This window comes from Bauldia litoralis (genome assembly GCF_900104485.1).
Taxonomy (GTDB): Bacteria; Pseudomonadota; Alphaproteobacteria; order Rhizobiales; family Kaistiaceae; genus Bauldia; species Bauldia litoralis.
In genome coordinates this window covers 790,001-844,647 of sequence record NZ_FMXQ01000001.1, presented here as the reverse complement: position 1 = coordinate 844,647, position 54,647 = coordinate 790,001, and the positions used below count along the sequence as shown (strand labels likewise).

General features: G+C 66.4%; 48 protein-coding genes. 27 read left to right on the top strand and 21 right to left on the bottom strand.

Translation table 11 applies throughout. The features are described from left to right. Nucleotides 1–192: 192 nt before the first annotated feature. The 3 genes from BLT60_RS03980 to BLT60_RS03970 form a co-directional block, all read right to left on the bottom strand. Complete coding sequence (locus BLT60_RS03980) at nucleotides 193–888, bottom strand: HD domain-containing protein (RefSeq protein ID WP_244521123.1); 696 nt, start codon at nucleotides 886–888, stop codon at nucleotides 193–195. A 177-nt stretch (nucleotides 889–1,065) separates the two neighbouring features. Then, entirely contained in the window at nucleotides 1,066–2,568 is a 1,503-nt protein-coding gene (locus BLT60_RS03975; protein ID WP_090874875.1) for a P-loop NTPase, read from the bottom strand. Next, nucleotides 2,532–3,704, bottom strand: a complete 1,173-nt coding sequence (locus BLT60_RS03970; RefSeq protein ID WP_090874874.1) for an SIR2 family protein — start codon at nucleotides 3,702–3,704, stop codon at nucleotides 2,532–2,534. Before BLT60_RS03970 ends, BLT60_RS03975 begins: the two co-directional genes overlap by 37 nt. Between BLT60_RS03970 and BLT60_RS03965 the strand changes: the two genes are divergently transcribed. Next, nucleotides 3,699–4,457: a DUF5818 domain-containing protein gene (locus BLT60_RS03965; protein ID WP_090874873.1), complete on the top strand. Its 759-nt coding sequence runs from the start codon at nucleotides 3,699–3,701 to the stop codon at nucleotides 4,455–4,457. The two genes, BLT60_RS03970 and BLT60_RS03965, sit on opposite strands and share 6 nt — an antisense overlap. A 1,068-nt stretch (nucleotides 4,458–5,525) precedes the next feature. Here the strand turns inward: BLT60_RS03965 and BLT60_RS24275 are convergent. Then, complete coding sequence (locus tag BLT60_RS24275) at nucleotides 5,526–5,765, bottom strand: hypothetical protein (protein ID WP_175478282.1); 240 nt, start codon at nucleotides 5,763–5,765, stop codon at nucleotides 5,526–5,528. Nucleotides 5,766–5,906: 141 nt separating this feature from the next. Here BLT60_RS24275 and BLT60_RS24270 point away from each other — a divergent pair, with 141 nt between their 5' ends. Then, nucleotides 5,907–6,410, top strand: coding sequence for a cyclic nucleotide-binding domain-containing protein (locus BLT60_RS24270; RefSeq protein WP_175478281.1), 504 nt, complete (start codon nucleotides 5,907–5,909; stop codon nucleotides 6,408–6,410). A gap of 27 nt (nucleotides 6,411–6,437) precedes the next feature. On the opposite strand, the gene BLT60_RS03955 is transcribed toward BLT60_RS24270, so the two are convergent. The 3 genes from BLT60_RS03955 to lptM form a co-directional block, all read right to left on the bottom strand. Beyond that, nucleotides 6,438–8,951 carry a TIGR02302 family protein gene (locus BLT60_RS03955; protein ID WP_090874871.1) on the bottom strand — a complete coding sequence of 838 codons (2,514 nt, stop codon included), beginning with the start codon at nucleotides 8,949–8,951 and terminating at the stop codon, nucleotides 6,438–6,440. Between the two features lie 77 nt (nucleotides 8,952–9,028). After that, entirely contained in the window at nucleotides 9,029–10,303 is a 1,275-nt protein-coding gene (gene lysA / locus BLT60_RS03950) for a diaminopimelate decarboxylase (protein ID WP_090874870.1), read from the bottom strand. Nucleotides 10,304–10,322: 19 nt separating this feature from the next. Next, complete coding sequence (lptM, locus tag BLT60_RS23955) at nucleotides 10,323–10,496, bottom strand: LPS translocon maturation chaperone LptM (protein ID WP_175478280.1); 174 nt, start codon at nucleotides 10,494–10,496, stop codon at nucleotides 10,323–10,325. Between the two features lie 292 nt (nucleotides 10,497–10,788). On the opposite strand from lptM, the gene BLT60_RS03945 reads away from it, so the two are divergent. After that, nucleotides 10,789–11,814, top strand: coding sequence for an endonuclease/exonuclease/phosphatase family protein (locus BLT60_RS03945; RefSeq protein ID WP_090874869.1), 1,026 nt, complete (start codon nucleotides 10,789–10,791; stop codon nucleotides 11,812–11,814). Nucleotides 11,815–11,836: 22 nt separating this feature from the next. On the opposite strand, the gene argH is transcribed toward BLT60_RS03945, so the two are convergent. Then, the gene (gene argH, locus BLT60_RS03940) at nucleotides 11,837–13,231 is read right to left on the bottom strand and encodes an argininosuccinate lyase (protein ID WP_090874868.1); all 1,395 of its coding nucleotides are present in this window, start codon (nucleotides 13,229–13,231) and stop codon (nucleotides 11,837–11,839) included. 23 nt (nucleotides 13,232–13,254) lie between these two features. On the opposite strand from argH, the gene tlpA reads away from it, so the two are divergent. Then, nucleotides 13,255–13,908 (top strand): thiol:disulfide interchange protein TlpA, encoded by a 654-nt coding sequence (gene tlpA, locus BLT60_RS03935; RefSeq protein WP_090874867.1) that lies wholly within the window; start codon nucleotides 13,255–13,257, stop codon nucleotides 13,906–13,908. A 13-nt stretch (nucleotides 13,909–13,921) separates the two neighbouring features. Here tlpA and BLT60_RS03930 read toward each other — a convergent pair whose 3' ends face one another. From BLT60_RS03930 to BLT60_RS03910, 5 genes are all read right to left on the bottom strand, one after another. Then, nucleotides 13,922–15,145 carry a GGDEF domain-containing protein gene (locus BLT60_RS03930; protein WP_090874866.1) on the bottom strand — a complete coding sequence of 408 codons (1,224 nt, stop codon included), beginning with the start codon at nucleotides 15,143–15,145 and terminating at the stop codon, nucleotides 13,922–13,924. A gap of 152 nt (nucleotides 15,146–15,297) precedes the next feature. Beyond that, nucleotides 15,298–16,482, bottom strand: a complete 1,185-nt coding sequence (locus tag BLT60_RS03925; protein WP_090874865.1) for a GGDEF domain-containing protein — start codon at nucleotides 16,480–16,482, stop codon at nucleotides 15,298–15,300. A 141-nt stretch (nucleotides 16,483–16,623) separates the two neighbouring features. Next, entirely contained in the window at nucleotides 16,624–17,901 is a 1,278-nt protein-coding gene (locus tag BLT60_RS03920) for an HlyC/CorC family transporter (RefSeq protein ID WP_090874864.1), read from the bottom strand. Next, the gene (aroB, locus tag BLT60_RS03915; RefSeq protein WP_090874863.1) at nucleotides 17,898–19,037 is read right to left on the bottom strand and encodes a 3-dehydroquinate synthase; all 1,140 of its coding nucleotides are present in this window, start codon (nucleotides 19,035–19,037) and stop codon (nucleotides 17,898–17,900) included. The genes BLT60_RS03920 and aroB overlap by 4 nt, the downstream gene beginning before the upstream one ends. Next, nucleotides 19,034–19,648 (bottom strand): shikimate kinase, encoded by a 615-nt coding sequence (locus tag BLT60_RS03910; protein ID WP_244521122.1) that lies wholly within the window; start codon nucleotides 19,646–19,648, stop codon nucleotides 19,034–19,036. Before BLT60_RS03910 ends, aroB begins: the two co-directional genes overlap by 4 nt. Nucleotides 19,649–19,827: 179 nt before the next feature. Between BLT60_RS03910 and BLT60_RS03905 the strand changes: the two genes are divergently transcribed. From BLT60_RS03905 to BLT60_RS03890, 4 genes are all read left to right on the top strand, one after another. Beyond that, the gene (locus BLT60_RS03905) at nucleotides 19,828–20,055 is read left to right on the top strand and encodes a hypothetical protein (protein ID WP_090874861.1); all 228 of its coding nucleotides are present in this window, start codon (nucleotides 19,828–19,830) and stop codon (nucleotides 20,053–20,055) included. Then, nucleotides 20,052–21,005, top strand: a complete 954-nt coding sequence (locus tag BLT60_RS03900) for a site-specific tyrosine recombinase XerD (protein ID WP_090874860.1) — start codon at nucleotides 20,052–20,054, stop codon at nucleotides 21,003–21,005. Before BLT60_RS03905 ends, BLT60_RS03900 begins: the two co-directional genes overlap by 4 nt. Before the next feature lie 127 nt (nucleotides 21,006–21,132). Further along, nucleotides 21,133–22,086, top strand: coding sequence for an acetyl-CoA carboxylase carboxyltransferase subunit alpha (locus BLT60_RS03895; RefSeq protein ID WP_090874859.1), 954 nt, complete (start codon nucleotides 21,133–21,135; stop codon nucleotides 22,084–22,086). 190 nt (nucleotides 22,087–22,276) lie between these two features. Beyond that, nucleotides 22,277–23,560 carry a L,D-transpeptidase family protein gene (locus BLT60_RS03890; RefSeq protein WP_090874858.1) on the top strand — a complete coding sequence of 428 codons (1,284 nt, stop codon included), beginning with the start codon at nucleotides 22,277–22,279 and terminating at the stop codon, nucleotides 23,558–23,560. A 53-nt stretch (nucleotides 23,561–23,613) separates the two neighbouring features. Here the strand turns inward: BLT60_RS03890 and BLT60_RS03885 are convergent, their stop codons facing one another. The 3 genes from BLT60_RS03885 to secA all read right to left on the bottom strand — a co-directional run bounded on the left by BLT60_RS03885 (nucleotide 23,614) and on the right by secA (nucleotide 29,166). Next, a complete protein-coding gene (locus tag BLT60_RS03885; RefSeq protein WP_090874857.1) occupies nucleotides 23,614–25,389 on the bottom strand; it encodes an SLC13 family permease in 1,776 nt (591 codons plus the stop codon). Nucleotides 25,390–25,477: 88 nt separating this feature from the next. Continuing rightward, the gene (locus BLT60_RS03880; protein ID WP_090874856.1) at nucleotides 25,478–26,353 is read right to left on the bottom strand and encodes a lipid kinase; all 876 of its coding nucleotides are present in this window, start codon (nucleotides 26,351–26,353) and stop codon (nucleotides 25,478–25,480) included. A 5-nt stretch (nucleotides 26,354–26,358) separates the two neighbouring features. Next, nucleotides 26,359–29,166, bottom strand: a complete 2,808-nt coding sequence (secA, locus tag BLT60_RS03875; protein WP_090874855.1) for a preprotein translocase subunit SecA — start codon at nucleotides 29,164–29,166, stop codon at nucleotides 26,359–26,361. 275 nt (nucleotides 29,167–29,441) lie between these two features. Here secA and BLT60_RS03870 point away from each other — a divergent pair, with 275 nt between their 5' ends. The 4 genes from BLT60_RS03870 to BLT60_RS03855 all read left to right on the top strand — a co-directional run bounded on the left by BLT60_RS03870 (nucleotide 29,442) and on the right by BLT60_RS03855 (nucleotide 32,437). Then, nucleotides 29,442–30,317, top strand: a complete 876-nt coding sequence (locus BLT60_RS03870) for a peptidylprolyl isomerase (RefSeq protein ID WP_090874854.1) — start codon at nucleotides 29,442–29,444, stop codon at nucleotides 30,315–30,317. A gap of 51 nt (nucleotides 30,318–30,368) precedes the next feature. Next, nucleotides 30,369–31,601 (top strand): bifunctional glutamate N-acetyltransferase/amino-acid acetyltransferase ArgJ, encoded by a 1,233-nt coding sequence (gene argJ / locus BLT60_RS03865; protein WP_090874853.1) that lies wholly within the window; start codon nucleotides 30,369–30,371, stop codon nucleotides 31,599–31,601. Between the two features lie 154 nt (nucleotides 31,602–31,755). Further along, nucleotides 31,756–32,154: an 8-oxo-dGTP diphosphatase MutT gene (gene mutT / locus BLT60_RS03860; protein ID WP_090874852.1), complete on the top strand. Its 399-nt coding sequence runs from the start codon at nucleotides 31,756–31,758 to the stop codon at nucleotides 32,152–32,154. 55 nt (nucleotides 32,155–32,209) lie between these two features. Continuing rightward, nucleotides 32,210–32,437 carry a hypothetical protein gene (locus tag BLT60_RS03855; protein ID WP_139167747.1) on the top strand — a complete coding sequence of 76 codons (228 nt, stop codon included), beginning with the start codon at nucleotides 32,210–32,212 and terminating at the stop codon, nucleotides 32,435–32,437. A gap of 6 nt (nucleotides 32,438–32,443) precedes the next feature. On the opposite strand, the gene BLT60_RS03850 is transcribed toward BLT60_RS03855, so the two are convergent. Further along, nucleotides 32,444–33,352 carry a methyltransferase domain-containing protein gene (locus BLT60_RS03850; RefSeq protein WP_090874850.1) on the bottom strand — a complete coding sequence of 303 codons (909 nt, stop codon included), beginning with the start codon at nucleotides 33,350–33,352 and terminating at the stop codon, nucleotides 32,444–32,446. 112 nt (nucleotides 33,353–33,464) lie between these two features. Here BLT60_RS03850 and BLT60_RS03845 point away from each other — a divergent pair, with 112 nt between their 5' ends. The 5 genes from BLT60_RS03845 (at nucleotide 33,465) to BLT60_RS03825 (ending at nucleotide 36,786) form a co-directional block, all read left to right on the top strand. Continuing rightward, on the top strand, nucleotides 33,465–34,259 hold the full coding sequence (locus BLT60_RS03845; protein ID WP_090874849.1) for a ComF family protein: 795 nt from the start codon (nucleotides 33,465–33,467) through the stop codon (nucleotides 34,257–34,259). Nucleotides 34,260–34,294: 35 nt separating this feature from the next. Further along, entirely contained in the window at nucleotides 34,295–35,143 is an 849-nt protein-coding gene (locus BLT60_RS03840) for a carbon-nitrogen hydrolase family protein (protein WP_090874848.1), read from the top strand. A 9-nt stretch (nucleotides 35,144–35,152) separates the two neighbouring features. After that, entirely contained in the window at nucleotides 35,153–35,638 is a 486-nt protein-coding gene (locus BLT60_RS03835) for a DUF1178 family protein (protein WP_090874847.1), read from the top strand. 38 nt (nucleotides 35,639–35,676) lie between these two features. Then, nucleotides 35,677–36,342, top strand: coding sequence for an SDR family oxidoreductase (locus tag BLT60_RS03830; protein ID WP_090874846.1), 666 nt, complete (start codon nucleotides 35,677–35,679; stop codon nucleotides 36,340–36,342). A gap of 96 nt (nucleotides 36,343–36,438) precedes the next feature. Then, on the top strand, nucleotides 36,439–36,786 hold the full coding sequence (locus BLT60_RS03825; protein ID WP_175478279.1) for a VOC family protein: 348 nt from the start codon (nucleotides 36,439–36,441) through the stop codon (nucleotides 36,784–36,786). Here the strand turns inward: BLT60_RS03825 and ubiG are convergent. Continuing rightward, complete coding sequence (gene ubiG, locus BLT60_RS03820) at nucleotides 36,783–37,556, bottom strand: bifunctional 2-polyprenyl-6-hydroxyphenol methylase/3-demethylubiquinol 3-O-methyltransferase UbiG (RefSeq protein ID WP_090874844.1); 774 nt, start codon at nucleotides 37,554–37,556, stop codon at nucleotides 36,783–36,785. The two genes, BLT60_RS03825 and ubiG, sit on opposite strands and share 4 nt — an antisense overlap. Nucleotides 37,557–37,694: 138 nt before the next feature. On the opposite strand from ubiG, the gene BLT60_RS03815 reads away from it, so the two are divergent. From BLT60_RS03815 to BLT60_RS03795, 5 genes are all read left to right on the top strand, one after another. After that, complete coding sequence (locus BLT60_RS03815; RefSeq protein WP_090874843.1) at nucleotides 37,695–38,948, top strand: aspartate kinase; 1,254 nt, start codon at nucleotides 37,695–37,697, stop codon at nucleotides 38,946–38,948. Nucleotides 38,949–39,027: 79 nt separating this feature from the next. Beyond that, the gene (gene ptsP, locus BLT60_RS03810; protein ID WP_090874842.1) at nucleotides 39,028–41,295 is read left to right on the top strand and encodes a phosphoenolpyruvate--protein phosphotransferase; all 2,268 of its coding nucleotides are present in this window, start codon (nucleotides 39,028–39,030) and stop codon (nucleotides 41,293–41,295) included. Nucleotides 41,296–41,324: 29 nt separating this feature from the next. Beyond that, entirely contained in the window at nucleotides 41,325–42,392 is a 1,068-nt protein-coding gene (gene prfA, locus BLT60_RS03805) for a peptide chain release factor 1 (RefSeq protein WP_090874841.1), read from the top strand. After that, a complete protein-coding gene (prmC, locus tag BLT60_RS03800) occupies nucleotides 42,389–43,333 on the top strand; it encodes a peptide chain release factor N(5)-glutamine methyltransferase (protein WP_090874840.1) in 945 nt (314 codons plus the stop codon). The genes prfA and prmC overlap by 4 nt, the downstream gene beginning before the upstream one ends. Before the next feature lie 328 nt (nucleotides 43,334–43,661). Then, on the top strand, nucleotides 43,662–44,297 hold the full coding sequence (locus BLT60_RS03795) for a DUF4167 domain-containing protein (protein WP_090874839.1): 636 nt from the start codon (nucleotides 43,662–43,664) through the stop codon (nucleotides 44,295–44,297). A gap of 46 nt (nucleotides 44,298–44,343) precedes the next feature. Here BLT60_RS03795 and BLT60_RS03790 read toward each other — a convergent pair whose 3' ends face one another. Beyond that, entirely contained in the window at nucleotides 44,344–45,633 is a 1,290-nt protein-coding gene (locus BLT60_RS03790; protein ID WP_175478278.1) for a M12 family metallo-peptidase, read from the bottom strand. Nucleotides 45,634–45,921: 288 nt separating this feature from the next. On the opposite strand from BLT60_RS03790, the gene clpB reads away from it, so the two are divergent. Beyond that, entirely contained in the window at nucleotides 45,922–48,531 is a 2,610-nt protein-coding gene (gene clpB / locus BLT60_RS03785) for an ATP-dependent chaperone ClpB (RefSeq protein WP_090874837.1), read from the top strand. 53 nt (nucleotides 48,532–48,584) lie between these two features. Here clpB and BLT60_RS23950 read toward each other — a convergent pair whose 3' ends face one another. Next, on the bottom strand, nucleotides 48,585–49,448 hold the full coding sequence (locus BLT60_RS23950) for an IclR family transcriptional regulator (protein WP_175478277.1): 864 nt from the start codon (nucleotides 49,446–49,448) through the stop codon (nucleotides 48,585–48,587). 68 nt (nucleotides 49,449–49,516) lie between these two features. Here BLT60_RS23950 and BLT60_RS03770 point away from each other — a divergent pair, with 68 nt between their 5' ends. The 4 genes from BLT60_RS03770 to BLT60_RS03755 are packed head-to-tail and all read left to right on the top strand — an operon-like array spanning nucleotide 49,517 to nucleotide 52,486. After that, complete coding sequence (locus BLT60_RS03770; protein WP_090874836.1) at nucleotides 49,517–50,356, top strand: transporter substrate-binding protein; 840 nt, start codon at nucleotides 49,517–49,519, stop codon at nucleotides 50,354–50,356. Nucleotides 50,357–50,386: 30 nt separating this feature from the next. Further along, the gene (locus BLT60_RS03765) at nucleotides 50,387–51,046 is read left to right on the top strand and encodes an amino acid ABC transporter permease (RefSeq protein ID WP_090874835.1); all 660 of its coding nucleotides are present in this window, start codon (nucleotides 50,387–50,389) and stop codon (nucleotides 51,044–51,046) included. A 10-nt stretch (nucleotides 51,047–51,056) separates the two neighbouring features. Beyond that, on the top strand, nucleotides 51,057–51,710 hold the full coding sequence (locus BLT60_RS03760) for an amino acid ABC transporter permease (RefSeq protein ID WP_090874834.1): 654 nt from the start codon (nucleotides 51,057–51,059) through the stop codon (nucleotides 51,708–51,710). Then, nucleotides 51,707–52,486 carry an amino acid ABC transporter ATP-binding protein gene (locus BLT60_RS03755; protein ID WP_210185528.1) on the top strand — a complete coding sequence of 260 codons (780 nt, stop codon included), beginning with the start codon at nucleotides 51,707–51,709 and terminating at the stop codon, nucleotides 52,484–52,486. The genes BLT60_RS03760 and BLT60_RS03755 overlap by 4 nt, the downstream gene beginning before the upstream one ends. Before the next feature lie 119 nt (nucleotides 52,487–52,605). On the opposite strand, the gene BLT60_RS03750 is transcribed toward BLT60_RS03755, so the two are convergent. Then, nucleotides 52,606–54,558 (bottom strand): M23 family metallopeptidase, encoded by a 1,953-nt coding sequence (locus BLT60_RS03750; RefSeq protein ID WP_090874832.1) that lies wholly within the window; start codon nucleotides 54,556–54,558, stop codon nucleotides 52,606–52,608. Nucleotides 54,559–54,647 lie beyond the last annotated feature (89 nt).

Sequence of the window (54,647 nt, the reverse complement as noted above, 5' to 3'; positions counted from 1 at the left end):
TCCACCACCCTTCGGGCGGTCCCCCTCCCCCGTGAACGGGGGAGGATCGCCATGACTCGGTTGGGCACGACCGGAACGGGGTGCGCCAGCGATTGGGCCGGCCTGTCCCGCCCCGCTTGCGGGGAGGGGGGACCGTCGCGGAACGCGATGGTGGGAGGGGCGCGTGGGGCGGCGCGCCTTGCTGGCCGGCGCCTATCCCGGCGCCAGGTAGCCGCGGGCTTCGGACTCGTCGATCAGGCGCTCGACCAGCGCGTGGAGGGCGGGGGAGCCGTCGGCGATGACGCGCATGCGGGTGCGGACCTGGCTGGCGCGGACGCCGTGCTTGCGCCAGCCCATGCCCTCGGTGAAGACGTTGAGGAGGAAGGGCTGCAGCCGGTCCATCGTCCGCGCGAAATGCGCGTCGGCACTCTCATGGGCCTCGAACTCGTCCCATAGCGCGCGAAACTCCGTCCCCTGGGGCGCCGGCAGCAGGCCGAAGATGCGGTCGGCGGCGGCCTGCTCGGCGATCTCCTGGGCGGCATGCACCTCCGGCGCCGAATAGAGAAAGGTGTCGCCGGCGTCGATCTCGACGATGTCATGGACGAGCAGCATCCTGACCGCCCGCATCACGTCGACCTCCGGCCCGGCAAAGTCGGCCAGCACCACCGCCATCGTCGCGATGTGCCAGGTGTGCTCGGCGTCGGTCTCGTTGCGGTCGCGCGTCATCAGCGGCGACTGGCGGACGATGGACTTCAGCTTGTCGACCTCAAGGATGAAGCGAAGCTGGTTCGCCAGCGCGGGCCCGCCGGTCTCGGCGATCAGGGTGAAGAGGGAGGCGTGGGTGGAGGGCATCGAGTTAGATGCAACATGATCGCAGCCACGCGGAAACTCGTCCGGTAACGCTGACATTATGACCGCTCCTGACCTGACCTGCTCCGGCCAACGTCATGTCGACTACTGACTTCGTCCCTCCATTGTCATCATTCCGATATGCCAGATGTGCTCAGCGTCGGGCTTGGGTGGCGGCGTTGGATCAGCGGCGACCTGACGCAAAAACTTTCCTTCTTTGTTTCAGAAGCCAGGCAATCAAACAGTCCGGTCGTTCCTAGCGGTCGCTCTCGCGACCACCAAAGGCAGACTGCGTAAAGCTGAGGCGACCTCCGAATTGGATGGGTGCTTCGCTTGAATTGCCTTAAGATTCTTCTGAATCGTCCCCCACTCTCCCCTCAACCCGCTGACATCCCACTTCGACATTACTGCTATCCGCCCCCTCGCTAAGCAGACCGCCGCATATGCCTCCGTCTTCTGGTCCTCCAACTGATCCCGCAAAATATCCGACGCCTGCTCCATCTTCTGAAGCGCTGTAATCCTGTCACTTGCTGCATCAGCCGTATCAAAAATGATATTCGCGGCACCGTTGATGACCTGGTAAGACGTCGGCCAGAGCCTTAACGCCATCTGAATTCGACTTAAGGCACGATCAACGTACCGCCCCCCCAACGCCTTCTCCAGCAGAGCCATCTGAAGCAAGAAAAGCGCATCCGCCTCAAAATATTTTTCGTATTTCTCCAACATGTTTATTACATCTGTACGGCGATTCGAAAATAGTCGACCCAGAAATTCGTGATTCACCACAGAAACAAATAACTTGCTTTCAGCTCCCGGCGCGTTACGTCTCAGTGGCGGAGAAAATCTGCTAAGAGAAAATATTAACGCATCGACACAAGAAAGAACTTCTACCTTTGACGCAAGATTTGTTATTATATATTCAGCTAAAAGCTGATGATGTCCAAAATATACTCCTTTTCTCTGGTATATCATCCCAGCTAAAAACTGAGATACGCTTTCATTAACTTCTTTATCCCCAATTCCTAAATATTCACTCGCCCCGTATAGCGTGTTTCTTGATATTCCTGCCCTAAATACAGTTCCACATAGTATAAGCAAAAACACTTTTCGCGTTTGTTCTGACTCTATCGAGGTATAGTCACTCCGCACTATTTCATCATACCCTCGTCCTTCAGTCGCTTCGCGTAATCCGACGAGAAGATCTCGATTGGATTTATCCAGAATCATGCGAATTCGCTCGGAATCACTCCTAAGACTACCCAGAAAAGCCCAAGGGCCATTCTTTCGGAGTTTCTCTAGTATTTTCTTGGCGTCCTCCTCATTAATCTTTCTCGTGGTAAAAACGCTGGAAGCAATTGCTCGCGCATTCTTTGCGTGGCGATTTACTATATTTGTCCGGTCTATGAGAACTAGAAGCTTAGGTACACTAGGAGTGTCAATTTCTAGCAAACGCTCTATGCTGAAAAAGAATGCGGAAAAATTATCTATAAATATAATAGCACGGGATCTCAAATTGGAAAAAATGTCTTTAAGAACTTTTTCTGGAAACGTCTGTTCAGATGAAATCCAAAAAACTGAAACATCAGGAAATACTTCAGAAATTTTCTTCGCGGCCATCTTGCAAATAGTTGTCTTTCCTGTTCCCGAGGTGCCTTCGACGACCACTACGCTTTGATCGAAGCTTATCGCCTCCAGCAAGCGCTTCAGATCTGAGATATCGGCCGGTACCTGGTCGACCACCTCCTGCCAAGAAGGTTCGTATCCCGATAGAAATCGCGTGCTCGATTCCCGCGAGTCGGCACGCTCGCGGCGGGCAAGGTGACCGAGTCCACCAGATCCATGCTGTTTATTTCCTCGATAGGATACTTTTTGAGTTCAAATGGATTGGACCAAATACCACGCTTGGAACTAAAAGCGACTGCAACAGGGTCGATATATTCCTCTTGATCCGCTAATTCACTCCCGATGCAATTAACAAAATCGGAAAGAGAACCGGGAATAAAAGTAATATTCTTCTCGTTCATAAGCTCAGATTGAATAATATCTAACTTAGGTTTTACTATATCCGCCTTCGGAGAACCTTCAATTGCCTGCAAACGATTCAGATGAAACCAGAAGAGAGGCTCATCCAAGCTGCTACCTATGAAAATGAATGTCTCATTGCGATAGTCTCGCGCGCACTCATCATACCAATTGTCGTTACGATGAAAATACGACTGATATTGATCTTCAGAAAATATAAAATTTTCGAATGATCCGTGAATATCGCCGTTGAGTTTTATAATTTGTAGCTCAGAAGACCTCTTTAAAGGCGCTACGATACTCGATTCCGCGACATAGATTTCAGGAGAACTGCCAACGGCTGATCTATACGAATTCTCCAAGACATCGTCAATATTCGTGGAGTAAATGCGCTTCCACATGCGTTTTTTCATTAATGCAAAATGAAATGTAGCGGGCTTGCAGTTAGCGTAATACTGAAACATAAAATCGTGGAGGCCGTTCTCTCCGAGATGGCGGCGGGCGAAAGAAAAAAGCTCTCTCAATCCTGTGCCGGAACTGTATTTAACGTTCAATTCTGCTGCGATTAGATTCTTAAGCTTTTCTCCCACCGGAGGAGATGACATCTTTGCATTCTTGGCACCAACCGAAGCGCCCGCACCAATGAATAATATGGAACGTCCGGCCCGTATTTGGCTTATCAACTCCGGGGGCAATTTCATAACATTCCTCAGGTACTGCAGCGCCAAGGTATATCGTACTCCAGTTGCAGGCAACGTGTCGAGTGCGTAAGGGTTGCTTTCGGTTTTGGCCAACCCCGGCCGCTTTAGGTACATATGCTCCATCATCATTGAACGGGAGCCGAACCGATGCATGCACGCCCCCTTGCCCTTGCCGGGCTGATCGCCGCCGCCTACGCCGTTGCCGCGAGCCCTGCCGCCGCGGGGACGCTGCTCGACCGGGCCAGGCAGGCGCTGGAGGAGACTGGCGACAAGATCGAGAAGGCGGCGGACGATGCCGGCCGGGAGGTCAGGAACTTCCTGGTCGACAATCCGGACCTCAACCGCGACCTCGTCGACCTCGGCAAGCGGCTCAAGCTGCCGGGCTTTGACGATGCGGGGCCCGACGCGGGCGCCGGGCTGGTCGCGGCGCCGTCGCCGACCGCCCAGGGCGGCAGCGTCACGCTCGGCGCGGTCGGGCTGCCCGGCTCGACCGACGTCACCATCGCGGCCGGCCCCTCGGTCGACGCGGCGGAGGAGATCGCCACCGCCACCACGTCCGACCGTGGCACGCTGCAGGTGACGGTCACGGTGCCGGAGGACGCGGCCCCCGACATGCCGCTGGTCTTCGTCGTCGAGACCGCCGACAAGCGGGTGCGCGTCGTCTCCGAGGCGATCCCGGTGGTCGCCGCCGCCGACATCGTCCGCATTTCCGGGACGCTGTCGAAGGAGGGCGTCGAATGCCCGGCGCTGCGCGGCGACGACGGGATGCTCTACACGCTGGCGATCGACGGCCTCGGCGACTTCGAGCCGGGCGACCGGGTCGAGGTCGAGGGCACGCCGGCCGAGATCTCGATCTGCACCCAGGGCACGACGCTCGGCGTGATCTCGATGGTGGCGCTGAAGTAGGGGCGCGGGGCAGGGGCGCTCCTCCGACGCGCTTCGGCTGAGCGGTCCCGGGCTTGTTGACGCGGTCTCGTTGACGCGCGGCCCTCGCCTTCAAGCGCTCATCCCCGCGCAAGCGGGGACCCAGTCAACGATGTCGTGGCAGGATGAGGCGCGGGCTTGCCCGACCGCTGTGTACCGCTCCGACTGCTCTAACCCCTCACCCGGATCGACCCGGCAAGCCGGCTCGCTCCGACCTCTCCCTCCCAGGGAGAGGTGAAGCGGTGTGGGCGGGACGGTTGGAGGTGACGCGGTACCGGCGCGGCTGCTGGTGTGCGCCTTTGGGTTTGGCCTCCGCCATGGGCCGTTGCACGGATTGCCGTCGATCTGCGACGCGTCCTTTTCTGTCACGGCATCGGTTACTGGATCCTCGCACTGCAGGGATGACGGTCCGAGTGGGGCATGACGGGGGTGCGATGTCGAGCAGGGCTTGAGGCACCGGACCTGAGGGCTGGCGCGCTGCATCTCGTCATATGCTCCGGCGGGCAAGACGAGCGCCCCCTCCACCACCCTTCGGGCGGTCCCCCTCCCCGCTTCGCAGGGGAGGATCGCCATGTCACCGACGTGCGACCGGTCATTTTGAGCGCCAGCGTTTGGGCCGCTTGTCCCGCCCCGCTTGCGGGGAGGGGGGACCATCGCGGAGCGATGGTGGGAGGGGCGCCTGGCGCGGACCTCAGAGCCGGTGCGCGGACCGACGCCGGAGCGGGTGGGGGGGCGTCCCAGCGCCGCGGCGACTGCGGGTGAGCCTCGCGACAGCAAGCCTGGATCCCCGCTTGCGCGGGGATGAACGTGTTTGACGGCGAGAGGGCGACCCCGGAAAGGGCGCGAAGCGAGCGAGGGAAGGGCCCCCCTCCCGAAGCCGCCGCTTCGCGTCGCCTTCGACCCTCCCTCGGGGGGGAGGTTGGGCGGCGAGTCTTCGGCTCCAGTTGCGGGAGCGCGTTGGGGGGGGCGACCCTGCCATTCCGTCGTTCCGCCGCCTGTCTCTTCGTCTTCGAGGCGATCATTGCCTCGCGTGCCCCCCATTGCCCCCGATCAGTCGGTCTTGCCGGGGGGCGGTTTGGGGCGGAAGTCGAAGTTGTCGCCGTGGCCGGTGAGGGGGCGGCCGGATTCGATTCGCCAGTTGGCGCGATGCAGGTGGTCGGCGATGGCCTCGGCGACGCGGTCGCGCTCGGCCTCGGTGAGCTGACGCCGCATGCCGCGGACCAGCCGCAGGCCGCGGGTCAGCCCGATGCGGATCGACAGCCTGAGATCGTCGCGACTCGTCCATGCCATGCCGTAACCAGACACGAAACTAGGAATTTATTCCAGTACCCGTCGGTTGTGGCTGCGGCATGTCGCATGTCCGACTTTGACATTTCACCGCCCGGGGAGGAAGAATCAGCAAAGGCCGATGCGGCCCGAGGGGGACCAGAAATGACCGATCGTGATGTGCTGAGCGGGATTCCGCTGTTCGCGGAGGTGCTTGACGAGGCATCGCTGACCGCGCTGGCGGCGGGGGCGACGCGGGTCGAATACGACCGGGGGGCGGTGCTGATCGAGGAGCATGCGCCGGGTGAATCGATGTTCGTCATCGTCCGGGGGGCGGTCGCGGTGTCGGTTCGCGACGGCGGCAAGGAGCGGCGGGTGGCGACGCTGCATGACGGCGAGGTGGTTGGCGAGATGTCGCTGCTGACCGGGGCGCGGCGCGCCGCGACGGTGACCGCGATGCGGCCGACGGTGGCGATCGAGATTCCCCGGTCGGCGCTGGCGCCGATCCTGGCCGCGGCGCCGGACCTTGCCGATCATTTCGCGGCGATCATCGAGGGACGGAAGAAGGAACTCGACGCGCTCTATGGCGAGCGTCACTGGCTGACATCGGGCAGCCCGGCATCCGAGGTCGCCGAGCGGGTCCGCCGCTTCTTCAGCCGCGCCGGATAGTCCGGGCAAGGTCCGTCGCGCGGCCGGTCAGAACTGGTCGAGCAGGCGTTCCAGGTAATTGCGCTCGATGACCGAGCGGCCGGTATCGCCGAGGCGTTCTCGGATTGCCTCGAGGATCTCCCGGGCGCGCTGGATGTCGATCTCGTCGGGAACCTTGACGGTGGTGCCGAGGTCCGGCCCGGTGTTGCGCTGCGGCCGGCCGAGGGGATCCTCGTTGGGCATCTGCCGGCCGTTCGGATTGCCGCCGAAGCCGGGCCCCTGATTGGCGAGTTGCTGGGCCATGCCCTGGGCGCCCTGGCGCATCGCCTCCAGCGCCTCGCCCTGGTTGCCGAGCGCGCTGCCCGGCATGCCCTCGCCGAGATCGCCGGCGGCCCGGCCCATCGCCTCGCCGGCCTGGCCGAGCGGGTCGCCCTCGCCGGGCTCCATGCCCATGCCCTCGAGCTGCTCCATCAGGTCCGACAGCTGCTGCTCGAGACCCTGCTGCTGCTCCTGGAGCCGGCGCAACGCCTCCTCCATCTGCTCGCGGGTCATCGGCTCGCCATCCTCGCCGACGCCATTGCGCGAGCGCTGGGTCTGGTCCATCAGCTCCTGCTGGCGGCGGATCATGTCGGCGAGCTCGTTGAGGCTCTGCATCATCTCGCCATTCTGCTGCTGGTTGCCCATCATCGGCTGGCCGGTCTGCAGGTTCTCCAGCATGTTCTGCAATTCGCTCAGCATCTGGCGGGCGGCGTCGCGGGCGCCGTTCTTCGCGAGGTCCTCGATCTGGTCGAGCATGCGCTCCAGATCCTGCGAGCGCAGCATCTGGGCGTCCGGATTCTGCGGCATGTTGGCCATGTTGGGATTGCGACGGGCTTCGTCGGCAAGCGCCTGCATGAATTTCTGCATCGCCTCGCGCAATTCGGCGGTCAGCCGCTCGATCTCCTCGTCGGAGGCGCTATTCTCCAGCGCCTCGCGCAGCGCCTCCTGGGCGGCGCGCAATTCCTGGGCGGCGAGCGACAGGTCGCCATCCTCGATGCCGAGCGCAACGGTCCACAGATAGTCGACGAGATCGCGCAGGTCGTCGTCGTTACGGGCGCGGAAGACCCGGTGATAGGCGGTGCGGAGCGCCAGGTAGTCGGAGGCGTTGTCGTAGGTGTCCTCCGGCGCCATGGTCAGCGCGTCGAGGGCATCGGCGACACGGCCGGCGGCGTTGGCGTCCAGCGCGAGGATCGCGCGCTGCTCGACGACGGCGCGGGCCAGCGGCTCGGTGAAGCGACGGGCGGGGAGGGTTACCTCGAGCGGCGGGCTGCGGCCCTCCTGCTCGGCCTCGTCGCGGGCGACCAGCGTCATCTTCACTTTCGCGCCGGCCCAGGGGTGGGAGGTCAGGTCGCGGATGGTCTCGCCGACGCCCTGGCGGGTGCGGAGCTGCGGCAGCGACAGGGGAATGACCGGCGCCTCGAAGAGCGGCCGCGCCTCGGCGCCGGCGGCGTCAGGATCGAGCGGTGCGATCTCGGCGCGAGCCTCGACGACGCCATAGTCGTCGCTGAGCGAATAGGTGAGGCCGAGGGCGCCGCTGCGGTTCGGCGAGGGCGCCTTGGCGAAGTCGATGCGCGGGGCGTGGTCCGGCTCGACGGCGAAGCGCCAGGCCATGACATCGCTGTCGCCCTTGCGGATCACCACCTCGGCGGCGGTGTCGAGCGCCACCTGGCGTTCGAGCGGCTGGTTGTCACCGGTCGCGGGCTTGCCGTCCCCGGCTTCGACGATGGCGGCCGCCACCTCGCCGGCCTGGCCGGTGGAGACCACCGACAGGTCGCGGGCGCCGCTGGTGCGGACGGTGACGACGCTGCCGGTCGGCACGGAATATTCGCTGCCCGGCGGGCGGGCCGCCTCGCCGGTCAGGAAGATAGGGGCGCGGCCGGTATAGGCCGGCGGGGTGACCCAGGCGTCGATGCGGGCGACGGTCGCCGCCACGGGTTCGCCGCCGCGGAAGGCCTCGCCGAGCATGCCGAGACGGTCCGGCCCGGCATAGACGAAGCCGACGGCGAGCAGCAGGATGGCGAGGAAACGCAGCGCATAGGGATCGCGGCGGGCAAGGCCCGGCGACGGCGCGCCGGCCTTGAGCCGGTCGAGGCTGCCAAGCAGCCGGGTGCGATGGGCGGTCCACAGCGCCTCGGCCGCCGGATCGGCGACGCCGACGGCGAGCCGGTCGCTCAGCGCGGTGGCGGGGCGATGGAGCAGGCCGGTGGCGGTCTCGATACGGGCGAGGGCGGCCGAGCGGGCGGGACGCGTCAGCCGGAAGAAATGAACGATGAGATAGACGGCAGCGACGGCGAAAGCGCCGAGAATGACGTATCGGACCGGATCCGAAACGATGCGCCAGAGGCCGAACCACGAGACGATGGCGAAAACGCCGGCAAGCACCAGGACGGGGGCCAGCACCGGCCAGACCGCTTCCCAGACCAGCACCAGCCGGGCGCGGAAAATGGCGCGTTCGATGCGGGAGCGGGTCCGCGCCTCGATGCCGGGGTCGTCGCGCGTGTCCCTATCGCCGGATTGCGCCATTCACGTTCCGCCTTTCTGCCCCTCGATCAAAGTAGCACAGAGTGCAGCAAAATCGAGGCCGCGCGCGACGCGGGTCTTCACGTCTTGGCGAGCCAAGGGGGCAGGGCGTCCATGCCGATCAGGTCGTCATAGGTCTGGCGGGGACGGACCACGGCCCAGGCGCTGCCGTTGACGAGGATTTCGGGCAGGAGCGGCCGGGTGTTGTAGGTCGAGGCCTGGACCGCGCCATAGGCGCCCACCGTCATCACCGCGACGAGATCGCCGGCCGAAACCGTCGCCATGTCGCGATCGAGGGCGAGATAGTCGCCGGTCTCGCAGACACCGCCGACGACGTCGGCCCGGATTCGCGGCGCGTCGGCCGGCGGGCGGACGACCGGGCGGATGTCGTGATGGGCTTCATAGAGGGTCGGGCGGATCAGGTCGTTCATCGCCGCGTCGACGACGACGAAGGTCTTGGCCTCACCGGACTTCACGTAGACGACTTCGGTGACGAGGATGCCGGCATTGCCGACGAAGACCCGGCCGGGCTCGAACAGGACGCGGCAGCCGAGGTTGCCGAGGCGGCGGCGGACGATCTCGCCGTAAAGATGCGGCTCGGGCGGCGGCGGATCGTCAAGCTGGTAGGGGATGCCGAGGCCGCCGCCGCCATCGACATGGTCGATCTCATGGCCGTCGTCGCGCAGCGCATGGACGAGATCGGCGAGGCGGCCATAGGCGGTGTCGAAGGGGGCGAGGTCGGTGATCTGGCTGCCGATATGCATGTCGACGCCGGAGGCCCGGATGCCGGGAAGCTTCGCGGCATGGGCGTAGACGTCGCGGGCGCGGCCATAGGGGATACCGAACTTGTTCTCCGCCTTGCCGGTGGTGATCTTGGCGTGGGTCTTCGCATCGACATCGGGATTGATGCGGATGGCGACGGTGGCGGTGGCGCCCCTTGCGGCGGCGATTTCCGAGATGCGGTCGAGTTCCGGCTCGGATTCGACGTTGAAGCAGTAGATGCCGGTGTCGATGGCGAAGGCGATCTCGCGGGCGGTCTTGCCGACGCCGGCGAAGACGATGCGCTCCGGCGGGGCGCCGGCGGCCAGCGCCCGGCGCAACTCACCCTCGGAGACGACATCGAGGCCGGCGCCCTGCTCGACGAAGGTGCGGATGACGGCCTGGTTGGAATTGGCCTTCATCGCGTAGCAGATCATCGTGTCGAGGCCGCCCATGGCCTCGGCGAAGACCCGGTAATGGCGGACGAGGGTCGCGGTCGAGTAGCAATAGAAGGGCGTGCCGACGGCCGCCGCGATGGCAGGCACGGCAACGTCTTCGGCGTGGAGGACGCCGTCGCGATAGCCAAAATGGTTCATCTGTGCTTCGCGGCTTCGATCAGCTGTCGGGCGGCAGGACGATGGCGCCCTCGGTGACCGGCTCCTCGACCGCGGCGGCGCTTGGCGGCGGCTGGAGCGCGCCCTTGCGGCCACAGGCGGACAGGCCGATGGTCGAGATCAAGACGGCGGCCAGCGCGGCCCGAAACACCATCCGTCGGTTACTGAGCGCCACGGCCAATTCCCCTTTTATCTCGCAAGACCCGTCTTCGCCTGAGCGGCATCGACTTATCATAAACCAATCGCCGACGCATGCATCTCCTGAGTTGGGGGGGGGGGCCGGAATCCCACCCAAGCCTCGTTGCCGGCTGCGCTGGACCGATCAGCACCGCTTGAGGAGGGCTTCAAGAGACAAACCCAGGCCGGCTGCCGCTCAATGCCGTCACGGTTCCGTCATGAGAGCAAACTTAATATGATGCTATCATAGCGGGTGGTGAACGAGACTCACATGGATCAGGGAGAGGGCCATGACGACAAAGCTCAGCTTCGCGACTTTCAATCTCTACAATCTCAACGAGCCGGGATTGCCCCTGTACAAGAATTCACGGCCCTGGACGAATGAAGAATACAGTCGAAAGATCGCGTTCACTTCGAGCATGCTACGGCTGATGAAGGCGGACGTCTTCGGTTTCCAGGAGCTGTGGCACGCCGCAAGCCTCCGCAGGACGCTGGCGGAGGCCGGTGTTGAGCACGACTATGAGCCGCTAGTCCCCGATGGTCATGCCGGAGGCCGTATCGTCTGCGCGGCGGCGGTCCGAAAGGACATTCTTGTTGGCGAGCCCGAGTGGATAACGTCCTTCCCCGACATCTTTCGACTCAGCAGCGGCGGCGACGACGCACAGACATCGGGCATCTCGGTCAACATCAGCAGTTTCTCACGACCCGTTCTGCACCTTACGATCAGGCCGAGGGATGATACCGAAGAGATCCACGTCTATATCTGTCATTTCAAGTCGAAGGGGCCGACGTGGATTTCCAGCGAGCCGTGGTACGACCGCGATATCTACTCGAAGCATAGCGAGGCGATCGGCGCCGCCATTTCGACGGTCCGACGCACCGCCGAGGCTACGGCGCTCAGGATGATCCTGACCGAGCGAATGAAGGGCACCAACACGCCGGTCGTGGTGCTCGGCGACGTCAACGACGGCCTCTTAAGCAACACGCTCAACATACTGACCGGCCAGCCGAACTACCTAACCGGTTTCTCGACCGGCGGGGGCGATGCGGACCTCTATACGGCGCAGACGCTGCAGGAGTACCGCAGCACCCGCGATGTTTACTATACCCACGTCTTCCAGAACGAGCGGGAGTCACTCGACCAGATACTTTTCAGCCAGGAATTCTACGACAACAGCCGCAAGCGGATCTGGGCGTTCGAGGGCCTGGAAGTTAACAACGACCACCTGAATTTTGAAGATCACCGTGAAATCGGCAGCAACGATCACGGCGTCGTGCGCGCGCGATTCAAATACGACCCGGTGGTCACCTCGTAGGAACCCGAGCCGGCCTTCGGCCCTAGGCGCCCGCTTCCTTTTTCAGGCGGGCGAGCCAGCGCCTCGCCTGTTTGCGGACGTTGTTGGGGGCGGTGCCGCCGAAGCTGGTGCGGCTCGAGGCCGACTGGCTGACGCCGAGGACCGAGAAGACCTCGGGCGTGATGCGCGGCTCGATCACCTGCAATTCCTCCAGCGTCAGGCGGTGGAGGGGGCGGCCGGCCTCCTCGGCACTGCGCACCACCCGGCCGGTGACGCCGTGGGCCTCGCGGAAGGGCATGTCGAGGCTCTGGACCAGCCAGTCGGCAAGGTCGGTGGCGGTCGAATAGGCGGCGCCGGCGGCCTTGCGCATCGCCGCCTTGTCCGGCTCCATGTCGGCGACCATGCCGGCGGTGGCGGTAATCGCCAGGTTGAGCGTCTCCATCGCGTCGAAGACCGGTTCCTTGTCCTCCTGCATGTCCTTCTGGTAGGCGAGCGGCAGGCCCTTGAGGACGATCAGCAGGGTGGTCAGCGAGCCGACGATGCGGCCGGTCTTGGCGCGGACCAGTTCGGCGGCGTCGGGATTGCGCTTCTGCGGCATGATCGACGAGCCGGTGGTGAAGCGGTCGGAGAGGCGGATGAAGCCGAAGCCGGCCGACGACCAGACGACGATCTCCTCGGCGAAGCGCGACAGGTGGACGGCGCAAAGGCTGGCGGCGGCGAGCGTCTCGACGGCGAAATCGCGGTCGGAGACGGCGTCGAGCGAGTTGGCGGTCGGCCGGTCGAAGCCGAGTTCGGCCGCGGTCTGGTCGCGATCGATCGGGAAGGACGTGCCGGCAAGGGCGGCGGAGCCGAGCGGCGATTCGTTCAGCCGCTTGCGGGCGTCGGCGAAGCGGCCGCGGTCGCGGGCGATCATCTCGACATAGGCGAGGAGGTGATGGCCGAAGGTCACCGGCTGGGCGGTCTGGAGATGGGTGAAGCCCGGCATCACGGTCGCGGCGTGCTCGAGCGCCTTGTCGGCCAGCGCCTGCTGCAATTCGGCGAGGCCGGCGTCGATCGCGTCGATGGCGTCGCGGACCCACAGCCGCAGGTCGGTCGCCACCTGGTCGTTGCGCGAGCGGGCGGTGTGGAGACGGCCGCCGGCCGGACCGATCAGTTCGATCAGCCGGGCCTCGATATGGGTGTGGACGTCTTCCAGCGAACGCGAAAACGTGAAGGTCCCTGCTTCGAATTCTCGCAGGATCGTGTCTAGACCCTCCCGGATCTTTTCGGCATCGTCCGCCGCAATGATGCCACGCGCGGCGAGCATGCGGGCCTGCGCCTTCGACGCGGCGATGTCATTGGGGAAGAGTTTCTTGTCGAAATCGATCGACGCGTTGATCTCTTCCATAATGGCGTCGGGACCGTGGCTGAAGCGCCCGCCCCACATGCGGTTGTCCATGACTGCTCCGGAGTGAAATACGTATGGCCGATCCAACCCCCCGCCGCCGAACCGCCATCCTGTTCGCCGCCGTGGCCCTTGCCGGCATCGCCGCCGGGGCCGTTGCGGTATATGTCATGCGGTCGGGGGAAGGCAACGGCGGCGAGGTCGCCAGCGCCGACTGTTCCGACGCGGTTGCCGCCGCCGAACGGGCGCGGCCCTTCGCCAAGGGGGAGGTCGCGGCCTTCCGGGTGGTCAGCGAAGCCAGCCCGATCGGCGATGTCGCCTTCCTCGGCCCGGACGGCGCCGAGATGTCGCTCAGCGCTTTCGCCGGCAAGACGGTGCTGGTCAACCTGTGGGCGACCTGGTGCGTGCCGTGCCGGACCGAGATGCCGGCGCTCGACCGGTTGCAGGGCGAACTCGGCGGTGACGACTTCGAGGTGGTGACGGTCAATATCGACCTCAACAACGAAGCCCGGGCGCGGGCTTTCCTCGACGAGATCAAGGTCAAGAACCTGGCCTTCTATTCCGACCCAACCACCGGCGTGTTCAAGGATTTCAAGTCGCGGGGCCTGGCGCTTGGGCTGCCGACCACCGTGCTGATCGACGGCAAGGGATGCCAGATCGGCAACGTCCAGGGGCCGGCCGAATGGGATTCCGACGACGCCAAGGCGTTGATCACCGCCGCGTTGCGATGACGCCGGACTGGCCTCAGGCGGCCTGGGCGGTGGCGACGGCGGGTTGCGGCGCGTCGTCGGGCTTCGGCACCGGCTGCGGGGTGGCGATTCCATCATCGATGACGACGATGTCGCGGCCGGCAGCCTTGGCCCGGTAGAGCGCCCGGTCGGCGGCGGCAAAGAGCGAATCGAGGCTGTTGCCGCCAGTGACGCCCGCTTCGGCGACGCCGCCGCTGAGGGTCGGGCGGAGATCGGCCATGCCGAAACCCCGGCAGGCTTCGGCGAAGGCGCAGCGGATTCGCTCGGCGACGACCACCGAGGCCCGGGCGGTGGACTCGGACAGGGCGATGGCGAATTCCTCGCCGCCCATCCGGCCGACGACGTCCGAATTGCGCAGGACGCCCTGGACGATATCACCGAACGCCTCCAGCACCCGGTCGCCCATGGCGTGGCCATATGTGTCGTTGATAACCTTGAAGCGATCGAGATCGAAGACGACCAGCGACAGCGGCTTGCCTTCGCTGGCGGCGCGCTCGAGGAGCAGGCCGGCATTCTCGAGGAAGGCGCGCCGGTTGGCGACGCCGGTCAGCGGGTCGACCCGGGCCGCCGTCATCTGCTCCATCTCGCGCTGCTCCTTGACCATCGCCACGGCAAAGATGGCGGTGCCGATGACGAAGGCGAGGGTCTCGAAGTGGATCAGGCCGAGCCAGGAATCGAAGGCCGGGGGATAGCCGGCCCCGAGTCCGCCGGTGGCGGCCAGCACCGCGCCGGCGGCGAAGAAGGTGCCGTGCAGGACGAGCAGGACGATCAGCGGCCAGCGAGTCTGGAGCCCGCGATTGCCGAGCCAGAATTCCGCCGCCGCCGCGAGCAGGTAGATGGCGATCACCGCGAGGTTGAGCGCCATCTGGGCTTCGCTGCCAAGCCGGAAGATCACCAGCACCGCCACCAGCCAGATCGTCGCGCCAGCGACGACGATGAGCGGGTTCGGCCGGCGCTGGTTACAACTCACCGCCGCCGCCCAGACCATCGCCGGACTCAGATTGAGAAAAAGGATGCCGAGCATCACCGACGGAAGGCCGAACTGCGAGCCGGCCGAGGACAGGAGCGGCACGCCGATGGCCAGGGAAAGGTTGGCGCCAGCCCACCATAGCGGGCCGGTGGCATCCCGGTTCTGCAGCCATGCGAAGAAGAGAAAGGCGCCGCTTATCGCTGCGACGAAGCTTCCTGCCAACATCAGAGTCGGAAGATCTATGTTCATTGAACCGGGCCGCCCTGAAATACGATCGTGTCTCGGTAAACGACGATATGTTCGAGGACGCATCCTATCGAGGATAGCCAAAAGTCCAGTTATGACTTTGTCTAAAATGCAAATGGCGAGCGTAGCGATCCGTTAACCAGGCGACGCCGCGGTCAGGCCACCTGTTCGAGCGGCAGGCCGCCAGAGTCGTCCGGGCCGCGTCTTGGACGCTCGACACGATTCCGCCCGTTCTGCTTGGCGAGATAGAGGCCGTCGTCGGCGGCGGCGAGCAGGGCGTCGAGGCTCGACCGCGGGCGCGCGGTCGTGACGCCGGCGCTGACGGTGGCCTTGACCGGCAGGCCGTCGAGTGACGCGCAGCGCGCGGCGAAGGTCTCGCGAATCCGCTCGGCGAGGGCAAGCGCCTCGGCGAGGCTGGTCTGCGGCAGTATGACGACGAACTCCTCGCCGCCGATCCGGCCGACCCGGTCCGTCGACCGCAATTCGGTGCTCACCACCTTGCCGAACTGGCGCAGCACGTCGTCTCCGGCGGCGTGGCCGAAGCGATCGTTGATCGACTTGAAATTGTCGAGATCGAACAGAATGACCGACATCGGCTTCTCGGCAGCACTGCTTTTCCGCAGCGCCTCGTCGGCGTGGCTCATCAGGGCGCCACGGTTGAGCATGCCGGTCAGATCATCGGTCTCCGCGACCCGCTTGTGGAGGCTGACGCTGCGCTCGCGCGACAGCGCGACGATGAACACGGCCGTGCCGAGCGAGAACAGCACCGACACGAAGTGGATCGAGCCGAACCAACTGGTCAGCGGCACTGGGCCATCGACAACGCGGCCGGTCGCCACCTCGATGGCACCGGCGACGAAGATGGAGCACTGCAGCAGGCACAGGCCGACCAGCGGCCAGCGGGCCTTGAGGCCGTCTTCGCGGCCGCGCCAGAATTCCCAGGCCGTGGCGGCGGTCATGGCCGCGATGACCGCCAGGGTGACGGCGAATTCGAGCGATGGATAAGAAGCCCGAAACGCCAGCATTGCGACCGGAAGAAGGAGCGCGACGAGTATCAGGAGATATGGTGGCGGGCGGTCGTCGAACCGCCGGGCGGATGTCCAAAAGAGGGCAGGGGCGACGGCGCAGACGATGCCGCCCATGGCCCGCATGATGCCGTATCCGGGCATCGTGCCGACGACCAGGAGCACGACGCCAGCCGCGTAGAAGAGGTCACCGGCTGCCCACCACAGCAATGCGCGCCCGTCGCGCGATTGCTGCCAGGCGAAGAAGATGAACACTGCGCTCATCGCAGCGACAAAACTGCCGGCGGCCATCAGTGTCGGAAGGTCGAGAGTCATCAATGTCCGGAAATGTGTCACACCGCGCGGTGACGCTATCGGCTGGACGTTCACGACCCGTTACCCGCGCGGGTGGAATCAGCCCTGTTGCGGCAAGGTCCTGTTCACCATGACCGGAGCGGGAGCGCCGCGGCGGTGCGGTCAGGTGGGGACCGGCAGGCGGTCGAGGGGCGTGATCCGCAAGGAGGTAATGCGGTTGCGGCTGCGGCGCAGGACCTGAAAGCGGTAGCCGTGGAAGGTGAAGGCCTGACCGGGCTCGGGGATGATCCGCGCCTCGTGGATGACGAGGCCGGCGATGGTGGTGGCGGCCTCGTCGGGCAGGGTCCAGTCCATCGCCCGGTTGAGGTCGCGGATCGGCACCGCGCCGTCGACATTGACCGAACCGTCGGGCTGGGGGCGGACGCCGCTCAGCGCGATGTCATGCTCGTCGGCGATCTCGCCGACGATTTCCTCGAGAATGTCCTCCAGCGTGATCAGGCCCTGCACCTCGCCATACTCGTCGACGACGAGGGCGAAATGCGCCTTGCGCTTGAGAAAGGCGTTGAGCTGGTCGTTGAGCGACGTGGTGTCGGGGACGAACCACGGCTTCTTGGTCACCGTGAGGATATCGACGTTGCTCATGTCGCCGCCGGCCGACTTGAGGATGCGCAGGAGGTCCTTGGAGTGGACGACGCCGACGATATTCTCGGGCTCGCCCTCCCAGATCGGCACACGGGTATAGGGGCTGGCGAGGATCGCCTCGACGATCTGGTCGGCCGGCTCGGCGGCGTTGACGGTGTGCATGCTGGTGCGGTGGACCATGACGTCGGAGACGTCGAGTTCGCCGAGGTCGAGCAGGCCGCCGAAGCGGTCGCGTTCGTCCTTGACGACGCTGCCCTCGGCATGGAGCAGGTCGACCTGGCCGCGCAATTCGTCGGCCGCCGACAGCACCGCCATGCCATCCGCCGCGTTCCAGCCGATCAGGTGGAGGATGCCGCGGATCAGCACCTGGACGGCGGCGACGATCGGCGACAGCGCGGCGACGACGACGCTGAGGACCGGCGCGGCGGCCCTGGCCATGCGATCGGGGCTGCCGATCGCCAGCGTTTTCGGCAGGATCTCGCCGAAGACCAGGACGAGAAAGGTCATGCCAAGCGTCGCGTAGACGACGCCGGCCTGGCCGAAAATGGCCAGGAGAACGCTGGTCGCCAGGGCCGAGGCCAGGATGTTGACGACGTTGTTGCCGAGCAGGATGGCGCCGATCAGCTTCTCGCGATCGGCGATCAGCCGGCCGACGATGGTAGCGCGGTGGTCGCCGGCTTTCTCCATCTGCAGCATCCGCGCCTTCGAGGTCGCGGTCAACGCGGTTTCCGAACCGGAGAAGAATGCCGAGATGGCGACCAGAAGGACGATCGCCAGGGCGATCAGCGCGATGGTCATTTCGCCAGTTGCTCCTCGAGGAAGGCTTCGACCTTGTCGCCCGGAATGTCCCTGGCGATGAAGGCGTCGCCAATGCCGTTGGTCAGAATGAAGGTCAGCTTCCCCTGCGACACTTTCTTGTCGTGGGCGATATGATGCATCAGGGTCGCGGCGTCAGGAAGGTCGCCCGCGATATCCCGGATCCGGGTCGGCAGCCCGACTTCGGTGAAATGGGCCTCGACGCGGCGGCGGTCCTCCAGCGGGCAGAGGCCCAGCTTGAACGAGAATTCAAAGGCCAGCACGACGCCGATCGACACGGCTTCGCCGTGCAGCAGGCGATCGGAATAGCCGGTCACCGCCTCCAGCGCGTGGCCGAAGGTGTGGCCGAGATTGAGCAGCGCGCGGCGGCCCTGCTCGCGTTCGTCCTCGGAGACGATATCGGCCTTGCCCTTGCAGGCGATCGCGATCGCCTTTTCGCGCTCCGGCCAGCCGGCAGCGACGGCGCGCCAGTTGGATTCGAGCCACTGGAAGAAGTCCGCGTCGCGGATCAGGCCGTATTTCGCCACTTCCGCGTAGCCGGCATTGAAGATGCGGGCGGGAAGGGAATCGAGGATGCCGGCATCGGCGAGGACGAGGTCGGGCTGGTGGAAGACGCCGACGAGATTCTTGCCGCGGGCTGTATTGACCCCGGTCTTGCCGCCGACCGAGGAATCGACCTGGGCGAGTAGGGTGGTCGGGATCTGGATCAGGTGAATGCCGCGCAACACGATGCCCGAGGCGAAGCCGGCAAGATCGCCGACGACGCCGCCGCCAAAGGCGAGGACGGCGTCGCTGCGCTCCATCCGGGCCTCGAGCAGGCTGTCGACGACCGATTCCAGCGTCGCGAAGCTCTTCGATCCTTCGCCCGGCTTGATGACGATCTGGACATGCTTGACGCCGGCGGCATCGAGACTGTCGATCAGGGTGGTGAGGTGAAGGTCGGCGACGGTGGCGTCGGTGACAATGGCGATGCGGGCACCGGGCAGTCGCCGGGCGATCTCGGCGCCGGCGCTGTCGACGATGTCGCGACCGATGATGATGTCGTAGGAGCGGTCGCCCAAGGCGACCGGGACCGTCGCCGAGACACCGCTGTGCAATTGCCCGTCCGCGTCGCTCATCCCTCGACCTTTTCGGTTGTGCCGCGGCTGAAATAGTCGTCCAGCGCGACAAGAACGTTTTCGATCACCACGTCATGGGCGACATCGCGCGACTGGATGTGGATATCGGCCTCGTCGTAGATCGGATAGCGCTCGGCGATCAGCCTGTCGACCACGGCGGCGGGATCCCCGGTCCTGAGGAGCGGCCGCGTCGAGCGGCGGCGGACCCGCGCCAGGATCAGGTCGCGGTCGGCCTTCAGCCAGACCGAGATGGCGCCGGCCTGGATCGCCGCCCGGGTTTCCGGCTGGATGAAGGCGCCGCCGCCGGTCGCCAGCACCTTCGGCGCGCCGTCGAGGAGGCGCTGGATCACCCGCCGTTCGCCATCGCGGAAATAAGCCTCGCCATGCTGTTCGAAGATGTCGTTGATCGTGGCGTTGGCGGCTTCCTCGATCTCGGTGTCGGCGTCGACGAAAGGCAGGCCGAGGCGGGCCGCCAGCCGACGGCCGATCGACGACTTGCCGGCGCCCATCATGCCGACCATGGCGAGGGTTCGGCCTTCGAGCTGCCGCGCGACGCGCGCTTCGAGCGATTCGCCGGCTTCGTCGGTTTTCGGGTCGCGTGTCGGGGTCAATCCGGTGTCTTCCATGGCCGGACCTAGAGCGGTTTTCGACCGGTTCTGTCAAGGCGGTGCCACGCTTTCGCGGTGACGGCTTGAAACAATTACCGGTCTGGCCGACAACAGGCGCCAATGCGGCGGACTGTCCGCGGCCTCTCACACCGTTTTGTTCTTGTCGGTGATCGGGATCCGCAATGCCTACGATAGTCAGATTCCTGACGACCCTTGTGGTGCTCGCGGCGCTTGTCGGCGCGGCGATGTTTTACCTTGCCAATTTCGTGACGCCGCGCGACCGCGAGATGTCGGCCCGGATTCCGGCCAGCGACCTCGACCCGGTGCCGATCGTCAAGCCGACGCCGCCACCGCCGGCCGAGCCACCGCCCGACGAGGACGGTTCCGACGAAGCGGTCTCCGAGGAATGACGCGGAGGCCGCGGGCGCAGGGCGCAGGATACCAGATCGAGGCCTTTCTCGAGATGATGAGCGCCGAGCGCGGCGCAGCCCCCAATACCCTGGCCGCCTATCGCCGCGATCTCGAGGATTATACCGGCTATCTTGCCGACATCGGCTCGGGGCTCGAAAGGGCGGGACCGGAGCAGATTCGCACCTATCTCGGCTATCTCGACGGGCAGGGGCTCGCGGCGCCGACCGTGGCGCGGCGGCTTTCGGCGCTCCGCCAGTTTCACCGCTTCCTGTTCGGCGAGGGAACGCGGGAGGACGATCCGACCGGCACGATCGACGGGCCGCGCCGGCCGGCGCGGCTGCCCAAGGTGTTGAGCGAGGCCGAGGTCGACCGGCTGATCGAGGCGGCGGCCGCGGCGCCGGACCGCGCGGACCTGACGCCCGTCGGACGGCTGAGGGCGTTGCGACTCCATGCCTTGCTGGAGCTGATCTACGCGACCGGGCTGCGGGTTTCGGAACTGGTGTCGCTGCCTGCCACCGTGGTGCGCGACGAAACCCGGTATTTCGCCATTCGCGGCAAGGGTGGCCACGAGCGCATCGTGCCGCTGACCGACCGGGCGCGGGCCGCCACGGTCGCCTACCTCGCGGCGCGGGGGGAGGCCGGGCACCCGGCGGCGGGCTGGCTCTTCCCGTCCTCGGGCGACAGCGGCCACCTGACCCGGCAGGCTTTTGCCCGCGATCTCAAGGGTTTGGCGGCTTCGGTCGGGATCGAGGCGGCGAAGATCTCGCCGCATGTGCTGCGCCATGCCTTCGCCAGCCACCTTCTCCAGAACGGCGCCGACCTCCGGGTTGTCCAGCAACTGCTGGGACACGCCGACATCTCGACCACCCAGATCTATACCCATGTCCTGGAAGAGCGGTTGCGCACGCTGGTCAGCGCCCATCATCCGCTGGCGGCGCGGGGCGACTAGGGCCGGCGGCGCGAGCGCGACGCCGCGACGGGTTTACTTGACTTGACCGATGGCTAAGGTCAGTTTGCCGCCGCCTGCCCCCACCCGGCGGGCGGACGGGCAGACTTGGCCTTTTTTCTGGACCCGAATGCGCACCTATCTCGACTTCGAAAAACCGGTCGCCGACCTTCAGGGCAAAGTGCAGGAACTGCGCTCGCTTGGCGATGACGGCGACGCCGTTACCATCAACGACGAGATTTCGCGGCTGGAGGCGCGCGCCAACCAGGCGCTGGCCGAGATCTATACCAAGCTGACGCCGTGGCAGAAAACCCAGGTGGCGCGCCATCCGGACCGGCCGCATTTCGTCGACTATGCCAAGCAACTCATCGAGGATTTCACACCGCTGGCCGGCGACCGGCAATTTGCCGAGGACGCGGCCATCGTCGCCGGTCTCGGCCGGTTCCGCGGTCGCGGCATCGCGGTGATCGGCCACGAGAAGGGCGCCGACACCGAAACCCGGCTGAAGCATAATTTCGGCATGGCGCGGCCGGAAGGCTATCGCAAGGCGGTGCGGATCATGGACATGGCCGATCGCTTCTCGATCCCGGTGCTGGCGCTGGTCGACACCGCCGGCGCCTATCCGGGCATCGGCGCGGAAGAACGCGGCCAGGCCGAGGCGATCGCCCGCTCGACCGACAGGTGCCTGACGCTCGGCGTGCCGAATGTCGCGGTGATCATCGGCGAGGGCGGTTCCGGCGGCGCAGTCGCCATCGCCACCGCCAACAAGGTGATCATGCTGGAACACGCGATCTACACGGTCGCCTCGCCGGAAGCCTCGGCTTCGATCCTCTGGCATGATTCGAGCCGGGCGCAGGATGCGGCGACGGCAATGCGGATCACCGCGCAGGATCTCTCCCGCTTCGGCATCATCGACGCGATCGTCCAGGAACCGGTGGGCGGCGCCCATCGCAAGCCCGGGGATACGGTGGCGGCGACCGGGGACGCGATCGCCCAGGCTTTCGCCTCACTCGACAACCTGACGCCGGAGGAAGTCCGCCGCCAGAGGCGGGACAAGTACCTGGCGATCGGGCGTTCGCTCTAGGGGAACAAGGCCGGGCGGTTGCCTTGCTCTTGCCTTCAAGCCCGATAAAACTAGGTCTGACAGTGTCGGAGCCGGGGCATTCCATGGGCGGTAACCACCCAGCAAGGTTGTGCCGGATAGGACGGGTGAGACGGCGATTCGCAAGGCGGGCAGGGGCGCCGGGCGAAACGCATGTGTTCAGGGGACTTTGATGGCTTTCCGAAACTTTTCGCTCCTGCTTCGTGCGGCGCTGATCGGCGCGGCGGCCATGGTGCTTGGCGCCTGCACCGAATCCAGCCTGCCCAAGGATATCCGGCCGGTTTCCAACAAGCTCGTCAGCGAAATGCAGAAGGACGGGATGAAGGAGACGTCGCCGATCTTCATCCGCATCTTCAAGGAAGAGTCGCAGCTCGAGGTCTGGAAGCAGCGCCGCGACGGCAAGTATGCCCTGCTCAAGACCTACGACATCTGCAAGTGGTCCGGCGTGCTCGGCCCGAAGATCAAGGAAGGCGACCGCCAGGCGCCGGAGGGCTTCTACACCGTCACCCCGGCGCAGATGAACCCCAAGTCCAGCTACTACCTGTCGTTCAACATCGGCTTCCCCAACGCCTATGACCGGGCGCATGGCCGTACCGGCACGCACCTGATGGTGCATGGCGCGTGTTCCTCGGCCGGCTGCTACTCGATGACCGACGAGGATGCCGGCGAGATATTCGCGCTCGCCCGCGATGCCTTCAAGGGCGGGCAGCGGTCGTTCCAGATCCAGGCTTTCCCGTTCCGGATGACGCCGCAGAACCTCGCCAAGCATCGCGGCGACCCCAACATGGCCTTCTGGATGGAACTGAAGGTCGGCTACGACCACTTCGAGATCACCCGCCAGCCGCCGAAGGTCGATGTCTGCGACAAGCATTACGTCTTCGACGCCGATGCCGGCGGCGCCTCCTTCAACGCCTCCGCCAAGTGCCCGGCCTACACCGTGCCGGCGTCGATCACCACGGCGCTCGCCGCCAAGCAGATCGCCGACGACAAGAAGACCGCCGCGGCCGCGGCCGAGATCGATTCCGACGCGGCGCGGATGGCGGCGCAGAAGCAGAAGGTGGCCGACGAACAGGCTGCCGAGGCCGCCAAGGCGGCGGAGCGGGCGGCCAAGCCGACCGTCGTCGAGCGGCTCCTCGGTCGCAAGAAGGACCCCGAGGCGACCCCGGCGCCGGAGCCGGCCGCCGCGCCGGAGAAATCGGCTGCCGCGACACCCGCCGCGCCGCCGGCCAAGCCCAAGCCCGCCGCCGTGGTGGCGACCAATACGCCAGCGCCGGCGGCCGCGCCGAAGCCGCCGGTCAGGGTCATCGCCCCGTCGCCGGTCGCCGCCGCGCCAGAGCCGGCCGACCCGGAGGTCGGCAAGGTGGTGGATCGCGAATTCCTGTGGCCGGAAGACCCGGTCGTGGTCGAGGGCGGGGCCCAGATCCTCAAGCCGACGCTTGCCGCGCCCGGCGGCTGACGGCCGGCGGTTTCGCCATCGCGACCGCCAGGGATTTTTCCTGTCGTGTCAGTTTATAGCGGCCAGAAGACCAGGATCGCCGGGACGCCGACCGCGACGATGATCAGCTCCAGCGGCAACCCCATCCGCCAGTAATCGCCGAAGGCATAGCCGCCCGGTCCGAGGATCAGGGTGTTGTTCTTGTGGCCGATCGGGGTGAGGAAGGCGCAGGACGAGGCAACCGCGACCGCCATCAGGAACGGATCGGGGTTGGCGCCGAGACGGCCGGCGATATCGACTGCGATCGGCGCGCCGATGACCGCGGTGGCGGTGTTGTTGAGGACATCCGAGAGGGTCATCACCACCACCATGAGGACGGTGAGGATCACCCAGGCCGGCAGGCCCGAGGCGAGGTTGACGATGCCGCCGGCGATGACCTCGGTGCCGCCGGACTGTTCCAGCGCGATGCCGAGCGGAATCATCGAGCCAAGCAGGATCACCACCGGCCATTCGACCTCGTCATAGACCTGGCGGAGCGGCACGATGTCGAAGATGACGTAGAGGCCGACGACAGCCGCCAACGCCACCGGCAGGTAGAGGATGCCGAAGCTGGCCAGCGCCACCGCCGCGGCAAACAGGCTGACGGCAAGCGCGGCGCGGCCGTGCTGGGTGACGCCGAGGCCGCGATCGGCGAGCGGCAGGGCGCGCAGCCAGTTGGCGGCCTCGCCCAGCCGGTCGGGCGGGCCGATCAGCAGCAGCACGTCGCCGGCGCGGACCTGGAGCTGGCGGACCCGCTCGCGAAAACGGCGGCCCTGACGCGAGACGCCGAGCAGGGCGACGCCGGTATGGCGGTTGAGGCCGACCGTGCCGGCGGAACGGCCGTCGAGCCGTGAATCACGCGGCACCACCACTTCGAGCAGGGCGAGGTCGGAACTGCCGGATTCCTTGATGCTGTCACGGCGCGGGAATTCCAGCTTCAGCGATCCGACCAGGGCGTCGATGGCCTCCACCGGACCATCGACGACGAGGATGTCGTCCTCGAGGATTTTCTCGCGGCGAGCGCCACCCGGCAGCCGGCGGCCCTTGCGGATCAGGCCGAGGACCACGACGCCGGCCTCGGCGGCCTCGTCATCGAGGTCGCCGACGAGGCGACCGACGATCGGCGACTTGGCGGGAATCGCCAGCTCGGCGACGTAGCCGTGGATATCGCGGAGATTGGCGGTCGGCGCCTTTTCGGAATTGCCGACCGGGATCAGACGCCAGCCGATCAGGGCGACATAGGCGACGCCGACGATTGCGCAGACGAGGCCGACCGGGGCAAAGGAAAACATGCCGAAGGGCTCGCCCAGCGCCTCGCCGCGATAGGCGGCGATGATGATGTTGGGCGGCGTGCCGATCAGGGTGACCATGCCGCCGAGAATGGTGGCGAAGGCCAGCGGCATCAGGCTGAGCGCCGGGGAGCGGCCCGCCTTGGCCGAGGCGGAAATCTCGACCGGCATCAGGAGGGCCAGCGCCGCGACGTTGTTCATGAAGGCGGAGAGGCCGGCGCCGATCGCCGCCATGAAGGCGATGTGGCGGCTGAGGCTGCGGCCGCTGTCGACGAAGACCCGCGAGATCCAGTTGACCGCGCCGGAATTCACCAGCCCGCGCGAGATGACAAGAACGATGGCGACGATCACCGTCGCCGGGTGGCCGAAGCCGCTGAACACCTCTCCGGTCGGCACGAGGCCGAGGACGGCGGCGACGATCAGGGCGGCGAAGGCGACGAGATCGTAGCGGAAGCGGCCCCAGATCATCAGCGCGAAGACGGCGATGAAGAGCGAGAAGAGGAGGATGTTGTCGACGGTCATGCGGGCTGTCGCGATGGCTCAAGGAAAACGGCAGCCATCGGTACAGCAGGAGCGGCGCGCCGTCGATGGCAGCCGATATCCGTCGCGGTCAGCGGGGGGCGAAGACCGAAAGCGCGTGGCGGGCGACCGAGAAGCGCGCCGGCGTCTCGGTGGTGATCTCGCCGTCGGTGCTGACCGGCATCGGCGCCGCCGTCTCGATGACGGCTTCGGTGGAGCGAAAGACTCGGACGTCGTCGCGTTCGCCGTGGCGGCCCTCGAAAAAGGCCGGGGCCATCGCCACCAGCTCGGGGATCGAGGCGGTTTCGATGGCAAAGATGTCGAGGATGCCGTCGTCGATCGCGGCCCCGGTCGAGACCTTCACGCCGCCGCCATAGTGGACGCCGTTGCCGATGGTGATCTGGTAGGCGCTGACTTCGGTACGGTTGTCGCCGCAGGCAATGGATGCGGCGAAATGCTCGGCCGAACCCAGCGTCGACAGGGCCGCCGCGGCGTAGCTCAATGGGCCGAGGCGGCGCTTGAGGTCGGGATCGAGCCGGTCGGTGATCTCGACGGCGAGGCCGATGCTGGCGACGTTGAGGAAGTCGATATCGTTGACCCGGCCGACATCGATCTTGCGGAGATAGCCGCCGGCAATCACCGCGGCGGCCTCGACCGGGTCGACTGGGATGCCGAGGGTGCGGGCGAGGTCGTTGGCGGTGCCGAGCGGCAGGATGCCGACCGGCCGGCCGACCTCGATCAGGCCGGCCAGCGCGCCGCTGACCGTGCCATCGCCGCCACCGATGACGATGGCGTCGGCGGAAGCCCCTTCAGAGGTGATCAGGGCGCGGACGTCATCGCGACCGCCGCATTGCCGGATATCGACGGCGAAACCGTCGGCAACCAGCGCCGCGACCGCGGCGCCAAGCGACTGCGACGCCCGCGAAGCGTTGGGGTTGACGACAAGCAGGAGCCGCCCGTTTGGCATTGCGGTCAGACGAAACGCCCGTGGCAGTGCTTGTACTTCTTGCCGGAGCCGCACGGGCAGGGTGCGTTGCGCTGGACCTTGCCCCAGGTCTCGGGATTCTCCGGATCGATCTGGGCGGCGACGCGACCATTACCACCCAGCGCCTGGGCTTCGGCCGAGCCGCCGGCTTCGGCCATCTCGTTCTCGCCGGTCAGCGGATTGGCGTGGGTTTCCTCGAGCGAGGCGAAGTCATCCTCCGGGGCGAGCGGCGGCGGACGCTGGACGATCTCGACCCGCATCAGCTGGCTGGTCACGACCTCGCGCAGGCGCGCCAGCAGCGACTGGAACAGCTCGAAGGATTCGGTCTTGTACTCGTTCAGCGGGTCGCGCTGGGCGTAGCCGCGGAAGCCGACCACCTGGCGGAGGTGGTCGAGGGTGGCAAGATGCTCGCGCCACAGGTTGTCGAGCGACTGGAGCAGCACCGCCTTCTCGATCTGGCGCATGATGTCCGGACCGAAGCGCACGGCGCGCTGGGCGGCCTGTTCGTCGGCGGCGCGCATGATCCGCTCGCGCACCTCGTCGTCGGCGATGCCCTCTTCCTTGGCCCAGTCGTCGACGGGCAGGTCGAGATTGACGGTTTCCTTGATCGCCTCGCGCAGGCCCGTGGCGTCCCACTGCTCGGGATAGGCCTTCTCCGGGATGTGGCGGGCAACGAGATCCTCGATGATCTCGTGGCGCATGTCGGCGACGGTCTCGGTGACCGTCTCCTGGCCCATCAGGTCGATGCGCTGCTCGAAGATGACGCGGCGCTGGTCGTTCATCACGTCGTCGAACTTCAGCAGGTTCTTGCGGATGTCGAAGTTGCGCGCCTCGACCTTCTGCTGCGCCTTTTCAAGCGCGCGGTTGATCCAGGGATGGACGATCGCCTCGTCTTCCTTGAGGCCGAGCTTCTGCAGCATGCCTTCCATGCGCTCGGCCATGAAGATGCGCATCAGGTCGTCCTGCAGCGACAGGAAGAAGCGCGACGAGCCGGGATCGCCCTGGCGACCGGCGCGGCCGCGCAACTGGTTGTCGATGCGCCGGCTCTCGTGGCGCTCGGTGCCGATGATGCACAGGCCGCCGACGCCGGGAGACAGCGCCTGCGCCTTGAGACGCTCGACCTCGGCGCGGATCGCCTTTTCCTTCTCCTCGCGCTCCGGACCTTCCGGGACTTCGGCGAGTTCGTGGGCGACGCGCATGTCGGAATTGCCGCCGAGCTGAATGTCGGTGCCGCGGCCGGCCATGTTGGTGGCGATGGTCACCGCGCCGGGGACGCCGGCCTGGGCGACGATCTGGGCTTCCTGCTCGTGATAGCGGGCATTGAGGATGGTGAAGGCCTTGGACTTGATCGCCTGTTCCTTGAACAGGTCAGCCAGTTCCTCGGGCTTCGAGAAGTCGCGCTGCTGCCATCCGGCCTTGCGCAGGAGTTCGGCCAGGTATTCGGATTTCTCGATCGAGGTGGTGCCGACCAGCACCGGCTGGCCGCGCGCCTTGCAGTCCTCGATCAGGGCGATGATCGCCCGGAACTTTTCTTCCGCCGTCCGGTAGACCTCGTCGTCCGAGTCCTCGCGCAGCATCGGCTTGTTGGTCGGCATCTCGACGACTTCGAGACCGTAGATGTTGCCGAATTCCTCCGCCTCGGTCACCGCCGTGCCGGTCATGCCGGCTAGCTTGTTGTACATGCGGAAATAGTTCTGGAAGGTGATCGAGGCGAGCGTCTGGTTCTCTGGCTGGATGCGGACATGCTCCTTGGCCTCGAGCGCCTGGTGCAGGCCCTCCGAATAGCGCCGTCCCGGCATCATGCGGCCGGTGAACTCGTCGATGATCACCACTTCGTCGTTGCGGACGATGTAGTCCTTGTCGCGCAGGAACAGCTTGTGGGCGCGCAGGGCCTGGTTCATGTGGTGGACGATGGTGACGTTCTCGACGTCGTAGAGCGACTCGCCCTTGAGCAGGTCGGCCTCGCGCAGCAGGTTCTCGAGCTTCTCGTTGCCCGCCTCGGTGAAGCTGACCGAACGCACCTTCTCGTCGATCTCGTAGTCTTCAGGCTCGAGGTGCGGGACGAAGGTGTCCATCTGGTTGTAGAGCTCGGACCGGTCCTCCAGCGCGCCGGAGATGATCAGCGGTGTCCGCGCCTCGTCGATCAGGATCGAGTCGACCTCGTCGACGATCGCGAAGTTGTGGCCGCGCTGAACCATCGCGCCCAGCTCGTGCTTCATGTTGTCGCGCAGGTAGTCGAAGCCGTATTCGTTGTTGGTGCCGTAGGTGATGTCGGCCTTGTAGGCGTTGCGGCGATCCTCGTCCTCGATGCCGTGGACGATGACGCCGACGGTGAGGCCGAGGAAGTTGTAGACTTCGCTCATCCATTCGGCGTCGCGGCGGGCGAGGTAGTCGTTGACGGTGACGACATGGACGCCCTTGCCGCTGAGCGCATTGAGATAGACCGGCAGCGTGGCGACCAGGGTCTTGCCCTCGCCGGTCTTCATCTCGGCGATGGCGCCTTCATGCAGGACGATGCCGCCCATCAGCTGGACATCGAAATGGCGCTGGCCGAGGGTTCGGCGCGCCGCCTCGCGGACGGTGGCGAAGGCCGGGACCAGAAGGTCGTCGAGCTTGACGCCATCGGAAATCTTGGCGCGGAACTCGGCGGTCTTGCCGCGAAGCTGATCGTCGCTGAGCGCCTTCAGCTCGGGCTCGAGCGCGTTGATCTCGTCGACGCGGGACTGGTAGCCCTTGACGCGGCGATCGTTGGGGCTGCCGAAAATCTTGCGGGCAATTGAGCTTAGACCGACCATGAATCTTCCTTGAGCGACGGCAGTCCGAAAGGCGCGCTTCCGGGCGGACCGGGAGCCACCACCACGGCCCGTTCACCAAATGCGCGAGGCCGCCGGATGTCCGACCGCACCATCGCCACGCTTGGGAATTCAAAGCGTTCTGGACGCCAAGCCGTGAGAGAGATAAGAGGGGGGCTGGTGGATGTCAACGGCGCTGCCGGTGCGATACGGGTGCTGCTTCGGCACCGCTTGAACGGTGTCGCGGCGCAATTACAGCAATCGAACAGGACGATTCGATGACAAGGCTTACCCGTGTTTCCCGCCGGCGCCGGTTTCCGCTTGGCGGACTGGCGATTGTCGCCACCCTTGCGCTCGCCGGTCCGGCCGTGGCGCAGGAGGCGCCGGCCGACATGGTCGTGGCGACGCTCAACGGCGAACCGATCACCGCCGCCGACCTGGCGCTGGCCGCCGCCGAGTTCGGCGACCAGCTCGGCCAGGTTGCGCCGGAGCGGCGGGACGCGGCATTGATCGACCTGGTGATCAACATCCGGCTGGCCAGCAAGGCGGCCAAGGATGCCGGGCTGGAGAGCGAGCCGGCGGTGATGCGCCGCCTCGACCTTGCGCGCGACCGGACCCTCTACAGCGAATTCCTCCGGACAAAATTCATCGCCGCCGTCACCGACGAGGCGGTCAAGGCGCGTTTCGATGAGGAAATTGCCTCCTTCGAGCCGCAGGAAGAGGTGCGGGCGCGCCATATCCTGGTCAAGACCGAGGCGGAAGCGAAGGACATCATCGCCCAGCTCGACAAGGGCGCCGACTTCGCCGAACTGGCGACCGAAGCCTCGCTCGATCCCGGATCGGGCCAGTCGGGCGGCGATCTCGGCTTCTTCAAGCGCGGCCAGATGGTCAAGCCGTTCGAAGAGGCGGCCTTCGACCTCAAGCCGGGCAAATACACCAAGAAGCCGGTGCAATCCGACTTCGGCTGGCATGTCATCCTGGTCGAGGAAAAGCGCGAGGAGCCGCCGCCGACCTTCGAGAGCCAGGCACAGCGGATCCAGCAGGACCTGATCCGCGCCACCTTCGACGCGGAAATCGAGACGCTGCGCGAAGGCGCGACGATCGAACTGGTGACCCCCGATGCGCCGGCTCCGGCCCCCGAGGCCGCGAACTAGCCGCGGCGCTTGCCGGCCGAACCCTCTCCAGATGATGGCCCAGTCGTTTCCATGACCGCGGTATCGCCTCTCGCTCCGACGTCCTATCCGACCCTTCCGCCGATCGCCGGGGTTCATTTCGCCTCCGCCGAGGCGGGGATCAAGCATGCCGGTCGCACCGACGTGCTGCTCGCCACCTTCGACAAGGGGACGACGGCGGCCGGTGTCTTCACCCGGTCGAAATGTCCGTCTGCGCCGGTCGACTGGTGCCGGGAGGCGCTGCAATCGGGCAAGGCGCGGGCGCTGATGGTCAATGCCGGCAACGCCAATGCCTTCACCGGCAAGCGCGGTCGCGAGACGGTCAAGCTCAGCGCCGCGATGGTTGCCGAGGCGCTGGGATGCCGGCCTAAGGAGGTCTTTCTCGCCTCGACCGGCGTCATCGGCGAACCGCTCGACGCGGCCAAGTTCGACCGGGTGGTCGAGCGGCTTGTCGCCCACCAGCATGACGGTCCGTGGATCGACGCGGCGCGGGCGATCATGACCACCGACACCTTTCCCAAGGTCGCGACCCGCACCGCCTGGATCGGCGATGCGGCGGTCGCCATCAACGGTGTCGCCAAGGGCGCCGGGATGATCGCGCCCGACATGGCGACGATGCTCTCCTTCATCTTCACCGACGCGCCGATCGCCGCGCCGGTGCTGCAATCGCTCCTGTCGCGCGGCGTCACCGGGTCGTTCAACGCGATCACCGTCGACAGCGACACCTCGACCTCCGACACGGTGCTGATCTTCGCCACCGGCCAGGTCGCCGGGGCCAAGCCGATCACCTTGACCCGCGACCGGCGGCTTGCCGGCTTCCGCGAGGCGCTGGACGACCTGCTGCTCGACCTCGCCCACCAGGTGGTGCGGGACGGCGAGGGGGCGCGGAAATTCGTCGAGGTGCGGGTCGAGCGGGCCACCTCTAAGCGCTCGGCCAAGCGGATCGCGCTGTCGATCGCCAATTCGCCGCTGGTCAAGACGGCGCTGGCCGGCGAGGACGCCAACTGGGGGCGGATCGTCATGGCGGTCGGCAAGGCCGGCGAACCGGCCGACCGCGACAAGCTGGCGATCTGGTTCGGCGATACCCGCGTCGCCTTCCATGGCGAGCGCGACCCGGACTATTCGGAAGCGGTAGCCGCCGCCTACATGAAGAGCCAGGACATCGTCATCACCGTCGACATCGGCCTCGGCACGGGCAGCGACCGGGTCTGGACCTGCGACCTGACCAAGGAATACGTGGCGATCAACGGCGACTACCGGTCGTGAGCTTCGTGCGCGTGCGTGCTTCAAGGCTCGGGCTACGCCCTCGCGCCTCAGCATGGCGATGCGGGTCCATCCCAGCCATCCCGAGGCGCTCCGCGCAGCGGAGCCTCGAAGGACGCAATGGCCTTTGGCCCGCGGTCGCGAACGGACATTGTCGATGACCCTCCTCGTCGTCGTCGCCTGCGCGCTGATCGATATCGACGGCCGGGTGCTGATCAGCCAGCGGCCCGAGGGCAAGGCGATGGCCGGCCTTTGGGAGTTTCCCGGCGGCAAGGTCGAGGCGGACGAGACGCCGGAGGCGGCGCTGGTTCGCGAGCTCAGGGAAGAACTCGCCATCGACACCCAGTCGGCCTGCCTGGCGCCGCTGACCTTCGCCAGCCATGCCTATGAGGATTTCCATCTGCTGATGCCGCTCTTCGTCTGCCGCAAGTGGCAGGGCACGGTGCGGCCGCTGGAGGGGCAGGCGGTGAAATGGGTGGCGGCGCGCAAGCTGCGCGACTATCCGATGCCGCCGGCCGACGCGCCGCTGATCGCGCCGTTAATCGAACTTTTATAGGTTTTGTCGATACTTGTGCCTAACGCCCCTCAACACCGGCGAAGGCAGCATCCCGATGGCTTCAGACCTCGGCAGGACCATTCTTCTCATGCCCGACGACGAAACGCGGCCCGAGTCGCCGGCGCACCTGCGCGCCGCCGCCTACCTGCCGATCTCCGTGGCGCTGTTCGGGGTCGCGGTGATCCTCCTCGGCGGCCTGTCGGTGACGGCGACCGAAGTCGTCGAGACTCCGGCCATCGACCCGATCGCCACCGGCTCCATCGTCTCGACGCCGGCGCAATAAGGCGCGTCAGCCGCCCGGCTTGTCGCCGGTCGGCACTTCGCGGACGCCGAGCGCGTCGGCGAGGCGGGTCTTGGCCGATCCCGGCCTGAGCGGCTTCTGCTGGCTCTCATCCGGCGCCCATCCCGACAACCAGACCAGATCGAAGGTTGCGCGCACCCGGCCGTCGGCGTCGGCGAAGCGTTCGGCATAGACCTCCGCGGCGCGGATCAGCACCGCGCGGCGGAGCGGTTGCCGGGCGCGCTCGACCAGCGCATTGGTGGCGCCCATCGCGCGGAGATCGCGCGTCAGGTCGAACATCGTGTCGTAGCGGACCGTCAGCCGATCCTGGTCGATGACCGGCAGGGCGAAGCCGGCGCGCTGCAGCAGGCCGCCGAGCACCCGGATTTCAGCGAAAGGCGCGACGCGGGGCGAGGCGCCGCCGGTCAGTTCGGCCTCGGCGACGGCGAAGGACTGGCGCAACTCGGTCAGGGTGTCGCCGCCGAGCAGCGTGGCGAGGAACAGGCCGTCGGGCTTCAACGCGCGGCGGATCTGGACGAGGGCGCCGGGCAGGTCGTTGGCGTAGTGGAGGGCGAGCGCCGAGACCGCGAGATCGAGGCTTTCCGCTCGAAAAGGCAGCTTTTCCTCGTCGCCGATCACCAGGAAGGAGGCTGCCTCCGTCGACGTCTCGGGCGAGCGGGCAAGGCGGAAGACGGTCTCCACCTGGCTCGAAGTGGCGAGGCGCCCGGCAAGCAAGGGCAACGGCGTGGCTATATCGGCGGCGCGGGCGAAAACGCGCTTCACCGCCATCAGGCGATCGACCAGATCGTCGGTCGCGGCGCGGAGGAGGAAGTCGGCGACGGGCGTTCCGGCGCGCAGCGCGCGGTCGCGGCGGCGATCGAGCAGAGCGCGGTCGAAGAGGGGGGCGGGGCCGTCCATGGCGCGGTTATGGGCCGGCTCGGCCGGCGCGTCAAAAGCGCCGGCGGCAAATTCGACGCGGATCGAAAACAGTCCATGACTCTGCCATTGTCGGGGCGCTAAATTGGCCGCAATGGAGAGAAACATTCATACGCGGCCGCCGGTCCGGCGACCGCCGACGCGGTCCTGGGGCAGCCCGATCCGCGCGGCGGCTTCGACCGTCGCCGACCTGGCGCTGCCGGCGCAATGCCTTTCCTGCCAACGCCACGTCTCGCGTCTCGGCGGCCTCTGCCCGGTCTGCTGGGGCGAATTGCGGCTGATCGAGAAGCCTTATTGCGCCCGGCTCGGCCTGCCCTTCGCCTATGACCTCGGGCCGAATGCGCTGTCGGCGGAAGCGATTGCCGAACCGCCGCCCTTCGATCGCCTGCGCGCCGTGGCGCGTTTCGATACGGTCGCCCGGTCGCTGGTGCACGGGCTGAAATATCGCGACCGCACGGAACTCGCCCGCTGGATGGGCGCGTGGATGGCGCGGGCCGGCGGCGATGTGATCGCCGAGGCCGATTTCATCCTGCCGGTGCCGCTGCATCGCTGGCGCTTGTGGCTGAGGCGGTTCAACCAGTCGGCGGCGCTGGCCGCGGTCGTCGCGGCCTCGGCCGACAAGCCGTTCGTGCCGATGGCGCTGAAACGGGTGCGGGCGACGGCGCAGCAAGTGGGACTGTCGGCCAACGAACGCGACCGCAACGTGCGCGGCGCCTTCCAGGTGCCGGCCGACTACAAGCCGATCGTCGCCGGGCGGCGGGTGCTGCTGGTCGACGATGTCTATACGACGGGCGCGACGGCGCGGGCGGTGACGCGGGCGCTGCTGCGGGCCGGGGCGAGCGGCGTCGACGTGCTGGTCTTTGCGCGGGTTGTCCGCGACGGCATCTGACCGATATCCTGTGCATCCGGACAAGGAGAGCGATCATGGCTGGCTTCCGCGCAGCGGCGATTCAGATGCGCAGCGGCTTCTCGGTCGAGGCGAACACGGATGAGGCGGAGCGCCTGATCCGCGCGGCGGCGTCGGCGGGCGCCGACTATGCGCTGACGCCGGAAATGACGACGATCCTCTGCATGGATCGCGAGCGCCTGCTCGCCAGCATCTCGGCCGAGGCGGACGATCCCTCCCTGGCGCGTTTCCGGGCGCTGGCCAGGGAACTCGGCATCCATGTCCATATCGGCTCGATGGCGATCAAGCTCGGCCCGACCTCGGTCGCCAACCGCGCTTTCCTGATCGGGCCGGACGGCGGCATCGTCGCCCGCTACGACAAGATCCACATGTTCGATGTCGACCTGGCGAATGGCGAGAGCTACCGCGAGTCCCGCCTCTACCGGCGCGGCGAGGCGGCTGTTATCGCCGACCTGCCATGGCTGCGGCTCGGCCTGTCGATCTGCTACGACGTTCGCTTCCCCAACCTGTTCCACACGCTGGCGACCCATGGCGCGGCGGCGCTGGCGATCCCGGCGGCCTTCACCAGGACGACCGGCGAGGCGCACTGGCACATCCTGATGCGGGCGCGGGCGATCGAGACCGGCTCCTTCGTGATCGCAGCGGCGCAAGGGGGACACCACGACGACGGTCGCGACACCTACGGCCACAGCATCATCGTCGACCCCTGGGGGCGGATCCTTGCGGAAGCCGGCACCGATCCCGATGTCATCCTCGCCGATATCGATCCGGCGGCGAGCGCTGCGGCGCGCCAGCGGATTCCGGCGCTTGCCAGCGATCCGCCCTATGAACTTCCCGGCACAGCCGCGGAACTCGAGACCGCCTGAGGACATCGCATGATCCGATTTGCCCTGCGTTGCGAGAAAGACCACGAGTTCGAGGCCTGGTTCCGGTCCGGCGACGACTACGACCGGCTGGCGGGCGAGAAGGCGGTCAATTGCGCGGTCTGCGGCTCGACGCGGGTCGAGAAAGCGCTGATGGCGCCGGCGGTGGCACGCTCGCCCAGGACGCGGGGCATGGATATCGTCAAGGTCGATGCCGGGCGGGAGGCGGCGCCGGCCGCCGACGAAAACGTGCAGCTTGCGACGTCGGACCCGCGCGAGCGGGCGTTGCGCAGCGCGATCCGCGAGCTTCGCCAGAAGGTGACCGAGCGAGCCGACTATGTCGGCAACCGCTTCGCCGAGGAGGCGCGGAAGATCCACCACCAGGAAGTCGAGCCGCGCGGCATCTACGGCGAGGCGACCAGCGAGGACGCCAAGGCGCTGGCCGAGGAGGGGATCGACTTCTACCCGTTGCCGTCACTCCCCGAAGACCAGAACTGAGCATTCATACACAGGAACGAAACAGGGGAGCCGCCTTCATGGCACGCATCGTCATTACTGGAGCCAATCGTGGAATCGGACTTGCGCTTGCCCGCGCCTATGTCGCGCGGGGCGACGAGGTCGTCGCGGCGGTCCGCGTCACCTCCGCCGACCTTGATGCGCTCGGCGCCGAAGTGCATGAGGGGGTCGAACTGACCGACGACGCGGCGGTGCAGCGCTTCGCCGACTCGCTTGGCGAGAACTCCGTCGACGTGCTGATCGCCAATGCCGGCATCGCAACGTCCGAGACGCTCGAAGACCTCAACTGGGACCGCATCCGGCGTCAGTTCGAGGTCAATACGCTTGGGCCTCTCCGCATCACGCGCGCTATGCTGCCGCGGCTGAAGGAGGGCGCCAAGGTGGCGATCGTCACCAGCCGAAGCGGGTCGATCGGCGACAACGGGTCCGGCGGCGCCTATGGCTACCGGATGTCGAAGGCGGCGGTGAACATGGCCGGCGTCGGGCTGGCGCTCGACCTCGAGCCGCGCGGCATCGCGGTGATGCTGTTGCATCCCGGCATGGTCAAGACCGACATGCTGGGCAACGTGCCGGGCGGGGTCGAGCCGGAAGACGCCGCCGCCCGCATGGTGGCGCGGATCGACGACATGACGCTGGAAGCGACCGGCAAGTTCATCCATGCCGAGGGCCACGAACTGCCCTGGTAGGGCGGACGGTCCCCAGGCTTTTTCGCCGCGCCCTTTTCACCGGGGGCGCGGCGCGATATAGAGAACAAAAAGCGAACAAATTCGGGAGGACAGGTGATGCCTGCGCGATTGCCAATCGACTATCTCGAGTTTTCCAGCCGTGACATCGTCCGCAGCCAGGCCTTCTTCGAAGCGGCGTTCGGCTGGACCTTCACCAGTTACGGGCCATCCTATGCGGCGATCGACAATGCCGGACTCGATGGCGGGATCGAACAGGCCGAGGGCGAGCCGTCGGCGCCGCTGGCGATTCTCTATGCCGACGACCTCGACGCGGCCGAAGCCGCGGTGACGGCAGCCGGGGCGGAGATCACCCGCCCGCAATTCGATTTTCCCGGCGGGCGGCGCTTTCAGTTTCGCGAACCGGGCGGCAACGAACTGGCGGTGTGGACCAAGCAGTCGGGTTAGGCTGCGGGCGCCACCGGCTTGCCGGCGACCATCATGTAGTTGACGTCGGTGTCGTCGGAGAGCTGCCAGCGATCGGCGATCGGCACATAGACGACGCCGGTTTCGTCGCGGCGGGTCAGGCCGGCGGCGCGGAAGGCGCCGCCGAGTTCGTCCGGGGTGACCAGCTTGTCGTAGGAGTGGGTGCCGCGCGGCAGCCAGCGCAGGACGTATTCGGCGCCGATGATGGCGAAAGCCAGGGCCTTGAAGGTGCGGTTGATGGTCGAGGCGATGACGAGGCCGCCCGGCCGCACCAGGGCGGCGGCGGATTCGATGAACAGGCGGACATCGGCGACATGCTCGACCACCTCAAGCGCCAGGACGACGTCACAAGGCTCGATCGCGCCGATCAGCGCCTCGGCGGTGGTGGCGCGGTAATCGATGGAGAGGCCGGATTCGGCGGCATGGTGGCTGGCGACGGCGATATTCTCGTCCGAAGGATCGATGCCGGTGACCCCGGCGCCCATCCGGGCCAGCGGCTCGCAAACGAGACCGGCGCCGCAGCCGATATCGAGAATGCGCAGGCCTTCGAGGGCGCGGCCATCGCGCGGATCACGGCGCTGGCCGGCCCCGGGACCGTCGAAATGGGCGCAGATCTGCGCCTTGATGTAGCCGAGGCGGACCGGATTCAGCCGGTGGAGCGGGGCCATCGGGCCGCCCGGATCCCACCATTTCCCGGCAAGCGCGGAGAAACGGGCCACTTCGTCGCGGTCGATGGTCGAGGCGGTCGGCATGATGCGGGAACGCTAGGCGATCCGCCGTCGTTCCGCTACTTCGAAATGGGCTCCCTACCGCCGGCCGTTGCGGCAAACCGCGCCAGTCGCTAAGAAGGCGCGCCTTTTCGGCGACAAAGGACGGGTGGCGGAAGCGCAATGGCACGGTTGGTGATGAAGTTCGGCGGCACGTCGGTCGCCGATATCGACCGCATCCGCAACGTCGCGCGCCACGTCAAGCGCGAGGTCGCGGCCGGTCATCAGGTTGCCGTCGTGGTTTCGGCGATGGCCGGGACGACGAACCAGCTCGTCGAATGGACGCGCGCCGCCTCGCGCCTGCACGACGCGCGCGAGTATGACGCGGTGGTCGCGGCCGGCGAGCAGATCACCGCCGGGCTGCTGGCAATCACGCTTCAGGACATGGGTGTCAACGCCCGCTCGTGGCTCGGCTGGCAGATCCCGATCCGGACCGATTCCGCTCATGGCGCGGCGCGGATCGCCAATATCGACGGCTCGACGATGATCGGGCGGATGGAACAGGGCCAAGTGGCGGTTGTCGCCGGTTTCCAGGGGGTCGCGCCCGACAACCGGGTCTCGACCTTCGGCCGGGGCGGCTCGGACACCACCGCGGTGGCGCTGGCCGCGGCAGTCGGGGCCGACCGTTGCGACATCTATACCGATGTCGACGGCGTCTACACGACCGATCCGCGGATCGTCGCCAAGGCCCGGCGAATGAGCCGCATCTCCTACGAGGAGATGCTGGAAATGGCGTCGCTCGGCGCCAAGGTGCTGCAGGTCCGCTCGGTCGAGATGGCGATGGTCCACGGCGTGCGGACCTTCGTGCGCTCAAGCTTTTCCGATCCGGAGTCGCCGGACCTGATTAACGCGGCCGAGCCGCCCGGAACCCTGATCTGTGACGAGGATGAAATTGTGGAAAAACAGGTAGTCACAGGCATCGCCTATTCGAAGGACGAAGCCCAGATTTCGTTGCGCAGGGTCGCCGACAAGCCGGGCGTCGCGGCGGCGGTCTTCATGCCGCTGTCGACGGCCAATATCAACGTCGACATGATCGTCCAGAACATTTCGGAGGATGGATCGTTGACTGATCTTACCTTCACCGTGCCGATCGCCGATTTCGACCGGGCACAGGCGGTTCTCGAAGGGGCGCGCGACCATGTCGGCTACCAGGCGATTCAAGGCTCCACCGACGTGGCCAAGATTTCGGTCATCGGCATCGGCATGCGCAGCCACGCTGGTGTCGCGGCGCAGGCTTTCGAGGCGCTGGCGACCCGTGGCATCAACATTCGGGCGATCACCACGTCGGAAATCAAGATCTCGATGCTCATCGACGCGTCGTATACCGAGCTTGCGGTACGGACTTTGCATTCGCTATACGGGCTCGACAAGGATTAACCGGACGCGGATTCGAGCGTCCGCGAGACCGCCGACGGCATCGGCCGCGGCTACAATACGTCCACTAGGATAGCGGATCATGCGGGGCCTCCCCGCCGGACCGCGCGTCCTGCTCCGCCGCTTGCGCGAAATCATGGCGGAGCCGATCAGCGCGCAGGAACGGCTAGACAAGATCGTTACCCAGATCGCGGCCAACGTGGTGGCCGAGGTCTGCTCGGTCTATGTGCTGCGGTCCGATGGCGTGCTGGAACTCTATGCGACGGAAGGCCTGAAGGCCGAGGCCGTTCATCACGCGGCGCTGCGGACCGGGCAGGGCCTGGTCGGCACCATCGCCGCCGAGGCGCGGCCGCTCAACCTGCCGAATGCCCAGCAGCACCCGGCCTATCGCTACCTGCCGGAGACGGGCGAGGAAATCTATTCCTCCTTCCTCGGCGTGCCGATCCTGCGCGCCGGCCGGACGCTCGGCGTGCTGGTCGTGCAGAACCGCACGCACCGGACCTATTACGACGAGGAAGTCGAGGCGCTCCAGACCACCGCGATGGTGCTGGCCGAGATGCTGGCCGTCGGCGAACTGGAGCGGCTGGCGCAGCCCGGCACCGTGATCGACCTCAAGCGGCCGATCACCACCACCGGTGTCGGCCTGTGCGAAGGCGTCGGGCTCGGCCATATCGTGCTGCACGAGCCGCGCGTCGTGGTCACCGCCCTGATCGCCGAGGACGTCGAGGTCGAGGCGCAGCGGCTGGAGCAGGCGATTGCCAGCCTGCGGCTGTTCGTCGACGACATGCTGTCGCGGGACGACATCGCCGAAACCGGCGAGCACCGCGACGTGCTCGAAGCCTACCGGATGTTCGCCCACGATCGGGGCTGGGTCCGCCGGATGAACGAGGCGATCCACAACGGCCTGACGGCGGAAGCCGCGGTCGAGAAGGTGCAGAGCGACACGCGGGCGCGGCTCCAGCGCCAGACCGATCCGTTCCTCCGCGACCGCCTCCACGATTTCGACGATCTCGCCAACCGGCTGTTGCGCGTGCTGATGAACAAGTCGCACGGGCCGTCGGCGCAGGAATTGCCGCGCGACGCGATCATCGTGGCGCGCAACATGGGCGCGGCCGAACTCCTCGACTATGACCGCGAACGGGTGCGCGGACTGGTGCTGGAGGAAGGCGGACCGACCAGCCACGTCACCATCGTCGCCCGGGCGCTCGGCATTGCCTCGGTCGGGCGGGCGAGCAACGTGCTGTCGCTGGTCGAGAATGGCGACGCGGTGATCGTCGACGGGCTGGCCGGCGAGGTGCATATCCGCCCGACCGCCGATGTCGAGGCGGCCTATGCCGAGAAGGTCCGTTTCCGCGCCAAGCGGCAGGAACAGTATCAGCTGCTGCGCGATAAGCCGGCGGTGACCCGCGACGGGCAGCGGATCCGGCTCTTGATGAATGCGGGACTGCTGGTCGACCTGCCGCACCTGGAGGAATCCGGCGCGGAGGGCATCGGTCTGTTCCGCACCGAACTCCAGTTCATGATCGCCGAGCGGATGCCGAAGCTCGGCGAGCAGCGCGCCTTCTACGGGACGGTGATGGAAGCCGCCGGCGAGCTCCCGATCACCTTCCGGACCCTCGATATCGGCGGCGACAAGGTGCTGCCCTATCTGCGGACCGCGCAGGAAGAGAACCCGGCGATGGGGTGGCGGGCGATCCGCCTCGGCCTCGACCGTCCGGGACTGTTGCGGATGCAGCTTCGCGCCCTGCTGCAGGCGGCGGCCGGCCGGCAGTTGCGGATCATGCTGCCGATGATCACCGACCTCTGGGAGGTGCGCGAGACGCGGGAACTGATCGATCGCGAGATCGGGCATCTCAAGCGGCACGGGCACGAGATCCCGTCGGAGCTGCTGATTGGCGCGATGATCGAAGTGCCGTCGATGCTGTGGCAGCTCGACGGCCTGTCGAAACTGGTCGACTTCGTTTCGGTCGGCTCCAACGACCTGCATCAGTTCATGACCGCCAGCGACCGCGGCAACATCATGGTTGCCGGGCGCTTCGATCCGCTGTCGCGCCCCTTCCTGCGGGCGTTGCGGCAGATCGTCGAGGCGGCGAAGAAGGCCGACCTGCCGGTGACGCTGTGCGGCGAGATGGCGGGCAACCCGCTGATGGCGATGGCGCTTATCGGCCTCGGCTACCGGTCGCTGTCGATGTCGGCGGCCGCGGTCGGGCCGGTCAAGGCGATGGCGATGGCGCTTGACGCAGGCAAGGTGTCGGAGACGATCCGCTCGCTTCTCGACGATCAGGGCAACGAGGACGGCGTGCGCACCGCGCTGGCCGATTTCGCCGTCGCCGAGGATGTTCCCTTTTGACGACACAACAGAATGCGCGTCCTTAGCCGATGACCATGATCCCGGAGCAAAAGATCGACGCCCTGATCTCCCGCGTGGAGGTCATCGACGCGAAGCTGTCGACGCCGCTGGACAGCGACACGCTGGTCAAGCTCAGTCGCGAGCGTGCCGAACTCGAGCCGGTTTTCGAGGGCGTGACGGCGTTGCGGGCGGCGCTGCACGAGCGCGAGGGCCTCGAGGCGCTGCTGGCCGACAAGGAAATGGCGGCGATGGCCCGCGAGGAAGCCGAGGCGCTCGATGCCCGGATCGAGGCGTTGACCGAGGAGGTGCGGCTCTTACTCCTGCCGAAGGACGCGGCCGACGAGAAGAGCGCCATCGTCGAGATCCGCGCCGGCACCGGCGGCGACGAGGCGGCGCTGTTCGCCGGCGACCTGTTCCGGATGTACCAGCGCTATGCCGATCTTCACGGCTGGCGGGTCGAGGTGCTGTCGGAGAGCGAGGGCGACGCCGGCGGCTTCAAGGAAATCATCGCCAACATCACCGGCAAGGGCGTCTTCGCACGGCTGAAATTCGAGTCCGGCGTCCATCGCGTCCAGCGGGTTCCGGCGACCGAGGCGAGCGGCCGTATCCACACTTCGGCGGCGACCGTCGCGGTGCTGCCGGAGGCCGAGGAGGTCGATGTCGCGATCCGGCCGGAAGACATCCGGGTCGACACGACGCGGGCTTCCAGCGCCGGCGGCCAGCATGCCAACACCACCGATTCCGGCATTCGCATCCTGCACATTCCGACAGGAATCATCATTATCGCCCAGTCGCGATCGCAGCATCAGAACCGCGCCCAGGCGATGCAGATGCTGCGCGCCCGGCTGTTCGACCTCGAGCGCCAGAATGCCGACGACGAACGCGCCGAGGCGCGCCGCGTCCAGGTCGGCAGCGGCGACCGGTCCGAGCGCATCCGCACCTACAATTTCCCGCAAGGGCGGGTGACGGACCACCGCATCAACCTGACGCTCTACAAGCTCGATGAGGTGATTGCCGGCGACGGGCTCGACGACGTCATCGAGCCGCTGATCACCGACCATCAGGCGTCGCTGCTCGCGGCGGAGGAGGCGGCGTGACGCCGCCTGCGGCGGGCGCTGGCGCGACCGTCGCGACGCTGCGCCGCCGGATCGCCGCGCAGCTCGCTGCGTCCTGCGCGGGGGAGGATGATGCCACCCCCGATCTCGATGCGCGGCTGCTGGTCGGCCATGCCCTCGGCTACAGCCCGACCGATCTGGTGCTGCATGACCGGGAGAGCGTGCCGCCGGCGATCGAACGGACCGTCGAGGCCTGGGCGGACAAGCGGGCGGCGGGGGTACCGGTGGCGCGGATCCTCGGCGAAAAGGAATTCTGGAGCCTGCGGTTCGCCCTGTCGGACGGGACGCTGGTGCCACGGCCGGATACCGAGACGCTGGTCGCGGCGGCGCTGGCGGCGCTCGATGGCGCGGGGCGGCGCGCGGCGCCGCTGACCATCCTCGACCTTGGCACCGGATCGGGGGCGATCCTGCTGGCGCTGCTCAGCGAACTGCCGCGCGCCATCGGTATCGGCATCGACCTCAGCGAGGACGCGGCGCGCACCGCCCGGCGAAACGCGGTGGCGCTCGGACTGGGCGAGCGGGCGCATTTCCTGGTCGGGGACTGGAGCGCGGCGATCTCAGGGCGATTCGACATCGTCGTGTCCAACCCGCCCTATATCGCGGCGGCGGATATGGCGGACCTGCCGGTTGCGGTGCGCGCGCACGATCCCCATCTTGCACTTGACGGTGGGGCCGAAGGGCTTGCCGTGTATCCCGGCCTTTTCGACTCGCTCGCTGCGATTCTCGCCCCGCAGGGCATGGCATTCGTCGAGATCGGAGCCGGCCAGGCCGAGCGGGTTTTGCAGATGGGCCGCGAACGCGGCTATGATGCTCAAAGCTATCGCGATTTCGCCGGAATCGAGCGAACAATTCAGCTTAAACCAAAGGCCGCAAAAATAGGCTTGGAAATCGGCGGCGAAGCGGCTAACGTCCGCTCGCCGTAGGAAACGGACAAAGTCCATCGCATCTTCATGGGCATACGCCCTTTGATTCTTGGGCGCTGGTACACGCTTCCAACCGAGCGAAATCAGATCTTGGATGTCGTCTGGCCTTTTCGGACCATCCAACATCGTTACGGGCGGACCGAGTCAGCTTAGCGCGGAGCTCCCTGCTCGGGGAACCTTGACCGGGTGAGTCAACGTCGAAAGAGGCCAACAGCCATACCGGTAGACTCCGAGTCCCGGATGGATTCGCAGGCAGCAGCGCCCGATCGCGATGCAGCTCGTCAGTGAGTGGATTCGCGGACCGCTATAAAGGCAGAAGAGAAGGTTGATGAGGCAAGGACACCAGAACAACAACAATAACAATAATAAGCGTATGCGCGGGCGGAACCGCAAGGGACCGAACCCGCTGACGCGATCGTATGAGAGCAACGGCCCGGACGTGAAGGTCCGCGGCACGCCGCTCCACATCGCGGAACGCTACGCCCAGCTGGCCCGGGACGCCCAGTCGTCCGGCGACCGGGTGCATGCCGAGAGCCTTCTGCAGCATGCCGAGCATTATTATCGCATCGTCGCCGCTGCCCAGGCGGCCCAGCCGCAGCCCCAGAACCAGCCGCAGCAGAATTTCCGCGACGGCGACGATGGGGACAATGACGGCGACAACGACGGCAACAACGACAACACCCAGCAGAATCGCAACCAGTCCCGCCAGGAAAACGAGCGGCCGAAATCCGGTGGTTCCGATCCGCAGCCGGCGTCCGATCCGCAGCCGCATGTGAACGGCAACGGGCAGGACATCGCCGCCGCCGCGGACGACCAGCCGCAGGAAATCCGTCCCGACGACCAGGGTTCGACCCCGGCGCCGCGTCCGCGTCGCCGCCGCCCCTACCGGGCACGGACGGACGACCAGAATGCGGCTCCGCGCGCCGAGGCCGCAGCGGCCGAGCCGACGCCGGTCGAGGACTGACGTCCGGCCTTGCTGGCGGAGCGGCGCGATCCAGCGCCGCCGTCCGTCAGCGATACTGCGCGATGCCCGGGGCGTTGCGACAGAGGATTTCGCGGTTATAGGCGCCATCGCCGCGCGCCGGGGGGACGCCCCATGCGGTATCGCCACCCATCACCGGCGCGGGCGTCGAAAAGGTCAGGATGCGCGGGCAGCTCTTGCCGATGTCCTGGCACTTGTGGTCATAGGCCATCAGTGTGCGCCGCCCGGTGTCGACTGAAACGAATCCGAAATTGATATCTTCGTCCCCGGCATTCTCCACGACGTAGCGGTCGTGGTTCATGCCGATGTTGTGGCCGACTTCGTGGGCGAAGCTGAAATTGTCGACCGCGCAGACCCGTTCGCTGACCGAGAAGGCGTAGTCGGCGCTGTCGTCGTAGCCGGGCTCGATCATCCAGCCGAGACCGCAGGATTCGAGATTATTCTCGACGATCATGTGGACGATGTCGGCCTTGTAGCGGTCGCGCAGCACCGGTACCTCGGCGAGCTGGCCGGGTTCGGCGCCGCTGAGCCGCTCGAGGTCGACGCCTAGATCGGCCCCCTCGACATAATCGACCTGCTGGCTGTGGACGAGGCGGACATTGACGCCGAAATTCTCGCCGGGCTGCTGCATCAGCGCGTCCTTCAACTGGGTCATCGCCTCGGCGACCATCACCTCCATGTCCGATTTCGCGGCGGCGGCTGGCGTGTAGAGCACCATCAGGTCGATGGTGCCGCGATCGCCGGCGCCTGCGACATCGCACAGAGGCTCGCCGATCATGCTCCGGCCGCGCCGCTTCGGCACCGGTGGCTCGACCACGTCGCCTTCAGCCGGGAAGGCATTGGTCCGCATCTCGACGACCGCATGGGTGTTGCCCGGTCCGGCCGGCAGGATGCGATAGCGGCCGGTCGCGGTCTGGATGTCGCCCGTGACCTGTCCATCCTTGACCAGCAGGTAGCAATGGTCGGCGCCATTGCCGTCGCCGAGTGAACCGCGGAGGACCTCGACGCCGTTCTGCGGCGCTCCGGCGGTGAGGGTGCAGGTGACCGCGCCGCCGTCCGGGAGAGCAATCCGCATGCGCCGTGGCGCGCCGCTCGACCGCAGGTTCGTGCCGGCCGCGGTCGACAGGGTGAAATAGCCGACCGCGCCGACGGTCTCCGGCGCCATGCCGAGGGCATCGGCATTGGCCGGCAGGCCCTGGCGATTGGGGCGACCGGTGTCGAACAGGTCGATCGGCTCGGCGTCCTGGGCGTGGGCAGCGTGGCCAACCAGCGCTGCCGCGAGAAATGCGATCGGGAGGTTCAGTCTGAAGATCGGCATGATCGGCCTCATCAAGGCTGGCGTGTCTGTTCCTGTCGGCCGCGACGGCCGCCGGTCGGTCCAATATCCGCCAGTGCGGTGAGCCAGACAATGGTGCCTGAATTGTGACCCAGGCCAGGTCCGGTTCGACGGGGCGGCTCGAATCCGGGCCTCTTTTTTAACCGGCTCGTCATCACCATATGTTTTTCAAGGCGTGCCGAACCGGGCGCCGAAGCCTTTAGATCGTGCCAAATCATCGAACGGGTCTTTCGCGCCGATTGGGCGGAGGGTCCGGGTCAGGAGGGCAAATTGAACTTCGAAATCTATACGGAGCGGGCCCGTGGATTCATCCAGTCCGCACAGACGGGGGCGCTGGCCGAGGGCCATCAGCAATTCACCCCGGAACACATCCTCAAGGTTCTTCTCGACGATCCAGAAGGGCTCGCGGCCGGGCTGATCGAGCGCGCCGGCGGCAACGCCCGGCAGGCGCTTGCCGAGACCGAGCAGGCGCTCGCCGCGCTTCCCAAGGTGAGCGGCGGGTCGGGGCAGATCTACCTCGCCCAACCGACGGCCAAGGTTTTCGACACCGCCGAGAAGGCGGCGAAGAAAGCCGGGGACTCCTTCGTCACGGTCGAGCGGCTGCTGCTGGCGCTGGCGATCGAGAAGGACGCCAAGACCGCCAAGATCCTCGCCGATGCCGGCGTGACGCCGCAGACGCTGAACACCGCCATCGAGGAGATCCGCAAGGGGCGGACCGCCGACTCCGCGTCGGCCGAAAGCCAGTATGACGCCCTGAAGAAATATGCGCGCGACCTGACCGAGGACGCGCGCGAGGGCCGGCTCGACCCGGTGATCGGTCGCGACGAGGAGATCCGCCGCACGATCCAGGTGCTGGCGCGCCGGACCAAGAACAACCCGGTGCTGATCGGCGAGCCGGGCGTCGGCAAGACCGCGATCGCGGAAGGCCTGGCGCTGCGGATCGTCAATGGCGACGTGCCCGAGAGCCTGAAGAACAAGAAGCTCCTGGCGCTCGACATGGGCGCTCTGATCGCCGGCGCCAAGTATCGCGGCGAGTTCGAGGAGCGGCTGAAGGCCGTGTTGTCCGAAGTGCAGTCGGCGGAAGGGCAGATCATCCTCTTCGTCGACGAGATGCATACGCTGGTCGGCGCCGGCAAGGCGGAAGGGGCGATGGACGCCTCGAACCTGCTCAAGCCGGCCCTGGCGCGCGGCGAGTTGCACTGCGTTGGCGCGACGACGCTCGACGAATATCGCAAGCATGTCGAAAAGGACGCGGCGCTCGCCCGGCGGTTCCAGCCGGTCTTCGTCGACGAGCCGACGGTCGAGGACACCGTCTCGATCCTGCGCGGCATCAGCGAGAAATACGAGCTGCATCACGGCATCCGGCTGACCGACTCGGCGCTGGTCGCCGCGGCGACGCTGTCGAATCGCTACATCACCGACCGGTTCCTGCCGGACAAGGCGATCGACCTGATCGACGAGGCGGCCTCGCGCCTGCGGATGCAGGTCGATTCCAAGCCGGAGGCGCTCGACGAACTCGATCGGCGCATCATCCAGCTCAAGATCGAGCGTGAGGCGTTGACCAAGGAAACCGACCAGGCGTCGAAGGACAGGCTGGGACGGCTCGAGAAAGAGCTTGCCGATCTCGAGGAGCAGAGCCAGTCGCTGACCCAGCGCTGGATGGCGGAGAAGGACAAGCTTGCCTCGTCGACCAAGGTCAAGGAGCAGCTCGACCAGGCCCGGGCCGACCTCGACCGGGCGCAGCGCGCCGGCGATCTCGCCAAGGCTGGCGAACTGGCCTACGGGACGATCCCCAAGCTCGAGAAGCAACTGGTCGAGGCCGAACAGACCAGCCGGGAAGCCGGCGACATGGTCGAGGAAGCGGTGACGCCGGACCACATCGCCCAGGTGGTGTCGCGGTGGACCGGGATCCCGGTCGACCGGATGCTGCAGGGCGAGCGCGAGAAGCTCCTGCGCATGGAAGACGAACTCGCCAAGCGGGTCGTCGGCCAGGGCGAAGCCGTGCATGCGGTGTCGACCGCGGTCCGGCGGGCGCGCGCCGGGCTCCAGGATCCGAACCGGCCGATCGGCTCGTTCATGTTCCTCGGCCCGACCGGCGTCGGCAAGACCGAGCTGACCAAGGCGCTGGCGTCCTTCCTGTTCGACGACGAGACGGCGATGGTCCGCATCGACATGTCGGAATTCATGGAGAAGCACTCCGTCGCCCGGCTGATCGGCGCGCCGCCCGGCTATGTCGGCTATGAGGAAGGCGGGACGCTGACCGAGGCGGTGCGCCGCCGGCCTTACCAGGTGATCCTCTTCGACGAGGTCGAAAAGGCCCATGGCGACGTCTTCAACGTGCTCCTCCAGGTGCTCGACGACGGGCGGCTGACCGACGGCCAGGGCCGGACGGTCGACTTCCGCAACACCATCATCGTCATGACCTCCAACCTCGGCAGCGACTATCTCGCCGGGCTGGAGGACAACCAGGGTGTCGACGAGGTGCGCGACATGGTGATGGGCGTGGTGCGGTCGCACTTTCGGCCGGAATTCCTCAACCGACTCGACGACATCATCCTCTTCCACCGCCTCAAGCGGAGCGAGATGGGGGCGATCGTCGACATCCAGCTCAAGCGGCTGCAGGGCCTGCTGGAGGAGCGGAAGATCGCCATCGATCTCGACGAGTCGGCGCGGAAGTGGCTGGCCGACAAGGGCTATGACCCGACCTACGGGGCCCGGCCGCTCAAGCGCGTCATCCAGCGCGAGGTCCAGGACCCGCTTGCCGACAAGATCCTGGCCGGCGAGGTGCCGGACGGCGCCAAGGTGAAGATCACCGGCGGTACCGACAAGCTCCTCTTCCTGCCCCAGGTGACCGGCGGCAAGAAGGAAGAGGCAGCCTGAGCCTCAAGCATGCAGATTGAAAAGGCCCGGTTCGCGCCGGGCCTTTTTTGCTTTCAGCCGGGGCTTGCCGAGATCTTCCTGGCCGATTCGACCAGCACCGCCGACAACTCCCGCATACGCTGCTCGCTGGTGGCGGCGGAGACGATGAAGCAGATGCAGGCGACGCAGCGGCCGGCGTGATCGGTGATCGGCGCGGCGACGCAGGTGGCATGCTCGTCGACGAGGCCGGGGATGATGCAGATCCCGTCGGCCAGCGCCGACTTGGCCTGGGCGAGGAAGAGCGCCGGGTCTATCTTTCGCCCGTCCTGCAGCCGGAAGTCCTCCGGCGGGATGAAGGCCTCGAGTTCCGCCGGGGTCATGTGGGCGACGAAGAAGCGCCCCGATGCCGTCCAGGGGATCGGCACGAGCACGCCGACATCCGAGCCGATGCGGAAGAGGCGTGCGCTGTTCTGCATCGAGACGACGGCATACTTGTTGCCGACCGGCATGCAGAGCTGGCAGGTCTCGTCGGTCAGCGACGCGAGGCGGCGAACCTCCTCCTCACCGAGCCGGACCACCGCGTGGGTGGCGAAATAGTCGTTGGCATAGAGGTAGATCGCCCGGCCGAAAAAGACCTCGGCGCCCTTGCCGGAATATTCGAGGATACCGGCGGCGAGGAAGAGATTGACGATCTCGTAGATCGTCGATCGTGGCGCGCCGAGCCGCTTCGCGATCTCGCCGATCGGAATCGGCTTCCGGACGACATGCAGCAACTGAAAGATCTCGACGGCGCGGTCGAGGCCACGGGCGCGGGTGGGGGTCGCATTCCGCGTCGGCTTGCCGCGCGAAATGGCATCGGCGGTCGTCTCCTTGCGCTCGTCCCCTGCGACCGGGATTTCGCCTCCACCATTCGTCCGTTGCCTGATCCCATCTTCCATACTAGCATCCTGATCGTTATTCCGGACATCATGTCTGCTATACCGGACCTCAGGGAAGGGGGATACCCATGAAAATGCAAATTGGCGCATTGGTGGCGGGGGCGGTCGTCGTCACCTCCATGGCGACGGGCGGTGCGGCGGCCGAAGACCGGCTGCAGACCATTCTCGATCGCGGCTACATCATCGTCGGCACCGGCAGCACCAACCCGCCGTGGCACTTCAAGGACGATCAGGGCAACCTCGTCGGCTACGACGTCGACATGGGCCACATCCTGGCCAAGGCCATCTTCGACGATCCCGAGAAGGTCGAGTACGTCACCCAGTCGTCCGATTCGCGGATCCCGAACGTGCTGACCGACAAGGTCGACGTTACCTGCCAGTTCATGACGGTGACCGGCGGGCGGGCCCAGCAGGTCAACTTCACGATTCCCTATTACCGCGAAGGCGTCGGCGTCCTGATGATGAAGGACGGCGACTACAAGAGCTACGACGACCTGGTGGCGGCGGGCGACGGCATCACCGTGTCGGTGCTGCAGAATGTCTATGCCGAGGACATGGTCCACCAGGCGCTTCCCGACGCCAAGGTCGACCAGTATGACAGCGTCGACCTGATGTATCAGGCGCTCAACTCGGGCCGCGCAGACGCAGCCGCCACCGACATGTCGTCGGCCAAGTGGTTCGTCGCGCAGAACCCCGACCGCTACGTCGAAGGCGGCTACGGCTGGAACCCGCAGACCTATTCCTGCGCGGTCAAGAAGGGCGATCCGGACTTCCTGCATTTCGTCGACATCGCCTTCCGCGAAGCGATGACCGGCGTCGACTTCCCGGCCTATTCCGCTTCCTTCGAGAAGTGGTTCGGCGAGAAGCCGCCGGCACCGCAGGTCGGCTTCCCCGGCGAACTCCGCTAGGCTTCCGAAGCGCCGCGCCGGACAGGGGCGATGGATTACACGCTCAATTTCGGCGCGGTCTTCCGGGGTTTCGATGACCTCCTTGCCGGGCTCCTTCTCGGTCTCGAGATGGGGCTCGGCGGGTTGCTGGTCGGTTCGCTGATCGGCATCCTGGCGGCGCTCGCCGCCGTTTATGGCGGGCGACCGGCGCGGATCCTGGTGGCGCTCTATGTCGGCCTGATCCGCAACGTGCCGATTCTCGTGCTGGCGCTCTTCGCCTTCTTCGCGCTGCCCTCGATCGGCATCCGCTTCGACAATGTCATCACCTTCGCCGCCGTCCTGGCGGTCTATGCCGGGGCCTATCTGACCGAATCCTTCCGCGCGGCGATCCAGGTGATTCCGAAGGGAATCACCGAGGCGGCGCAGTCGATCGGCCTGACGCGGACGGGGACGGCGATCTGGGTCATCCTGCCGATCGCGCTGCGCAACGCGCTGCCGAGCGTCGGCAACAATTTCATTTCGCTGTTCAAGGACACCTCGATCGCGGCGGTGATCGCCGTGCCGGAACTCACCTTCCAGGCGCGCAAGATCAACAACGAGAGTTTTCGCGTCATCGAGGTGTGGATGATCGCCAGCCTGATGTACGTTTTCACCTGTGCGCTGATCGCGACGGGGCTGCGCCGCCTCGAAGCGGCCTTCCCGAAGTTCTGAGGGGCGGGCGATGGAGCGCTTCCTCGAGGTTCTCGACTCCGCCTCCGGGCCGCTGTGGCACGGCTTCCTGCTGACCGTCGGCATATCGGGCGCCGCGGTGGTGCTGGGAACCATCCTCGGGCTGGTGATCGGCCTGATGCTGACCTATGGCGGTCGAATCGCCGCGCTGCCCTTCCGCGGTTTCGTCGACATCGTGCGCGGTACGCCGGTGCTGGTGCTGATCCTGGCGAGCTACTACATGCCGGCCGGCCTCGGGATCAGCCCCGGACCGATCGAGGCCGGGGTGCTGGCGCTGACGATCTTCTGCGCCTCCCATATCGGCGAGACGCTGCGCGGCGCGCTCAACGCGATTCCCGCCGGGCAGACCGACGCGGCGCGGGCCATCGGCCTGACCTTTCCGCAGATGCTGGCCTATGTGCTGGTGCCGCAGGCGCTGCGCCAGATCGCGCCGAACTTCGTCAATACCGCGGTCGAGATCGTCAAGGCGTCGTCGCTGCTCTCGGCGATCGGCGTCGGCGAATTGCTGCTGACCACCCAGGAAGTCATCGGCCGCACCTTCATGACCATGGAATTCTACGCGCTCGTCGGCGCGCTCTACCTTGTCATCAACCTCACCATCTCGGCCGGCGGCGGATGGGTCGAGCGCAGGTTCCAGAACCAATGAGCGATCGCGGCGAAGCCGTCCTCAACATCGCGGGGCTGGAGAAATCATTCGGCGCCAACCCGATCCTGCGCGGCGTCGATCTCGACGTCTATTCCGGCGACGTGGTGTCGATCATCGGAGCGAGCGGTTCGGGCAAGACGACGCTGCTGCGCTGCGTCGACCTGCTGGAGGAGTTCGAGGGCGGCGAGATTCGCCTCGACGGCGATCCGCTCGGCTACCGGGTGTCGCCCGACGGCCGGCGAACGCGGCTGTCAGGGCGCCAGCTTGCCCGACAGCGGTCGCGGATCGGCATGGTCTTCCAGAGCTACAATCTCTTTCCGCACCTCACGGCGCTGAGCAACGTCATGCTCGGGCTGACCAAGGTGCAGGGCAAGCCGGCCAGCGAGGCCCGGACGATCGCCGAGCATTGGCTTGACCGGATCGGCCTCGCCGAACGCCGCGACCATCATCCCTCGGCCCTGTCCGGCGGCCAGCAGCAGCGCGTCGCCATCGCCCGGGCGCTGGCGATGGATCCGCGCCTCCTGCTGCTCGACGAGGTGACCTCGGCGCTCGATCCCGAACTGGTGCAGGAGGTGCTGGTCACCATCCGCGGCCTTGCCGAGGCGGGGACGACGATGATGATCGTCACCCATGAGATGCGCTTTGCCCGCCAGGTGTCGACGCGCACGGTCTTCATGGACCAGGGGGTGGTCGTCGCGGAGGGGCCGCCAGAGGAGGTGTTCGGCAACCCGGCGACCGAGCGGCTGAAGACCTTCCTCGCCAACGTCAGCCATTAGGCTTGTCGGCGTCGCTTTGCCGGCGAAGCGGACGACTCCGTCCATCGCCGCAGGGCAACGAATGCCGACCCCGCGAATCCTTTCCCGGCTAAGCAAAAGCGGCAGAGCCGGCAAAGAGACTAGTTGGTCGAGGCGACCTCGGTCGGAATGCCCTGGTTGCCAAGCAGATTGTCGATGCGCTCGCGTTCGCGTTCGAAGGCGGCGAGCAGCTGGTCCTCGAGGACGCGGCCGCGCGGCAGGCGAATGCGGAGCGGATCGACCGCCTTGCCGTTGACCCGCATCTCGAAGTGGAGATGCGGTCCGGTGGACAGGCCTGTCGAGCCGACATACCCGATGACCTGGCCCTGGCGGACCCGGGCGCCCGGGCGAATGCCATCGGCGAACTTGGTCTGGTGAGCGTAGGCCGTCTCGTAGCCGTTGGTGTGCTGCAGGATGATGAGATTGCCGTAGCCCGAGGTCCTGCCGGCCTTTTCGACCACACCGTTGCCGGCGGCGAGAATGGGCGTCATCCGCGGGGCGGAATAATCGACGCCGGAATGCAGGCGGGAATAGCCAAGGATCGGGTGGCGTCGCATGCCGAAGCGCGAGCGCAGGACGCCGGAGGTGATCGGCTTGCGCATCAGGAACTTCTTCGCGCTCCGGCCTTCCTCGTCATAGTAGTCGACGACGCCGTCGTCGGGGGTGCGGAAGCGGTAGAAGCGCTTGCTGGCGCCATTGAGGGTCAGAGCGGCGAAGAGCACTTCCGGTTCGCTGGCGGCCGCATCGTCTTCCGGCAGGGAATGGAAAACCTCGATCGTATCGCCGGGCGAGATACGCGCCTGGAAGTCGACGTCGAAGGCAAAGACGCGAACCAGCTGGTCGATCAGCGCCTTGGGGACCTCCTGCTCCAGCGCGGTGCGATAGACCGCGTCATAGACCTTGGGCATGGCGCCGAACTTCTCGGGCTCGACCTCGGCGAGGGCATTGGTGCCGAGAACCGGCTCGTCGGTCCGACGGAAGCCGTCGTCGTCGGTGCGGGCAACGCTGGCCTGATGGGCGCCATCGTCATAGACGCTGACTCGGATCGGCTCGGGGTCGGCCTCGTCGATGTTGACGGCATAGGCGACGCGGACCTTCTGGCCGACGTGAATGCTGTTGAGATCGACCAGTTCCGACAATGCGCCGACGATCGCCTTGGCGTCGCGCTCGGTGATGTCGTTGTCCTGGAGAAGGGACATGAAGGACTGGCCCTTGGCAACAGCGACGATCCGCTCCTCGCTGCCATCGCCTCCGTCCTCGCCCGTCGACGACTTGACGACGCTGGAGACGTTCTCCGGCACGATGCTGACGCCCAATGCCGTGAAGGGATCTTCCTCGACGAATTCCTCGGAATCGCCGGTCGGGTCGATATAGGCGAGCGCCGACATCTGCGCCGAGCCGTCGCCGGATTGCAGCGAGGCGCGGACAATTGCCTCGACGTCCTCGGTCGCGGGGGCAAAGGTCGTGTCGATCTCGATGCCGCCAACGGGGAAGTCGCTGACCTTGACCGAAACCTCGCCATCGACGTCGGCGCCATAGAACTGGTCGTCGGTTCCAGCGACGTCGTCGCCCTTATCCGGCGCTTCGGGCGCCGAGGTGTCGGCGAAAATCCGCATCGCGTCATAGGTCGGGATCTGCTCGTCGAACTCCGACTCGCGGGCGGAGAGGGTCGCGACGATCTTGGCGAAGGGGCGCAGCTTGATGAAATCGCGCTCGCCCTGCTTGGTAACCGTCGAGACCTGGAGGATCTGGCGGCTCGAAACCTCCTCGAGCAGCGGCTGGATGCGATCGCCCTTGCGGCCAAAGGCGATGCTCGCGGCCGGGGCGATGATCGAGCTGTCGGCGGCGTCCGGCAACTCGGCGAACTGGTGCGGGTTGGAAAGAGCGGCCATCAAAGCGCCGCCCATGAGAAAGACCGACGTCAGGCCGGTGAGAATGGTGCCCGACAGCCAGCGGATGCTGACGGAGCGGCGGACCGGGGCCTCATCGGACGTTTCGCCGACGCGCAGCGGCGGTTCGCTGCCGAGATCGATCCCGTCGGCGCTTCCGCGCATAACGGTTCCCAATAGGGTGGGGCCTCTCACGACCGCCACTCCGGAACGAACAAAGACCCCGTCATTCCCGTCCGAACCCCCTCGGCAAG

Coding starts and splice junctions, on each gene's coding strand:
- BLT60_RS03980 (WP_244521123.1), bottom strand. CDS start 888: ATGTCAGCGTTACCGGACGAGTTTCCGCGTGGCTGCGATCATGTTGCA.
- BLT60_RS03965 (WP_090874873.1), top strand. CDS start 3,699: ATGCATGCACGCCCCCTTGCCCTTGCCGGGCTGATCGCCGCCGCCTAC.
- BLT60_RS03970 (WP_090874874.1), bottom strand. CDS start 3,704: ATGCATCGGTTCGGCTCCCGTTCAATGATGATGGAGCATATGTACCTA.
- BLT60_RS24275 (WP_175478282.1), bottom strand. CDS start 5,765: ATGGCATGGACGAGTCGCGACGATCTCAGGCTGTCGATCCGCATCGGG.
- BLT60_RS24270 (WP_175478281.1), top strand. CDS start 5,907: ATGACCGATCGTGATGTGCTGAGCGGGATTCCGCTGTTCGCGGAGGTG.
- BLT60_RS03955 (WP_090874871.1), bottom strand. CDS start 8,951: ATGGCGCAATCCGGCGATAGGGACACGCGCGACGACCCCGGCATCGAG.
- lysA (WP_090874870.1), bottom strand. CDS start 10,303: ATGAACCATTTTGGCTATCGCGACGGCGTCCTCCACGCCGAAGACGTT.
- BLT60_RS03945 (WP_090874869.1), top strand. CDS start 10,789: ATGACGACAAAGCTCAGCTTCGCGACTTTCAATCTCTACAATCTCAAC.
- argH (WP_090874868.1), bottom strand. CDS start 13,231: ATGGACAACCGCATGTGGGGCGGGCGCTTCAGCCACGGTCCCGACGCC.
- tlpA (WP_090874867.1), top strand. CDS start 13,255: ATGGCCGATCCAACCCCCCGCCGCCGAACCGCCATCCTGTTCGCCGCC.
- BLT60_RS03930 (WP_090874866.1), bottom strand. CDS start 15,145: ATGAACATAGATCTTCCGACTCTGATGTTGGCAGGAAGCTTCGTCGCA.
- BLT60_RS03925 (WP_090874865.1), bottom strand. CDS start 16,482: ATGACTCTCGACCTTCCGACACTGATGGCCGCCGGCAGTTTTGTCGCT.
- BLT60_RS03920 (WP_090874864.1), bottom strand. CDS start 17,901: ATGACCATCGCGCTGATCGCCCTGGCGATCGTCCTTCTGGTCGCCATC.
- aroB (WP_090874863.1), bottom strand. CDS start 19,037: ATGAGCGACGCGGACGGGCAATTGCACAGCGGTGTCTCGGCGACGGTC.
- BLT60_RS03905 (WP_090874861.1), top strand. CDS start 19,828: ATGCCTACGATAGTCAGATTCCTGACGACCCTTGTGGTGCTCGCGGCG.
- BLT60_RS03900 (WP_090874860.1), top strand. CDS start 20,052: ATGACGCGGAGGCCGCGGGCGCAGGGCGCAGGATACCAGATCGAGGCC.
- BLT60_RS03895 (WP_090874859.1), top strand. CDS start 21,133: ATGCGCACCTATCTCGACTTCGAAAAACCGGTCGCCGACCTTCAGGGC.
- BLT60_RS03890 (WP_090874858.1), top strand. CDS start 22,277: ATGGCTTTCCGAAACTTTTCGCTCCTGCTTCGTGCGGCGCTGATCGGC.
- BLT60_RS03885 (WP_090874857.1), bottom strand. CDS start 25,389: ATGACCGTCGACAACATCCTCCTCTTCTCGCTCTTCATCGCCGTCTTC.
- BLT60_RS03880 (WP_090874856.1), bottom strand. CDS start 26,353: ATGCCAAACGGGCGGCTCCTGCTTGTCGTCAACCCCAACGCTTCGCGG.
- secA (WP_090874855.1), bottom strand. CDS start 29,166: ATGGTCGGTCTAAGCTCAATTGCCCGCAAGATTTTCGGCAGCCCCAAC.
- BLT60_RS03870 (WP_090874854.1), top strand. CDS start 29,442: ATGACAAGGCTTACCCGTGTTTCCCGCCGGCGCCGGTTTCCGCTTGGC.
- argJ (WP_090874853.1), top strand. CDS start 30,369: ATGACCGCGGTATCGCCTCTCGCTCCGACGTCCTATCCGACCCTTCCG.
- mutT (WP_090874852.1), top strand. CDS start 31,756: ATGACCCTCCTCGTCGTCGTCGCCTGCGCGCTGATCGATATCGACGGC.
- BLT60_RS03855 (WP_139167747.1), top strand. CDS start 32,210: ATGGCTTCAGACCTCGGCAGGACCATTCTTCTCATGCCCGACGACGAA.
- BLT60_RS03850 (WP_090874850.1), bottom strand. CDS start 33,352: ATGGACGGCCCCGCCCCCCTCTTCGACCGCGCTCTGCTCGATCGCCGC.
- BLT60_RS03845 (WP_090874849.1), top strand. CDS start 33,465: ATGGAGAGAAACATTCATACGCGGCCGCCGGTCCGGCGACCGCCGACG.
- BLT60_RS03840 (WP_090874848.1), top strand. CDS start 34,295: ATGGCTGGCTTCCGCGCAGCGGCGATTCAGATGCGCAGCGGCTTCTCG.
- BLT60_RS03835 (WP_090874847.1), top strand. CDS start 35,153: ATGATCCGATTTGCCCTGCGTTGCGAGAAAGACCACGAGTTCGAGGCC.
- BLT60_RS03830 (WP_090874846.1), top strand. CDS start 35,677: ATGGCACGCATCGTCATTACTGGAGCCAATCGTGGAATCGGACTTGCG.
- BLT60_RS03825 (WP_175478279.1), top strand. CDS start 36,439: ATGCCTGCGCGATTGCCAATCGACTATCTCGAGTTTTCCAGCCGTGAC.
- ubiG (WP_090874844.1), bottom strand. CDS start 37,556: ATGCCGACCGCCTCGACCATCGACCGCGACGAAGTGGCCCGTTTCTCC.
- BLT60_RS03815 (WP_090874843.1), top strand. CDS start 37,695: ATGGCACGGTTGGTGATGAAGTTCGGCGGCACGTCGGTCGCCGATATC.
- ptsP (WP_090874842.1), top strand. CDS start 39,028: ATGCGGGGCCTCCCCGCCGGACCGCGCGTCCTGCTCCGCCGCTTGCGC.
- prfA (WP_090874841.1), top strand. CDS start 41,325: ATGACCATGATCCCGGAGCAAAAGATCGACGCCCTGATCTCCCGCGTG.
- BLT60_RS03795 (WP_090874839.1), top strand. CDS start 43,662: ATGAGGCAAGGACACCAGAACAACAACAATAACAATAATAAGCGTATG.
- BLT60_RS03790 (WP_175478278.1), bottom strand. CDS start 45,633: ATGCCGATCTTCAGACTGAACCTCCCGATCGCATTTCTCGCGGCAGCG.
- BLT60_RS23950 (WP_175478277.1), bottom strand. CDS start 49,448: ATGGAAGATGGGATCAGGCAACGGACGAATGGTGGAGGCGAAATCCCG.
- BLT60_RS03770 (WP_090874836.1), top strand. CDS start 49,517: ATGAAAATGCAAATTGGCGCATTGGTGGCGGGGGCGGTCGTCGTCACC.
- BLT60_RS03765 (WP_090874835.1), top strand. CDS start 50,387: ATGGATTACACGCTCAATTTCGGCGCGGTCTTCCGGGGTTTCGATGAC.
- BLT60_RS03760 (WP_090874834.1), top strand. CDS start 51,057: ATGGAGCGCTTCCTCGAGGTTCTCGACTCCGCCTCCGGGCCGCTGTGG.
- BLT60_RS03755 (WP_210185528.1), top strand. CDS start 51,707: ATGAGCGATCGCGGCGAAGCCGTCCTCAACATCGCGGGGCTGGAGAAA.
- BLT60_RS03750 (WP_090874832.1), bottom strand. CDS start 54,558: ATGCGCGGAAGCGCCGACGGGATCGATCTCGGCAGCGAACCGCCGCTG.